The sequence below is a fragment of the Shewanella sp. SM74 genome (assembly GCF_025653725.1).
GTDB classification, from domain to species: domain Bacteria; phylum Pseudomonadota; class Gammaproteobacteria; order Enterobacterales; family Shewanellaceae; genus Shewanella; species Shewanella oncorhynchi.
This window is the reverse complement of the sequence record NZ_JAKKRZ010000005.1, coordinates 1-57,671: the sequence shown is the minus strand read 5'-3', so window position 1 is coordinate 57,671 and position 57,671 is coordinate 1. Positions and strand designations below refer to the sequence as shown.

Genomic DNA, 57,671 nt, shown 5'->3' with positions numbered 1-57,671 from the left:
AACGACGCTCCTGCAAACGCAATTTTTCAATGGCGTAGTTAATCGAACCAATATCTTGCTTCTGCAAATCAACCGCTTTGTCCGATAAGGCAACAGCGCGTTCGATATGCTCCATTAAGGAGGATTCAATCGCATCATTCACTAAATCAAGACGCTTGCCATTTTCAATCACGGCTATCGGATAACCGTAGAAGTTACCGTTTTTAGCCCGCTCGATCAGTGCGACCTCGCTTGGCACAGAACGGCTAACAATGTCCGTACCTAATATCCAGCGGAAATCCAAACCCACAAATTCACGGTTACCGGTTTTCACTAAGTAACGGGTCACAAACTCGCCCGGATGTTGCTTAAACACATGGCCAGCAGCAATCAAACGCTCAGTCGGTACTTCTTCCCTATCGTAAACCTCACCAATTAAGGTCGAACGTACACCCGTGTTATCTTCAAGCTCCCACTGGTAAACGGTTGCAGGCCAAAAGTAACTTAAGCCGCGCCATGCTATTAACAATAATAAGCCTAAGACGGCAATCAAACTGATGCTCACAGCACCGCCCGTCATCCATATCCATGGCGAGCCTGATTTTACCCACTTACCCATTGCACAAACCTCTCAAGGTCACTGGCGAAATAGTATTTAATGTCATTGTCTTATCCCCGTTACAGCGAGCTATAGCGTTCACGTAGACGCTGTCTCACCACTTCTGCAATGGTGTTAAAGAAGAATGTAAAGATGAATAGTACGAACGCAGCAAGGAAGAGCACACGATAATGCGAGCTACCGATAGCCGATTCAGGCATTTCAACCGCAATGTTTGCCGCCAAGGTTCGCATCCCTTCGAACACGCTCCATTCCATGATGGCGGTGTTACCTGTGGCCATCAGTACGATCATGGTCTCGCCAACGGCACGGCCAAGGCCCATCATAATGGCCGAGAAAATTCCCGGACTGGCGGTTAACAACACCACGCGTGTCAATGTCTGCCAAGGCGTCGCACCTAAGGCTAAGCTGCCGTTAGATAAATGACGTGGTACAGAGAAAATGGCATCTTCAGCGATGGAGAAAATCGTTGGGATCACCGCAAAGCCCATGGCAATACCGACCACCAGCGCGTTACGTTGGTCGAAGGTGATCCCCAGTTCGTTAGTGATGAATTGACGGGTATTACCATCAAACAGCGCCACTTCGATGATTGGGCTGACCGCAAAAGAGAACCAACCCACGAAACAGACCACAGGGATCAACATCAGCTCTTGGTACACTTCGGGTAAACGTTGTTTCCACTTACCCGGCAACCTGCTCCAGCCATAGGCAGACGTGAGTATCGAGGTCGGCAATAAGATCAGTAGAATTAAAATGCCGGGGAGATGCTCTTCAATCAGTGGCGCTAACCACAGACCCGCCAAGAAGCCTAAAATCACCGTTGGTAAAGCTTCCATGATTTCAATGGTCGGTTTCACGAAACCGCGCACTTTAGGCGACATAAAGTAAGCCGTGTAAATCGCACCAGCAACGGATAAAGGCACAGCAAATAACATGGCATAAAATGCCGCTTTCATTGTGCCATAGGCCAATGGCATTAAGCTCAACTTAGCTTCGAAATCGTCAGAGCCTGAGGTCGATTGCCATACATATTGTGGCTCTGGATAACCTTCATACCACACCTTGTCCCACATGGCGCTCCATGACACTTCTGGGTGGGAGTTTTCCACACTGAAGATATGCAGCTTTTTGTCCGCCTCAACGACTATGCCGTTTGAACGTGGGGTAAAGCCCATTTTACCGGGGTTTTTAAGGTCAAACTTTGCATCAAACAGTTCACGATGACTCGTGGTATAGAGTAGTGTTAGCTCGCCCTCAGGGCTCACTGTCGCAAAACTCTTACGATAAAACTCAGAGGCGATCGAACTAATGGGCGGTAAGTCATCAAACTGACGAATCTCTTGATATAAACGCCCTTTTTCACCATTAACTTGGAAGTACTGCGCCACAATACCTGTGTCATAACTGACCAGTAATGAACTCGCCCCCGCCAGCAAAGCCACGTTATTGACTTGTGCCTTAGCACGTTCAACATCAATCACCTGCAGCAGATCTAAGCTGTCAGTATCACGGATGTCGTACACGAAAATTTTATTGCCAGTTTGCAACATCAATTGACGTTGATCGGGCGTCATCAGCTCGTGGGAGACTTTCTTCGGCGCATCTTGAATTTGTGACGTCGTAGAAACCCACTCCACTTCTTCAGTCATCATGTTCTCTTGCCCTTCGAGACGAGTGAGGCGCCAAACACCACTTTCATCTTGATAAGCAAAACTCATTTTATCTGAGCTATAAGTGAAGGTCAGCTTATGAATCGCGCTGCCTGTCTCATCGACTGTTATGGGGGGTTCACCTGCGGGATAACGCAGTTTAGGTGTGATTAAACGTTTGTTATTGGGGTACGTTAAACCAAACTCTAGGCCCGCCACTATGACCTGACCATTACTTAATCCTAGCGCAAAACGTTGTTCGCTCGGTACAGCAACGGCGGCGCTGGTGACGGTAACACCCGCTGGTAACGTCGGGGTAAAGCTAGAAAGTAAGCTACCGTCGGCAACAGTATAGAAGTCCACTTGACCATGAATGCTCACACGGTACATCACCTCATTTTGCTCTTCAGCACCCACCATTAAGGTCGGCACATCCGCGTGTTGATAACTCACACTCTTAACAGGTGTGACATCAGCACTGTCGAAAATGGGTTTAATCACATACAACAGATAAAAGAAGATCAACAATAAGGCGACAAATACCATAGTGCCGCCGATAGTGACGCTGATTTGCGCCGCTTTATCCTTAAATGCCCTGCGATTCGAGCGTCCGCCTTTAAGCATACTGTGCGATGCAGAACCAGGTTGAGTGACCTGACTTTCCATTAAGAACCTCTATTATTAATAGCTAGCGAGTTTTTTCGCTAGGATTTGCCGAGTGCTATGCTTACACTGTTTGAACGTAAACTGAGCAATAACAACATCCTTTATTCTAAGTGCGTTGGATTATATGACGCAAAGATGACAGTTGTGTTACACCCCGTTTTAAAACAGGTGCCTTTTACAAAAAATAGGAGTCAGTCACTATGCTACGATACTTAATCACACTACAAGCACCTGATAGAAAAGGATTAGTAGAACAAATCGCCCATGCTGTGAGTCGTCATGGCGGCAACTGGCTCGACTCAGAATTACGCCATATTGACGGTGTCTTTGCCGCGATATTGTTACTCGAAGTGCCGTCACTGCGCATGGATGAGCTTATTGAGGCCCTAGAATGCATCGATAGCCTGTCCCTCACTTACTCCAAAACCTCGGTCGCCCTTAAGCCCATCAAACGCTTAAGTTACAACCTAGTGGCCTATGACAGACCCGGACTTGTGCTCGATATATCTAACAAAATCAATGCAATTGGCATCAATATCGAGCAGTTTAGTAGTCAATATGAAACCGCAGGCCACACAGGCATAGCTTTGTTTCGGGCGACCATTGGCCTTGGACTCACAGATCTCGCACAAGAAGATCAATTAGTTGAATCCCTCTATGCTCTTGGGGATGATCTCGTGCTCGATAGATTAAGCCGTTAATCTTTACGACGAGCGAACGCTTTGCACGCCCACACATTTAGAGCTTGCATTTACAGGCAGCACTTAAAGCGCTTTTTAAAAAGTGCATAAAATAGAAACGCCGCTAAGCAGATGCCAGCGGCGTTTTTTGTTTAAGTCACTTTTTGATGCCGAGATTTGACTAAGTAACGCAGCGGAACTTGGGAGATCAACATCCCCAATAACATCAAGCCACAGCCGAATAATGCCCGCACACTCAAACTCTCATCGAGGAAGATAATGCCGCCAATGGCCGCAAATACCGTTTCTAAACTGAGGATAATCGCCGCATGGGCAGGATGCGCATTTTTCTGCGCCAACACTTGCAAGGTATAAGCAATCCCCACCGAAATCAGCCCTGCATAGAAGAGTGAACCCCAAGCCGCCAACACGCCATCGAACGTGGTGACTTCAATCACCGCCGACACCATCAAACTCAGCACGCCGCAGACAAAAAACTGCATCATGGCTAACACCACGGGCGAGATCCGCTTGGCAAAATGATCGACTGCCAAAATGTGCAATGCCCAAAACAAGGCGCCCACCAACTGCAAGGCATCGCCATAACCTATGCTCATGCCATCTTTAACGCTTAAAAAATACAAACCGACCGCGGCAATCGCGCAGCCAAGCCAAGTATTCAAGCCTGTCGTATGTTTTAGCGCTAACCCAAGCACAGGCACTAACACTATATATAGGCCAGTGATAAAACCCGCGTTCGCTGCTGTGGTGTATTGCAAACCGACCTGTTGAAATGACGCGCCCGCAAACAGTAAAACCCCGACCAGCAAACTGCCGCGCACTAAATCCTTTGGCGCACTCACATGCAGCTTATTTTGCCGACGCAAGTACCACACCAAAGGCACTAAGCTAAACGTCCCCATTAAAAAGCGAATACCATTAAACGCAAAGGGGGAAAGATGTTCCATACCTAAGGTTTGGGCGACAAATCCAAAGCCCCAAATCGCGGCGGCAAGCAGTAATAACAGATTGGCAGGCAAGATAAATTCTCAGCGAACAAAAAGATCACAAGATTACCTAGCCGCGTGAGACTTGTCCAAACATGTTGCAACTTTGTAGTTAAGCCCTCTCTGGGATCGGTTACTTTTTCGCTCGCAACTGCAAGCGCTTAGCTTGACTGAGGATCTCATTTAAAAACACGGAATCCGTTTCTTTTGCCAGTAGCACGGCTTTATCGGAGGCTTTTATCGCCTGCTCAAGCTGTCCATCCAGATCATAGGCGGTCGCTAAACTGTCCCATAACACCTCTGAATTGGGGAACACCCGCGTCCCCTCTGCGAGAATTTCAACGCCCCAAGCTGTTTTTTGTTCATAAGTGGCCTTGAGTCCATAAACATTATATTGCTGAGCAAAGAGTGGAAAGTCATAGCCAAACTCAGCGCTCTTTTGTCGATAGAAGTGTTTTATGTCCTTGAGTGGCATAACGGCAATTTCAGGCACAGCATTCCAACCGGCAAAAAGGGTCTTTAACGCCTCAATATTGCCAACCAGCGGCGTACTGTCGTGGGTTTCATCGGGGAAGTGTTTGTAAAACCAATGCAGTTGCTTTGATGCGTTCCCCGTGGGGTTTGTGCCTAAGCCGTCTTGCAACTGCTTAATTTGCGCCGCAAACGCGCTCGCCATTTCATTGGGTTCACTTGCCATACTCAAAAACCAGCGCAGTGGTTTCGCACGCTTAGCTTTTAATAACTCGGCCGACTTAAGCACTAGCCAATCACTGTCCCACCATAAACTGGGACTGATTGAAATCACCGCATCAAATTGGCTATTTGGCGTCAAGGCGACATAACTGCTAAACAGCCCCGCGAAGGAGTGACCCGTGAGTATTTGATAATCTGAGGTGCGGTATTTTTTGCCTAATGTACTGAACAGCTCTTGCTCTAAAAACTGCCTGAACCTTTCAGCACCACCGGAGCTGTCTTTAAATTTATCGATTTGAGTCGGTGTGAAATACTTCATCCGTTGATCCGAACTCACGCCAACGGTGATCATTTCCGGAATAATGGCATAAGTGCTCAAAAAACCGACATTCGCAGCCACATGCTCAAATTGGCTAGAGCCATCTAGTACGATTAATACCGGATAGTTAAAATTGTTGGAATGTGCATAGGTATCTGGCAAATGGATTTGTAAGTTGATGTCATCATTCAAGATTTCTGAATGAATTACCGTCTTATCCATCTGTGCGAAGACACCCGTCGAAAAGAAAAACATCAGCACTAAAACCAACCGCATAAGTACACCTCCATTTGTAATGCTGGGTAACTTACTGGTTTTTATCATAAGACTCAAATCATTACCCTCAAAAAGTCTAATTAAGACGATGGAGTTGAGTACAGTTTACAAAGACGCACTTAATCAGCTCATTCAATCGACTCAGGTCATTAACGCCATCAATCGACTCACTTATCGACTTACTTATCGAAAAATCCTATCTAAACTGACTTGGATAATCTTGTATACTGGCGGCCACGCAATGACGATATAACGAAAGCGTGCACTAGACCGCATGATGAGCGACTAAGCTGCACCAGAACGCAACACATTAGGATGACCATGTTAGGAACGCTAAAAAAGATGCGCGTGCAGTTAGATGACGCGCAACAAGTGCAATATCAACTCGTTGTTGGTAATGAGTTACTCCCGCTCAATCCATTGATAGGCAAGCAATTAACCTTGACCCATACGGGTAATATCTTCTGCTGCAACTGCGGTAAAAAGAGCAAGAAGAGTTACTCGCAGGGCCATTGTTTTGTCTGTATGCAAAAGCTGGCGAGTTGCGATATGTGCATCATGAAGCCGGAAACTTGTCATTACGACCAAGGCACTTGCCGCGAACCAGAGTGGGCCCAGAGCCACTGTTTTGTGCCGCATTATGTATATCTGTCGAATACTTCGGGCGTTAAAGTCGGCATTACCCGCCACACTCAACTGCCCACCCGTTGGATTGACCAAGGTGCTACCCAAGGTTTACCGATTTTTAAAGTCTCAACAAGACAGCTCTCAGGCTTAGTCGAAGTAGAATTGGCAAAACTGGTTAATGATAAAACCCATTGGCAAGCCATGTTAAAAGGCCATGCCGACGATATTGATTTAAATGCTAAGGCTGCGGAACTGATCCCGCAAATTGAGGCTAAGTTGCACGAAATCGGCATGCAAAAAGGCGATTACAGTATCGAGCGTTTGCACGAAACGATTCAGCCAATTCATTATCCAATTGACACCTTTCCGAAGAAGATCACTTCGCACAATTTCGATAAAGATGTGGTCGTCAGCGGAATTTTGCAGGGGATCAAGGGGCAGTATTTAATGTTTGATACGGGCGTGATTAACATTCGTAAGTTTTCATCCTACGAGATCACAGTCGAGCACGACTGAAACAGTCTGAAATCAAAATGGAACTTCCCTCCATTAAAATGAAAAAGCGCGGCAGTTTTCACTGTCGCGCCCTTTATTGAGATGGCTGTCACTAAAGTACCATGTCCCACAGTTCAAAAATGGGAGCTAGCACCACAAACATGGGACCAAGACACCTCAATTAAGCACTAATCCCGTTTATCTGGCGAATGCTCCAACCCAAATGCTGACTCAATTCAGACTTAGAACTGAACTAAAGCTCAAACGCTGACTAAAGAGCCACATTAACCGACGGCATATTGGCCAACATACTGGCAATGAGACTGTCGAAATTTTCGGTTAGCTCATCCATCTTTTTAATGTTGCCAAAACCTTGGGCAAGCACTCGCCAAATTGGCTCATCAACGCCCTGTATTTTAGTGGGTTTAAAGAGCGCTATCACCACGGTACCTTTGTCATACTTTTGGGTATTCACACCGTCGGTTGACAGCCCAGCGACTAACCCTGTCACTGCCAAAATTTGTTCATCACTCATTTCAGTTCCCATAGCGACGCCAAAGCCAACCTGAAAATCCGCCAGTAGTGGATCTTCAACCCAGCGATATCCCTTACTCTGCAAAGTTTGCTTTAATACGGCTTGCATGTGTTGCAACACTGGCTGCGGATCTAAGCGTTTATCTGTGATGATTTTTTGAAATTTAGGATGCCAAGTGAATGTCATTGCCGTTGACGGTAATTCACTGAGATCGCCAGACATTACGATTGTGGTTCGCAAAGGCTGCGCCGCGTTATCCGTCACAGTTACGCACCCAGTAAGACCTAAAACGCTGCTAAAAAGCAGTATTAACACTCTCAAATACCGACTTAACACTCGGTCGGGAACCCAGCAAGGAACTCGACTGAGCTGTCGATTTAGCACTCCACTTAGCTCACTATGTAATGATGGATTCATCATGCCCTGTTACCTCAATCTATAAAATGCTGTCTAAGGATAGTTGCTATTACTAAAACTGAAAGCTGATATCCATCATAGTGTTAAATCAGCATATTCCAATATATCTTGATATTCGTGCTAACACAGAGAACCATCAAACTCGCTAGCCTTATTCTCACACCATTAATCCCATCGAGGCATGTACATATTTTGTTATTCTTTTTAGTTTATAAACTCGCTATTTCGTATAGGCGCGGCAACATTTAATCGCTAGAATGCCTCGCCTGCGTTGCAATCAAATGTCGCAATTATAAGTAATAGCAACACAGTATTGCGTACCGTCCGATGAGTAAATCGCAGGCTCAATGCGGCAAATAATCACAATGCCATAAAACTAAAATAAAAGGTGTGGATCTATCTATGGAGTTAATACTCGCTATCGCGTTGTTTGCCTTTTCATCGGGGATCACCCCAGGGCCTAACAATATTATGCTGATGACCTCAGGGGTAAACTTTGGCGTAAAACGCAGTATTCCGCATCTTATGGGAATAAGCCTTGGCTTCCCGACTATGATCCTCGCGATAGGTTTGGGCTTGAGCGCCCTATTCCAAAGCTATCCTATCATCCATCAAGTGATTAAAGTCGTCGGCATAGGTTACCTTTTGTATCTGTCTTGGTTGATTGCCAACAGCAGTAGCAAGATGGAAGGCAAAGCCATTGCTAAACCCTTTAGTTTTATCCAAGCCGCGGCCTTTCAATGGGTCAACCCTAAGGGCTGGATCATGGCCGTGGGCGCGATTGCGACGTTCACGTCAGTACAGCAGGATTTGACCCCGCAGGTTATCACTATCGCAACGGTATTTTTGTGCGTCGCCTTTCCCTGCGCTATCGTCTGGCTCGGCTTTGGCGTAGCCCTTAAACGCATTTTGAAAAATGAGCGCCAACAGAAGATTTTTAATATCAGCATGGCGCTCTTGCTTGTGGCGTCTATCATCCCTATGATCGCCCCCTAATTTTTAAGCACGAGCAAACGACCGCCATGAACGAAATTGACATGATCACTCAACAAACCGACGACTGGGTGAAAAAAGTGATCATGAAATACAATATTTGCCCCTTCGCCAGACAAGAAGTCGAACGCGGTAGTATTCGGTATCTGGTGGTGGAACAAACTAAAGTCAAACAAGTGCTTAAGGCATTGATCGAAGAATGCCAATACCTCGACGCCCACCCCGAAGCCGAAACCACACTGTTTATTCTACCCCGTGGTTTTGAGGGGTTTTATGCTTATCTCGACCTCATCGACATGGCAACAGATACACTTATCGAACACGAGTACGAAGGCACTTACCAACTCGCCACCTTTCACCCAGACTATTGTTTCGATGGCGAACCACAGGACGGGGCAGCCAACTTCACCAACCGCGCGCCCTACCCAACCCTGCACATCATCCGCGAAGCCAGCATGGAGTTAGCCCTTGCTAACTACAACGATCCCGAAACCATCCCAGAACGTAACATCGCCTTTTGCGAACGTAAAGGCAGCGACTTTTTCGTCAAACTGTTAGCAGAATGCATGGGGAAATCCTCATAACAGCCCAAATACGGCAGCTTTAATGAAATTGCGGCCCTTATCACTGAAGCGGATGAAGCCCTTTTCGATAATAACGTCAATATCCAGCCAACCTATGTTGAGCTGATTAAAACGATGATTGTTAACCATCTAGGGCTTGAACAAGGCAACCAGATAATCGAGCAATTGGAAATCAGGGCCTACTAACACAAGTAGACCACAACAAATAAAACATTACAAATCAACAAATTAAATGTAATATACCCGAAAGCATTCCGACGATATCTTTATCATGGTCGATAATGCTCGCGAATAAGATCTGTCAAACCTATAACTGAAAACGTCTTAGTAATCCTTTTAACGTAACACCAAGGCTAGCAAGATCGTCGGCGGAGCGCGCTGTTTCTGCCGCGCCATCAGCGGTTTGTTCGGCAATATCCCTCACTCTCACAATACTTTTATTAATATCTTCTGCCACGGCGCTTTGTTCTTCCGAGGCGGCGGCGATTTGGTGTGTCATATCCTGGATACGGCTAACCGCATCGGCAATATCCACTAACATTTCACCCGCTTCGCGGGATAATGACACTGCGCCATCACTTAATGTTCGGCTTTTGGTCATCATTTGTACCGACTCCAGTGTCCCCTTTTGCAAATTAACAATCATATTTTCAATTTCTTCAGTAGAGGATTGTGTTCGACTCGCAAGGCTTCTCACCTCATCGGCCACCACTGCAAATCCCCGTCCCGTCTCACCTGCTCTTGCAGCTTCAATGGCCGCATTTAGCGCGAGTAAATTGGTCTGTTGTGCAACCGATTTGATCACATCAAGGACGGAACCGATACTGTCACTCTCAGATTGTAAGCGCTCCATCGCATGTGCCGTGGTCGCTATTTCCTTGGCTAAAAGTTCGATTTGACTGACCGCTTCAATAACTTTTTTATTACCTATCGCAGTGGTGTGATCCGCCTCTTTAGCCGCTAGCGCGACATTTTCAGCACTGGTAGACACCTCTTGTACTGTCGCCGCCATTTCATTAATCGCGGTGGCAACTTGGTCAGTTTCACTACATTGATTTTGCATACCCGCACTATTTTGTTCTGTGACCGTAGAAAGTACTTCTGCCGATGAAGCCAACTGCACCACGCTATCACCTATTTGTGTCAACACTTGCTTAAGGGTGCTATTCATTTCACCCATGGCACGCAATAATTCCCCCATCTCGTCCTGACGCTCTGAGTGGATAGTGCTGCTTAAATCACCTGCGGCAATTTTTCTCGCTGTAAGGAGGGTTTGTTTAAGTGGCCCGACAATTTGTCCACTGATTAACCACGCAAGTAAGGGGCCGACAACCAAGGCGACAATTAATGTGCCAAGTACCACAGCCTTTGCTTGGGCATCAGCGTCAGCCCGTTTATGCTTTTGGATGTCAACTAATTCACGAATATTCACCATCAATGTTTGTGCTGCGCCGCCCATTGACTGCGCTAGGTTATTCATATCACGGTTAACATTGACCATAGCATCAATATCATGGTCGTAACGGTCCAATATCTGGATGGCTTGTGCGGTATCCTCTCCCTTAAGAGTGGCGATAGTCTGTGACAATCTGGCAATGGCATCTTTTGCCGTTTTTAAATTGAGATCACTAGCATCATAGACATAGCCTCGGATGTGATAACGTAACATGGTCATTTGCTGGCTAACACTTAAGGCATCTTTTAATAATTCAGTATTTTGCGTTGCTTGCGCCCTGTTGGTCATTCTATCGACCAGCTCCGCATAGGTGGCAACCAACTTGGCCCCCACTTGAGCACCCGTGACTTTCAATTCCTGTTTATGCTTAAACACATCACTAAACTGATTTATCGATTGATGATACCGATCCATTGCAACTAACGATTCTTGAAGATACTGCTGATCGTGGGCATCGCTAGACGCTGACAATTGTTGCTGTAAACCGCTTTTTGTATTTTCAATTAAGCTCTGGAGTTCATCCAATTTGGTTAAATCGCCATTTGTAATAAATTCTAATCTTGCGGCCTTGGCCGCAAGCAATGTTTTATCGACATTGGCAATAAACTCCAACCGACTACTGCTGATATCGATTGAGGTAAGTCCCCTGTATCCAGCCGCTGCCACAATAAATATCAGCAATAACAAGATCCCAAAACCAAGCCTTAACTTATTGGTTACCGTCATGTTTCCTAGCAGGCGGCGCAAACCTTCCATTTAAATACCCCATATCAAATTTAAAAATGAATATACAAATCCAATGCAATTGTAATGAGTTTTTCATGGCCGTTTATTGACCCAGTTAACTAATCTATAAAATACATTATATGTATAACATTTAAATTAAGGATGTATTGTGGAAGTCAGAAGCAAGAGAAAGCATTGCGGGAATGACGGCAAAAATGAAAGGGTGATGACATGTCATAGTAGAACCGCCACGGATGGACGGTCATTAAGGAGGGGATGATGCCAGTCACTTGAGTAACTGCATTAGATTTACAATAGACACACAGCAAAATTAAAACAATAAAGTTGAGCACTACGACAAGACTGGTGACATCACAATATCCGATACATCTTCGTCATGGTCGATACTAAAGGCCATAAAACCATCGGTTTTAGGAATCGCTTGATAGACTTCAGTTTGGGTAAACTGCACTAGGCATTCGTTAAACACTGCGCGTATTTGCCGCACTATCTCCTCCCACTCACTAAAGTCATCCTCGGGTAAGCTCTGTTGAATCGTCTGCAACTCATCCTCTGAAAGCAGGTAACATGTACTAAAACATTGATACTCCCAGTCACCTGTATTGAATTTAAGTTCTTGGATGGCCTCAGGGCTTTGGTATGACTCAGCCCATTCCCCAGACTGGTAATAGGCCAATCGCTGCTGAAAATCTGCCTCTGTATTAAAACAAAGATTTAATTCTGCGTATTCGGCATGGGTGTCAAAAGCAAAGGCATAAAAGGTTTTATCAGGATGAGCTAATAAAAATTGCTCAACCTCAACCGTTGTAAACCGCAATGTCTCAGCTTTGATTCGAGCAATAAGAGCATTATCTAATGGCATAAAGATGTTCCATTTACACAATATTTTTTGTGTCTCAGTGCATCACTTAAATTAAACCGACGTTACTAAACTCAATGCTTTAGTCATTTTTTACTGACGTCAAGCATTGAGATTAAGCTGAATTAAAGGATTTGTACGCTCCATTTCTCATTGCCATAGCGACGATTTTTATAGCTATCGATACGCCATTCATCGGCTTTTTTAAGAGCAATAAACAAATACTCATCTTCGAAGTTAGTGTTGGTTTTAATATAGATTTCGGCTCTGCTTTTATTTTTTAAAGTAATTTGCACTTCAAGAGGATGATCGCAACCATTAAATTTTGAAGGAAACCCGAAGGAATTACGCACTTTTCCGCCGTAAACACGGGGCTTATCGGTGCAAAAATCGTCAAATAACGGCGCTATTTGCTCATTCAGTAAAGCAAACCAATCGGTTTGCTTCGCATAATGGAATTCAGCCACTGGCAATTCCTGCCGTAGCTTATCTTCTTCGGCAGTTCTTTCGGTATAGAGGGTATTTTCGATACTGTTCCAGCGTGTACAAAAAGATAACACCCTCTCTGTTAAATATGCTTTTAATTCAATCTCATCCATTTAAATCATTGACTCCTTTCTTTATAAGTCTGTCGGTCAAACCCGCCAAGAGTTTATACCATATCGGGACAGACAAATGACTCTTTACCACGATTAAATGACGTATTAAAACCAACCCTTTACGCTCAACGAGCTTGCACCACTGCAAACTCGGCAGCAAGCCATAACACCAAGATTTACAATGCTATAGATTTAATCCCCACACATCAAAGGCATCACGACTTAATTGTTCCCTAAAATCTGGGTGAGCGATGGCGATCAGCGCTTGTGCCCGTTCGCGCAGTGAACGGCCGCGTAGATTGGCGGCGCCGTATTCGGTCACAATGTAATGCACATGGGCCCGAGTGGTGACAACCCCTGCGCCAGGTGATAACACGCTTGCAATGCGAGAAAGCGTTCCGCCCGCAGCCGTGCTGGGCAGCGCAATAACAGAACGACCACCTTCAGATAACCCTGCTCCGCGGATGAAATCCATCTGGCCGCCAACACCTGAATAGATTTTAGTGCCAATCGAATCGGCGCACACTTGGCCTGAAAGGTCGACCTGCAACGCCGAGTTAATCGCCATCACATTGGGATTTTTACGGATAATGGCCGTGTCGTTAACTTGTTCTATGTCCATAAAGATGACCGCAGGATTATCATCAACATAGTCGTATAATTTCTGGCTACCCAAAGCAAATCCTGTGACGAGTTTCCCCGGATAAAAACGCTTCTTGCTGTTGTTAATCACGCCCTTTTCAACCAGTTGTAATATACCGTCAGAAAATAGCTCTGTGTGGACGCCTAAGTCTTTATGTTCGGTTAAACAAGACAGCACGGCATCGGGGATCGCTCCTATACCCATTTGTAAACAATCGCCATTACGCACCAATTGGGCAACATTTTTACCGATCGCCAAACTCACCGCATCCCCCGTCGCGAAGGAATGAATGGGCAACGCCGCGCTCTGCTCATACACAGCGGCAAAACGGTCGATATGGATAAAGCTGTCGCCATGGGTTCGCGGCATTTGTGGATTAATATGAGCGATGATCTTACCCGCGACTTGGCAAGCTGCGAGCGTTGCTTCAACCGAAATGCCTAAGGAACACATGCCATGCTTATCGGGTGGCGACACTTGGATAATTGCGGTATCAATTTTTTGCTCGCCGGAACGAAATAACTTAGGCACTTCAGACAGGAAAATCGGCACATAATCCGCGTCACCACTTTGCAGTAATGCCCGCGTTGGCAGCCCACCGAAAAAACATCGATGGCGTAAATGCCCCTGTAAACTGGGATGGCTTAAGGATTCGGCGCCTTCAGTATGTAACTGTAACAGGGTGAGATTTTCTTTGGTGAGAGCATGCTGCGCCAACGCATCTAATAAAATGCGCGGAGTGGCGCCCATGGAATGAGTCCACAGCGTCTCGCCGCTTTGAATTAAAGCAACCGCATCGAGCGCGCTATGACAAATGATTGGAGGCATAATGAATTCCCTTCGCTAAGCATGATGGCGGCAATCGCCCTAGCGGCAGTGTAAGGGATATCCTAATTAAGCAACATCGATTTCAATGGCTTAGCGCGACTGTTTACTGATAATTTGCGCTATATCAAAACTCGGCACTTTGCCCTTGATGATGAAACTCAGTACAGGGTTAATCCAAGCGCTTCGAAAATCTCATACTGGCAATCAATAACCCAATACAAGTAAAACCTATCATCCACAGGGCATCAAATTGCAGATCCATCACTTGGGCATCGCGCAGCACTATGGCCCGTGACATGCGCATAAAATGGGTTGCGGGTAAGGCTTCGGCAATCCATTGCGCCGCGATAGGCATGGCTTCGTAGGGGAACATAAATCCCGACAAGAGAATCGATGGCAGGAGGATAAATACCGTCATCTGCATCGATTGCAACTGGGTTTTCGCTATGGTCGAAATCACTAATCCTAAGGTTAAACTGGCGCAAATGAACAACATAGCAGCAAGGGCGATAGAATCAAGCCCGCCGCGAATGGGCACATCGAACAACAGATGCCCTGCGCTCAAGATAATGGTCACTTGCACAAAGCCAACCATCACATAGGGCACGATTTTACCCAGCATCAATTCCAGCGGCCGTACTGGCGTAGTGATCAAAAACTCCATATTGCCCTGCTCGCGCTCACGCACTATGGCGGCGGAAGTAAACATCACCATGGTCATAGTCAAAATCACGCCCAACAGACCGGGCACTATGTTGACCACAGAACGTTGTTCTGGGTTGAAATATTGCACCACTTCAAAACTCGGCATCGCCGTTTTTAGTGCTCTTCCTGCGACTTCATCCAGTGGCATTTGCCTTAGGCTACGAATAGTTGAAGCGATAACCGTATCTGAACCATCCACCAGCCATTGGCCAGCGGGTTGTGCGATATAGGACTGGGTTAAATATTGCTGACCCACAAAGCTTGGGTGACGCACTAAACGCTCATCGAGATCGGCGGGCAAATACAGCACGGCTTTGACTTCGCCGCGAGTGATCGCCGCCTCAGCCTCGGCGGCACTTAAATAACGCTGTTTAAAATCTACGACCTGCGTTGCTTCCACCGCCTTAACCAGTGCGCGACTGTAGGCAGAATCACTCAAATTGACTAACCCAGCAGGCAGATGGCGAGCATCGGTATTGATCGCATAACCAAACAACATCAGTTGCACTAACGGGATCATGACTATCATGCCAAAGGTCATGCGATCCCGCGACAACTGCCGCAGCTCTTTGACCACAATCGCAAAAATCCTACGCCACATGGTCAGTCTCTCCCTTGGAAACCCCAGCCAAGCGCTCGCCAGTACAAGTGACAAACACATCTTCTAAGCTAGCGCGCACTTCTTCCATCGTCCGGCTGGCAACCCTAGGTTTAAGCCAAGCGAGCGGATTTTCAATATCGCTGCGCACTAACACCCGCAAACGACTGCCGATTTGCGCCGCCGACAATACCGCAGACTCGCTGATCAGTGATTGTTTTAAAGTGCGTAAGTCGTCCCCTGATATCTCAACCACCCGAGCCCCCATAGCCGCCATCAGTTGCTGGGGTGAACCGTCGGCGCGTTTTATCCCCCGCTCTAAAATCGCCAGACCATGGCAACGCTCGGCCTCATCCATATAGTGAGTCGAGACCAGTATCGTGGTGCCTTGGGCACAGAGATCGAATAAGCGCTCCCAAAACTCGCGTCGATTTTCAGGATCGACCGCCGATGTCGGCTCATCGAGAAACAGCAATTCAGGGTGATGTAAGGTCGCCGCCGCTAAGGCTAAACGCTGTTTCTGGCCGCCACTCATGGAACCCGCCATTTGTTTCTCGCGGCCGACTAAATCGTATAGCGTGACTAACTCGGCTATTCGCAGCTTTGATGCTCGGCGGTTAAGCCCATAAATTTGCGCGACAAACTCTAAGTTTTCCCGCACCGAAAGATTGTCGTACAGGGAGAATTTTTGCGTCATATAGCCAATGCGGCGACGCAGTTTTTCCTCGGCGCCGGGTAAGGTTTCACCCAAAACACGAATATTCCCCGATGTGGGACTCAGCAACCCAGTCAACATACGAATTGAAGTCGATTTTCCGCAGCCATTGGGGCCGAGAAATCCATAAATGGTTCCCTTGGGAATGGCGAGGTCGAGGTTTTCCACCGCATTAACACCACCAAAGGCGCGGGTCATCCCTTGGGTCTCGATAGCAAAATCAACGCTTTTCATGGCTGCTCCACTTTTTGCTGCACTCCTTGCAGCACATCGAGTTGCAGCACATCGAGTTCAACTTCTAATGCCATGCCGGTAGGTAGATCCTGATCTGTGGCAGAGATAGTAATATCGGTCAAATACATCAGCCGCGCTCGATCACGTTCATTTAGCGCATAAAATGGCGTGTAAGCAGGTTGACTGCGAATATTTCGCACAGTGCCAGCAATCGGTATCTCGCGGCCATCCACAAGAATATTGACGCCATCGCCCGCCTTCACTCTGTCTAACCAAGTCGCGGGCAAGTAAACCCGTACATAGGGATCCTCGCTCGCCAGTAAACCAATCAACTGAGTGCCTGCGGCAATGCGATCGCCGACTCGCCAAGGCAACGTATCGACAACGGCATCACGCGCCGCTACTAAGCTCAAGTCTGCTAAGGCTTTTTGTTCGATGGCTACACTGGCGCGAGCTGCAGCCACCGCCGCTTTGGCCTGCTCTAGCTGCTCACTACGGGTGCCATTTTCTAGTAGTCGCAGGCTTTGCTGCGCCTCAGCTTGCTTAGCGAAACTGGTATCCCGCGCCGCACGGGCCGTATCTAAATCCGCTTGGCTAAGTACTTTAGTGGCAAATAAACGGTTTGTTCGTTCAAAGGCTCGCTGAGCCTCTTTCACGCTGGCATTTGCCCCGTCGAGCACGGCCTTGGCGCGTTCTATATCCTCTAAACGCGCACCTGTGACCGCCTCAGAAAGTTTAGCTTTAGCCTGTTCAAGCTCGGCTTGGCGCAGGGCAAGGCGCGCATTGGCTGAGGTTGTATCGAGCTGAATTAACACCTCACCCGCCTTAACCTGTTGACCTTCAACCACATTCACTTGAGTAATCAACTCACCTACGGGCGCGGTAAGTGTCAGCCTGTCCCGCTCGACAGTGCCAAGCACTCTGGGCGGCGCTTCGGTGCAGCCGACTAATAGCAAGATCACACAACCCACACTCACGTGCGTAAGAATTTTAAAATTCACACTCATTACGACTTCCTCGGTTCACGCAGTACACCTTGGGTAAAAACCTGCATATTGTGCAGCGCTAGACGCTGTAAACCATCAGCATCGGCACTAAAAAAGCCGAACTGACGCATTAACACCGGGGGCGCAATAAGCGGAAAAACCATCAGACTCACGAAACTGAGGCGTACTAAATCGGGATCTAATCCCTCCTTCAATAGCCCCGCATTGACTAATGTGGATTCGAGCCATTGCCGCGAGAGGGATAAAATTTGCTCAAAAACAGACAACATAATGCGATAGGGTTCTGAGCCATCGCCTTCCTGTAACACCCGTATAATCAACCGTGGCAATCCCAGGTTAGGTGCCATAACACGATAATATGTCTGCATAAGTTCACCCAAGTTATTAGGGGCATCCGCAGCGGATATTTCGCGAAAACGCGCTAATACGGGCTCAAGGGTTTCCCGCACCATTTGTTCGAACAGGCCCGCTTTTGAACCAAAATAATAACGAATAAGCGCGGCATCAACCTCGGCTTCGCGGGCAATTTCACGGGTAGAAACGCTGGGATAACTGCGATGACTGAAGAGATTTAGGGCTGCGATAATTAAGCGTTGGCGGGCATCGGAATCCCCTTTCGGACGACCAGGAGTCTGCGGCTGTGATTCAGTTTGGGCGGTAAATGGCACAACCCCCTTTGGGCGACCGGGAATAAGCGACATGGCAAGCTCCAGCAAAATTCATCTATTGATGAATATACTGAAAAGCCGCGTAAAAAGGCAGCAGTTAAATTCCTCATTTTCATTGATATTGAGGAATTTAACCCACGGACTGCATGGTTAAAATTTAAGTACCGTTCAATCGAAAAATTAAGCGGCCTTCTATTAAAGATTTATACAGTCAAAGCTTATGCGCCTTTCACTATCGCACTCAAACGGGTAATGAATTGCTGTACGGCTTCAACTGTGTCAAAACTAAAGGCAAGGCCATAGTGGGTTTCGGTCAAACTCTTATGTAAACGTTTGGGGAAACGTGTCATCTCGGCATTGTGGAAATAGTCGTATTTGGCATGCACGCCTGCAATAGTGGCAAGTTCGCCGGAAAAGACTTCGAATGCAGGGCGAATAATCAAGTTTGGTGATTTACCGTCGAGGTGTAAATAGAAAGCCTCTTTGGTTTCTGGGAGCATGTATTCTGTAATGTTTTTTATGGTGAAGTTAGTGCGACATTGCAGTCCACTTAAGCAACTCACCATCTTATTATGTTCTATCGCCAAACTTATTCTCCCGTGTTTGTTGTCTATTTAGATTAAACCTGCCCATATCGCGCTACTTTTTCTACTCCCAGTCAATCCATGACTCAGATGACTGATTAAGATAAGAAGAATATCATCTCGGCAATGTTGGTTCTTATCCCGTTTATCCCACTTTACCTCAGCTCAGCCTAATCGGTTTAGTCTTTAAATGCACTAAAGTGATACCCATATCCCAGAGTAAATGGGCGAGTTTGAATTATTTATCACAAAAAACCTTTATATACAGAACGATAAACCTATTAACTCAAACGCTAAGCTGGTGTCACAGAAAATTCTTTTGTGTAAGCAAATCGCTATTTCAAACACGATAAAACACAACTTAGTTTATTAGGCATTACTTATCATCAGGTTATCAGCCTTTAGTTTGACATTAAAACGAACCGTTCAAAATGCGACCCTGCGATTGCATTTTATAATGATTGTTTTACTTGCCAGCTTAAAATGTTGCGTCTAGGTTAATAAGCTTGAGTTAAGTCCTGTTGATAATAGCTAAGTTACGGCAATCACATTTGATGCCAACCTAAACTAGCGCATTCACGCTATCCCGTCGTATTCAGGCCTTAAGTCATGTTTTACCCAAAATGAGTAACCCGCGCTTGAGCGCCTATAAACCGAGCCATGCCAGCCGATTTCAAGCTTATTTACGGCAAATCCTGCATTAACTGACTTGCCCTGAACTGTCGCAACGGACTGGCGGCCACAATCAACAAGACCAACAACACGAGATATAGCCATGAAGATCAAAAAAGCCCTCATGCTCTTGGGTCTGTTCGCTGTCAGCCCAGTCACGTTAGCCGCAACCGGAGTCGCCTTTATCCATGGTACGGGTCACCAGACCAATGCCTTAGCCGATTACTGGACGCCCGAATTTGTTAACTCAGTGCGCCAAGGCATCCCAGTGCCAAACAATTACACAGTGATCAACTGCGACTTTGACCAATATATGTGGGAAGAAAGCGCCGCTGGTTGTCTGGCGACGCAGCTCAATAGCTTTATCCAAGCCAAAAATATCGACGACTTAATTCTGCTGACCCACTCCAATGGTGGCAACGTAGTGCGGTGGATTTTATCTAATCCAACGTGGGACAGCCGTTATCCTGCAGTGATCAACGCCACCTCAAAGGTTATCGCCATCGCACCTTCCAGTGCTGGTACGCCGCTGGCCGATGCGGTGAACCAAGGTAATGTGTTCGAAACCAGCTTAGGCTGGCTCTTAGGCTATGGCAGCAATGCGGTGAAACAACAGCAAGTCGGTTGGATGGCAAACTACAACAACGCTTGGCTTAATGGCACAGCGGGTCGCCCATCGCTGGGTAAACCCTTCGAAGTCGTGGTGGGCTCAGATGTTGATTCCGCTATTTGGGACAGCGACAGTTACTGCGCGGGTTATCAATACCAAGTCGCGCTCGAAACCACCCAAAACTGGCTCGATAGCTGCTCCGACGGCTTCTTAAATTGCAGCTCACAAAAGGCGGCTGGCACTGTCTGGTTTACTGATAAACAAAAGACCCGTGGCCAAGAGCCCTTAAGCCATCAGCAGAGCCGTCGTACGTGTTTCAACTTAGACACGCTGATCCGCAACCACATTTAAGGAGCACTAAGATGCACACACTCAGCAAACTTGCCAGTGTCTTGGCGCTAAGCGGACTGCTCGCAGCCTGCCAAGATGAAGCCACACCCATAGATCCCAAAACCAATGCCAGCCCAATGTACGCCAAAGGGTTAACCTTAGCCGCGCCGAGCGATACCGATCTCGTCGATAGCAATATTGCCAGCCCAACACTCACGCCCATCAACACCAGTACGGATTACATTAGCTTTATCACCCCGCTGTACGGTGAGTATCAAGCGAGTATGCTTAAGCTGGAGCAAGCCAGCCAAAGTGACGAGTATTGGGTCAATGTAACAGGCGCACAGCTTAATGCGGGCGTGGGCCTCACCATGAGCCAAGCGTCTAGCTTAGTGCGCATTGCACCTCGGGGCGATACCCGCTCTGGCGCCTTGATGCACGCCGAGGTCATTGCCCCTGAGCGCGTACAAATTCAGCGCGTTACCCCTAATCAGTCACCCCAAGGCAAAGCAGCCAACAGCAGTGGGATAAACACCAATGAGTCACTGGTCAAATCAATGGTCAACGCCGATGCTTTGGCTAGCGCAGGGTTAACCGATGATTCCAGTGCATTGCAAATGTCGGCGAAGGCCACACCGGGCGAATATCGCCTGCAGGTAAGCCAGCCGTTAACACCGAGCGCCAGCTACTTAGTCAATGTGAAGGAAAAAGGCTCGCCCTATCAACTGAGCGTCAAAGCCCCCATAGCCATCGCGGCGGATGCGCAAACCCTTGGGCTTGAACTCGCACTCAGCCAAAGTGATAACACCTTTGTGCCACAGGCAAAACTCAAACAAGCCGATGGCAATATGCAACCGCTGACGATGGTAAAACAAGGGGAGACATGGCAAGCGGTGATCCCCGCGGGCGTCGCACTTTCGAGCAGCAATGCAGGTTTCAGTGAAATTGAAATCACAGTGCAAACCCAAGTCGATGGCCGACCTGTGCAGCGCACGGTTAAATCTGTCTTTAAGTCCTATGTCAATTCGGCGAGCATCAAGCCCGAAGTGCTCACGGTTTGGGATAAAGGCCTGCCTAACCAAATCAACTTTGAGTTAACTGTCGCCGAGGCGGGACGTTTTGGCTTAAGTGGCACGTTAACCGGCACCAATGCCGAAGGTCAAAAGGTGGCGATTCTACGCACCCAAGCGGCCAATTGGCTGACCCCAGAGTCGCCGAAGTTAAAGCTGATGTTAGATCCTAAGCTTATCCAAGCCTCGGGTTTACAGCCGCCCTTCGAACTCAATGAGTTAGAACTGCAAGATCAAGGTCAAATGGCCAGATTAAGCTATCAAGCCAAGGCACTAACCTTAACGCGCTAATCCAAAGGGACGAATGTTAAGAAGCTAACGTTAAGATACTCAGCTTAAGGTGCTGATAAGTCAGGCTTGTTAGCCTTAAGTTCCTCTCTAATACAAAGTGCCCAATCACGGGCACTTTTTTATTGTTGTGATTTACACCTAAAAGCCATCACCTTATTTAACATCTAGCGTAAAGCACAAACTGTTGACAGAAAAATGACAAGCTAAAGACTATTCACCACACATCACCCTGATAAAATTTACATTGATTATCAAGGGTTATTCCTTTTAAATAACAATCATCAACGGCATAATGTCAACGTCTTGACGTCAGACCTTTGAATGACAAGCATACGGTTCTTTATAACAATACGTATAACAATAAGAGTGACTCACGGCGCAAGTTTTTACCGTGCCATGGTCAATACTCAATAAATGGACATCGTTATGAGTGACAGCACATTTTTCTTTGGTGAATGGCAAATCAATCCCAACGCCAATAGCCTGCTCCTTGGCAAACAAGTCAAACAACTTGAGCCCAAGGCGATGGATGTGCTGCTGTTTCTCTGTCAACGGGCGGGCGAAGTCGTCAGCAGTGATGAAATAGTCAGCCACTGCTGGCCAGGTGTAGATACTGGCGACAATCCACTACACAAGATTATCAATCAGTTACGTCGAGCATTAGGCGATAGCGCCACCGATCCCACCTATATAGAAACCATACGCAAACGCGGCTATCGCACCTTAGCCGAAGTGCGTTTTCCTATCGGACACCAAGCCACCGCCAGCCCACAGAGTTGGCAAGGCGGCTCTCCCTTTCCGGGGCTGCAAGCCTATAGCGCTAACTATGCCGAGGTGTTTTTTGGCCGCAGTGAACAAATCAGCACTTTGCTTAACCGGATAAGCCAACAAATCCTGTTTGGCCGTGCTTTCTGCCTGATCTTAGGTCCAAGTGGCAGCGGTAAATCTTCCCTGATTAATGCGGGTGTTGTGCCCAATTTAATGAAGGGCGACGGCTATAACGGCATTGGTGTCGCGTCATTCAGCAGCTTAGATTTTGCCGATGTGAGTAAAGGGCAACTACTCACCGATCTTGCCAGTGCTATGCTCGACTGGGAAATCAACGACACCCCAGTATTCGAAGGCATGAGTGCTGAGACTCTGGCGATTCAACTCATCGAAGATATCCAAAGCGTAATCGACCAGTGCACCCAAGCGCTCAAGGCTAAACCCTTTTCTAATCCGTTTTTTGCCTTGTTTATCGACCGATTAGAAGTGTTGCTCTCATCACCGCTATTTAGCGATACCGAACGAACTCAGTTCATAGAATTATTGGAACAACTCGCCACCTCAAAAGCCGTGATTATCATCAGTGCCTGTCGCAACGATTTTTATCCTTTATTGGTCAATTACCCAAGCTTAATGGCGGGTAAAGCCCGCGGCGCCCACTTTGACTTAGCACCGCCAACACGCACTGAGCTATTACAAATGATCCGCCTGCCCGCAGTGGCTGCCAACTTAAGCTGGGAAGTTGACAGCGACACCGCAATGCCGCTCGATGAAATGCTCTGCAGCGATGCCGCCAGTAACCCAGATGCGTTGCCCATGTTGCAATACACGCTGCAGGCCTTGTATTTGCAACGCAGCGCCGACGATAAGTTATTAGTCTCGGTTTATCATGCCCTTGGCGGTATTGAAGGGGCGATTGGCAAAAATGCCGAGCAGGCGATTTCCCATTTAAGCGATGCCGAAAAAGCCAGCCTACCACGGATTTTATCCCTGCTAGTGACCCTACGCGAAGATGAAAAGTCCATCACCAGCCGCACCGCTCGCTGGTCGCAACTGCAAAGCACGGCCGAAACCGCCCTAGTGCAAGCCATGGTCGATAGCCGCTTATTCGTGTCGCATCTGCAAAATGGTGAACCCTGTTTTAGCATCGCCCACGAAGCCCTGCTGCGCCGTTGGCCACGGGCGACGGCTTGGATTAGCGAACATAGTGACAGTTTGAGTATTAAGAGTCGCCTACAACATTTATCTAAACGTTGGCTCAGCGAAGCCAAACACAGCGCTTATCTGCTCGCCGAAGGCAAGCCGTTAAAAGAGGCCCAAAGCCTCAGCCAAAATCCGTTATTCGATTTAGACGCTCCCGAAACCGCCTTTATCGCAGCCTCCAGCAAACGCGCCAATATGCTGCGCTGGACGAGGCGCCTAACCGTCGCCCTGCTGTGCGTCCTCACCTTAACCTCCATCATTATGAGCGTGCGCAGCATAGAGGCCGAAAAACTTGCCCTGCAAAAACGCCTCGCCGCCGAAGATTTGCTCGGCTTTATGGTGGGTGACTTCGCCGACAAGATGCGCGGCATCGGCCGTATGGACTTACTCGACGGGATCAGCAATAAAGCACTGGAATATTTCAGTGATTTTTCCAATAAAGAAGATGATACGCACTTAAGTTTTGATGCCCGTTTCCAACATGGCCAAACCTTAGAGGCCATGGGTGAAGTGGCCTATTCGCGCAATAAAATCGATGAAGCTCGCAGCGCATTACTCGCGGCACAGGAAAAAATGCTGCCACTGCTCGAATTGCAGCCGGAAAACTTAGCCCTACTGAAAACCTTAGGTGCCAATGCCTTTTGGTTAGGCCAGCTTAAGTATGATGTGAGTGATTGGTCGGCATCACGCCCTTTTTGGGAGCAATATTTACAATACAGTCAAGCCATGTATGCCATTGCGCCAGAGGATAAAGATGCGCTGATGGAGCTGTCCTATGCCCATAACTCACTCGGTTCCATATCAATGAACCAGCAGGAGTTTGCTAAAGCAAAGCAAGATTTTGAAGAATCATTACGGCTTAAATTGCTCGCCTTGGCAAAAGCGCCAGAGGATAGCCAATTAATTGCTGACGTGGCCAATGCACGCTCTTGGCTAGCGAGCGCTGCTGTATCACAAGGGGATATAAATACCGCTATCCAAATCCATGAAGAAATACAGAAAGCCTTGGTAACTAAAAATCTTGAAAAACAGCCTTATTTACTCGATAGACTTACAGGAAGTTATCAAAACATCACCACACTTTTAAGTTATCAAGGCCGCCGAAAAGAAGCTTTGAACAAAGCCTCTTTGGGGCTTGCTACTATTGAGAATGCATTTAAACAAGACCCTGAAAATGAACGTTGGAAAAGGTTAAAATATTATTCATATTCACAAGTAATTGAGTTCGTCACTAGTGAAAGCCAATATTTAGCACTTGAAAAATCAACGAACATGAATTTTGATGATAAATCTTCACTAATCAAGTCCTCAACATACAAAGATATCTCTGCAAAAATCTATTTGTCCAAGGCAAAACTCATGCTAAACATTGGAGAATTAAAAGAGAGTTTAAAATTCGCAAAATTAGCAACCGAATCATATCGAGAACTAGCAAATGATTTCAATCAAGAAATAACCTATATAGCAAACCTTGCAATAAGTGAATTACTACAAGCTAATATCTATAAAAAACTGGGCGAGCCATTTTACATTGAGTTATGTAAAAGTGTTAGAAACAAAATAACGCCTTTTACTGAAAAAAACAAAGACCCAATATTTACGATTTCCTATGCAAAATCGCTCGATTGTTTAGGAGTACTTGATACACATAAAGAGCTTATTCTTTTTTTAGAAAAAAACGATATTAGAAATATTCGATTCTAACCACACAAGGAACATAAAGATGACTGCACCACAAGGCTTAGCTCAATTTGTAAAAGTGAATGTCACCCTAGAAAATGGTGAACCTGTATTTATTTATACGGATGCCAATGGCCAACAGTGTCAAGGTGACGTCAATGTCACTCAAGCTGGCACAATAACTTACCTGCTGAATGACCAAACCGGTAAAGGGCTAAAATTTGTGGGTGTGGGTTTTGTTACCCCATTCGATAAAATTATCGATGCGGTCACCATCAGCAGCGATGGTATGTTAGTACAGCTAGTAGACCTCGATAGAACACCAGGGACTACTAAGTTCCAATTTGTACTGAGCAATACAACTAATACCTTACTGGTGTTAAGTCCAGATCCAGAAGTTATCAACCATCCTAAAAACTAGGGTCTGTGGATTGGATTTTTCTCATGATTTCTCTCAGGACAGCCATATCTTTTCTAGATAAACGCCTCCTGAAATGAGCTCAAAATGCTCTGCTGCTACGGCAGAGCATTTCTCACAACACATCCGCTTATCCGTTTTCCCATAACAGCACTGTCTTTGGTTGCTAGTGACGCTGAATCCCGTAAAATACAGGCTAAGGCTAACGAATAAAACAGCACAAAAAACAATTCCATTACGCTATTTAGTTTTAAAAATGACAACATTGTTATATATTTACTCCCCTTTTCTGCTTATCAAAAAACGCTACAATCACATTAAAGAACCCAAGTAATAATTAAAAGGAATTATCGTGAAAAAAACACTACTTTTGCTTGCTCTGACGGCATCGTTATCCACCCAAGCCGCCACTCAACAAGACATTGACTTGGCACTGGCTAAAATAAAAAACAGCGCTGACTTACAAGTGGTATTAAATACCCCTTCAGCGCTCGACGCACTCGGTGACAACTTACCTCAGTTCATCAATAGCATGACCGTTGACCAACAGGTGAGTTTCGACAAAGAGATATTAATAAATAACCTCACCGCAACTGAAATTTATAATATTCTCGCCCTGTTTGGTCAGCAAACTACGATAGCGCAATACCAAGGTGCGGCCATAGTTACTGATACCGATAGACTGCTATTCAATACAACGGCACTACCGGTTTGTAATGCAGCCAATCCTATTGAATTATCTGTCACGCTCGATACTCAAAAACAAGCGCATTTCGGTTACGCACAATCGGGCATTGAATGTGATGGCAATGTGGAATTAACTGAAAATACCACGGTAACATATCAGTTAGTCAATCAACCCAACTCACCAAAAGGGCTACGTTTAACTGGGGCTGGATTTACCAATCCCTTCGATGGCCATATTGACACTGTGAGCGTCAGCTCTGATGGGCAAACTATCCAATTGCAAAACAATATTCAAAATACTGGCGTCAGCAAATACCAGTTTATTTTTGCTACGGATGAAAATGATTTGCTGCTGGTAAGTCCAGATCCTGAAATTATTAATAGAGAAGATTAATTTTTTAGGGATCAAATCGGGGACAGTAGCTTTTGCTAATGTGTCCCCTTTTTCTGCTTATCAAAAAACTTTTACAATCTACTTTCAAAGTAAAAGCGGGGACAGCCATGTCTTTTTGTGCTTTATCCCCTCTTATACTAGCCTTTACATTATCTTGATTGCGTCTGTTTGGAGCGGATGATTACCTCGGCCAGAAGAATGCTTATGGATGCTTGGCTCAGCTCTGCTAAAGATTTTCGCCGCCAGTACAGTGGCATCAGTGGTCGTTGGGATGCGATGTGCGCTTTCAAACTTCAGCAAGGTGGTAAATGGTGTAGAGGAAAATAGAAAAGCGGGGACAGCCATGTCTTTTTGTGCTTTGTTCCCTCTTATACTAGCCTTTACATTATCTTGATTGCGTCTGTTTGGAGCGGATGATGACCTCGGCCAGAAGAATGCTTATCGATGCTAATACAACTCCCTTCTATCATGTGATAAATCGCTGTGTCAGAAGGGCTTTTCTGTGCGGTGAAGATAAACTCACAGGCCGCAGTTATGAACATAGACGTGGCTGGATTGTCGATAAAATCAAAGCATTATCTGCTATCTTTTGTATCGACATTTGCGCCTATGCGGTGATGAGCAATCACTATCATTTAGTGCTTAAGATTGACGTGGAGAAGGCTAAATCGTTAACGCAAAGAGACATTATCAGTCGCTGGTGTCAAATCACCAAAGGCCATGCCATTGCCACTAAATATATGAATGGTGATGCCTTAATCGACGGTGAACGCATGTTACTCGATGCCTTAATTGCCGAGTGGCAAGAGCGATTAAGCAGTATCTCTTGGTTTATGCGATGCCTAAATGAAGAGATTGCCCGTAACGCAAATCGAGAAGATGAGTGCAAAGGTGCCTTCTGGGAAGGCCGTTTTAAATCCCAAGCACTGTTAGATGAGCAAGCATTACTGGCGTGTATGATGTACGTTGATTTGAATCCTATTCGAGCTGGCATTGCCGATTCTTTGCAATCCTCTGATTTTACATCAATTCAAAAACGTCTAAATGCACTTTCCCCTAACAGCATCACACCACTGATAACCAAAACCCCAGTAGATAACTCTCAGCCAACACCAGATAAATCCCTCGCAAAATTTGATGGTGCAACGCACCTTCATCGACAAACGGGCATCCCCTTTCATTTTGCCGATTATCTGGAACTTATCGATTGGACGGGTCGCGCGATTCGCCATGATAAAAAAGGATTTATCGATAACCAGCGACCTAAACTGCTTAATGAGTTAGGGATTGCATCCGATGCATGGTTACTTTCAGCCAAAGAGTTTCGCCGACAGTTCAGTGGCATAAGCGGTCGATGGGATGCGATGTGTGCATTTAAACACAAGCAAGGTGGCAAATGGTGTCGAGGGAAATCCCATAGCCAAGCACTACATCCGGAGCAAATTAATGGACTTACATTGCGTTAAATTGCCCTAACAACAAATATTCGACTCAGTCGTAATGCTTAAGACTTGTGGCTATTTAGCCCAAATTTTGTGAGATGTAAGCAAGCGCCCAACTAACTATCCTACCTAATCGCTGACAAAACGACTCAGAAGGTAAAATTTAAAACATTTAAAATCAACAAATTACACCAGAAGGTAAGCAGAAGGTATCTTTTCTTTGCGAAGAATAAAGTCATCATCAGAAAAGCGCTTAGCGCAGATGACATTAGGTTCACGGAGAATGATAACAATGACAAGCTCACCTAAACTGACACGTTCACAACATCCATTATCACTTGTGGGTGAAGGCAATGGTTCACAGTGCACTGCGCAGCAAGGCTTGGTCGAGCCCGCATTGCCGTTAACCTTCTTCGAACATGCCTCGATTGAAACGATTCAACAGTTTATTCAGCATCTGACTGAACCGGTGATTATCGTCAATGCCCAAGGTTACATTTACTTTAGCAATAGCAAAGGTGCTGACTTACTAACATGCCCGCAGGCCAGTTTGAAGGGACAAGATTGGCGCAACTTTTTGACTGAACACCATCAAGCTCGCTACGACAATCTGCTGAGCAATGATATTAAATTAGGCAAAAATTGCGGTATCCCAGTGCAGCACTCCGCCGAAGAAATCACCCTCATTACCGCCTCAGGCAAAGCAAAAGATGTTGAGCTTTCCATTTCCTACATTCCCAGCCATGAACCTCTGTTTGTGATGATGATGCACGATTTGACGCAGCACAAAGCGGAAAATCAAAAACTACGTAAATTGGCCGCCACAGATTCACTGACAGGACTGGCGAACCGCCGATATTTTGATGAAATGCTGCATCACTATTGGGAAGAATGCACCGCTAAGTTGCGCCCTCTTAGCGTGGTGATTATCGATGTGGATTACTTCAAAGTGTTCAACGACCAATTCGGCCATATCCAAGGGGACGAATGCCTACGTAAGATTGCCAAAGTGATTGCTGACATAGTACCGATAGAAATTGGACTAGCAGCGCGTTACGGCGGCGAAGAATTCGCGCTAATTCTGCCAAGCCACAATGCCAAAATGGCACTGACGATTGCCCAAAAAGTGCAGCAAGGGATTAATGACCTGCGCTTTACCGAGCAAGGGCTGCGCGATTATGTCTCTGTGAGCGCGAGCCAAGGGATTGCGAGCGAAATCAATGGCCAGTTCCGTACCTCACTCGCCATGCTGTGCGCCGCCGATACCGCATTGTATCGCGCCAAAGCCGATGGCCGTGACAGGATCAATACATCGCTTTAATACCTATTAATTGGCGACTTGTTTGCCAGCAACTGATTGACCCAAAACTGATTGACCCAAAACTGATTGACCCAAAACATAGTTACCCGCGGCTTAGTTATCCGCAATTGATTAACAACGGGATGAATGACCTCAGTAGCGCTTTAGCGCATTGAGGAAAACACGCAAAGCACACGAAAGGACGCATGAATATGGACAAGCTTGAGGCATCAAGAAATATACGGGCAGTGATTGAAAAAAGCTTACCCGTGAGCACGTCACCCCTTGCCATATTCACTTACCAGTGTTGGTTGAAAACCAGCGTAGGTGGGCGTGTGTTCCATTATAAAACCGATAGAGAAGATACCTATTTTGCGGTGGATATTAATTCACTTGGGCATATTGAATGCGTGATTAATACCACCTTACTGCGGGTTGAGGCAATATCAACCTTAGGTGGACTCAACGACGGTCAGTGGCACTTATTGTCTATCTGCCATGAATATCATGAAATAAGTTGTTATGTGGATGGTGAAATTACCCATACACAACTCAATAATCTGTCACTGGTTGCCGACAATGAGTTTTTAATTGAAAACGTGTCTTTACCGAATCATCGCGATACACATTTCGATGGTGAAATATTTGGCATCACCTTGCTTAATCGATTATTAACCCGAACTGAAATCGTTGACTATTACCGTAATCCAGCGCAACAAAGATCGATTAGCGAAAATAACCTTTACATTTACCAGCACCAAGATGCACATAATATTCGTGGTGAAAACTTTATCCCACTTAAAAGGCAAAAAGTGCTGCTGGTCATATTTAATGATACTGAACATCAATTCATAAAAACCACTGCGGATAGCAACACCTATAATCAACAATTACCTAAAATTATTACGCCCCACGAACGCCGAGCCTATATTATTGAATGTAACTATAACACTTGGCCTAATTTTAGTTATTTAGTGAATTACACGGCGAGTAATCAAGCGGATATTACACTCAATATTGAAGTGTTTAAATCGCTGACAGCCTATCGTTCCAATATTAAAGTCACCGTTGCAAATGAACTCGAACGGGATTGTTTGATTATTCAATCGACCGAAGAAGAATTAAGTGCTGAAGTGCGTATTAGTGAAAACTTAGTGATCACTCAAGCCAAAAACTTTGTTAATTTCATCAATGAAGTTCGCGCACACATTCCGGCCGATAATATTATTACCGGTGGCCATTATTATAGTGAGCAGCAACTCTCGGTCAGCACAGGTAAGCAAATGATTGCCTATCAACAGGCTTGCCAACTGTTCAACCGCAGGTTACAAAAAAAACCACTGGCGATCATCAAATGCACGTCTACTGAAGAAGTTAAAATCGCCTATAAAGCGGCTATTGATTATAACTTGCCAATCAGCGTGCGCTCGGGTGGGAATGATCACGAAGGTGAAAGCACTGAAACGAATACTGTAGTGTTAGATCTGTTGAAGATGGATAGTCTCACTTTAGATCCCATCACAGGTATTGCGGCCATTGGACCAGGCAATCGCTTTATCAATCTCACCACTGCCCTTGCGAAAAAAGGCGTGATGATCCCCCATGGCACCAGTGGCAACGTTGCCTTAGCGGGATTTATTATGGGCGGCGGCTCAGGACCTTGGACCCGCAAATACGGCATGTGCTGCGAATCCCTATTACAGGCAGAAATTGTCCTCGGCATTGGTGAAACCCAAGTCGTCTCGGTTGCCAATAAACCAGAGTTACTCTGGGCGCTCAAGGGTGGCGGCGGATTAAGTTACGGCATAGTGACCCGCTTTTTTGTGCAAACCTTTCCACTACCGCCTTGCCTTATCAAGTTTGAATTAGAATGGAATTGCTACGATAAACAAACCCATGAACTTATTGAACACACCCCAACCAAAGACATTTTACAGCGCTGGGAAGCCATCATAAATGCCGACAGTACTGGCTGTTTGATTGGTACTAATCTCAAGATTAATGCCAAACATTTACCCGTAGAACAACACAAAACACAACACATAGACACTGAGTCGATTACGCATAACTGCTTGATGTATGGTTTTTGGGAGGGCAATTCCGCCAGCCTAAACCACTTTATCCAGACACAATTTAATGAATTTGGCCTAGTCCCCAATGATATTCGCATCGAGGGTATGGGCGGACTCACCAAAGCCTACGGTGAAAACTTAATGGCCAATTGGGAAAGGGAATCTTTTCATCATCTGCAAGCTGACTTACAAGGCATAAACCGCTCACCGACGCCACCCGATTTGGATGAGCCCGCGCCCCATAAAGTCACCTCGCGCTTAGTGAATCAAACGGGGCTCAGGGACGGTTATAAGCCACTGCTTGAAAGCTTAACTTCTCGCTATGTGCTTGAAGGTAATCGCCAATTGGGACTATTTACCTATGTCACCCTTGGCGCCATTGCGGGTGATTATTATCGCACTATGGGCGAAGAGCAAAAGAGCCGCAGCGCCTTCCCCTACAAGGACAGACAATACACGATTCAATATCAAACTTGGTGGAATAACGCGCTGCAAGAGAAACAACAATTGCAGGATAGCCAAGTGTTTACCCGCATCAATCGTGCACTCGATTGGATTGATGCCAGCCGAAACTATGACATCCCCAACACCTCGGGCGCTTTTATCAGTTTCAAGGATAAGGCCATCCCTACAGATGTGTACTTCGACCATAACTACGCCGCGTTAAAACGGATTAAGGCGGCCTACAGCCAAGATAGCTTTAACCATTTCCGCTCACGTAAAAGCATTATCTAAGTTAATACATCGGCATAGCCTAGGGTGAGTTTTTAAGGCAAAATCGACGCCGTCCACAGGACGGTGTCGCCCCTTAACTCTCTGTTCACTCTGTTGTAGGTTATCTATGCCAAGCTCAACTTTAGCTATCATTTTTGCCCTATTGGCGGCCATTCTTATGGGCACAATCGGTGTATTAGCGCGCTTTGCCGCCCTGCCCGCCGAACACATTACCTTCTACCGCTTACTGCTCGGTGCCCTATTTCTATTGGCTTATATGCTGCTTACAGGTAAAGGCCATCAGATTCGCCATAGACCCAGTAAACGTACCTTAGTGAATGGCATTATGCTCGCGGGTTTTATGGCGTTTTACATTGAAGCCATTCAGTACACCCAAATGGCCAATGTGATCATGATTATTTACTTAGCCCCTGTGGTGTCGGCTATTTTCGCCCATTATTTCTTTGCCGAGAAACTCACCCGCTTAAGCATGGCAAGCGTGGTCGTCGCGCTGGTGGGCTTTATGTTAATGATCCCCACAGGGCCACAGCAAGCGAGCAATCACACTGAATTATTAGGTTATTTTTATGCCCTACTCGCCTTATTAACCTACTGCGGTTTTATGTTAATCAACCGAAAACCTAGCCTGAGTTCGCCCTACCAGAGCACTTTAGTGCAGCTTAGTGTCGGCGCTTTGTGCCTACTGCCCTTAGTGATAAATGCACCGCTGACGCCAAGTTTGCCGCAAATGGGTTGGTTAATTGCGATTGGATTCTTCCCCGGATTTTTAGCAATATTACTGGCGGTAAAAGCCCTGCGCCAATTGCCTGCAGTCACCTTTGGCACCCTCGCCTATGTGGAACCGGTTATCGTAGTGACGCTGGCATGGTGGATATTTGGTGAAAGCTTGAGCCCAATGCAATTAAGCGGTGTCGGCTTAATTCTTCTGGCCGGCATTAGCCAAGGCTTTATCAGTCAGCGCAACGCATTGATTACGAGCGGCTAACCAACAATACTTTGCCAAGTTGCTGAAATAATGTGAAGAAAATAGTGTAAGCTCGACAGAGGATTGATTGAACATTGCACCGAAGACGTGCGACTAAGACTTAAGATCAGGAGGTCAAATTGAGAAAGCTACTGTTAGTCATCTGTATATTTTTGCTCAGCGGTTGCTTAGGCATGCCTAAACTTGTTCAACCCGTGAATGATTTTGAGCTGAATAAATACTTAGGTAAATGGTACGAGATTGCACGATTAGATCATTCATTTGAAAGTGGCTTAAGCCAAGTTAGCGCAGAATACAGCCTGAAAGAGGATGGTGGTGTTAGGGTCATTAACCGTGGATTTTCAGCGGCTAAAAATGAATGGAAAGAAGCCGAAGGAAAAGCCTATTTTGTGAATGGGGACTCCGAAGGCTATTTGAAAGTCTCCTTCTTTGGGCCATTTTATGGATCGTATGTGGTCTTCGAATTAGATCATGAAAACTATCAATACGCTTTTATATCGGGACCCGACACGGGTTATTTGTGGCTATTGGCTAAAACCCCGACTGTGCCACCCGAGGTGTTGCAAAAGTTTGTTGAAATGTCTAAAGCCCGCGGCTTTGATACCGACAATTTGATTTATGTGCAGCAAGAGTCAGCGCCCTAACGAGTGCCACCAATGCACTAAAATCGAGTGCGCGAAAGCTAATCGCTAGATAAAAAGACAGCCAATGGATACAAAAACGCCGCAATACATTGCGGCGTTTTTATTGATGCTGCATTTAGCTACATTGGATTTACATATGCAGCTAAATAACAAATAGCGTTAGACTTCGATGCCTTTGCTGGCAAGGAACTCATCATAAGTGCCTCTGAAATCATTCACACCTGAGTGAGTGACTTCGAGGATACGGTTTGCCAGAGACGATACGAATGCACGGTCATGACTCACGAAAATCAAGGTCCCTTCGTACATTTCCAGCGCGTTGTTCAGTGATTCAATCGATTCCATATCCATGTGGTTGGTCGGTTCGTCGAGCACTAAAATGTTGGCTTTTTGCATGATGAGCTTGCCGAATAACATACGACCTTTCTCACCACCAGACAGCACTTTGACTGACTTTTTAATGTCGTCAGAGCCAAATAACATACGGCCTAAGATGCCACGTACCGATTGGTCGTCATCTTCTGGCTTGCGCCATTGGCTCATCCACTCGAACAGCGTCATTTCGTTAGCGAAATCAGACTCATGGTCCTGCGCATAGTAACCAATGTTAGCGTTTTCAGACCATTGGATAGTACCTGCATCCTGCGGGATATCATGGATAAGAGTACGCAACAGGGTTGTTTTACCGACGCCGTTTTCACCCAATACCGCAATGCGCTCGCCCACTTCAACAATTAAGTTTAAGTCTTTGAATAACGGGGTGTCGTAGCCTTTAGTTAGGTTTTCAATCACTAAGGCATTACGGAACAATTTCTTCTCTTGCTCGAAACGAATGAAGGGGTTCACACGGCTAGAGGCTTTTACTTCATCTAACTTAATCTTGTCGATTTGACGGGCACGTGATGTGGCTTGTTTCGCTTTAGAAGCGTTAGCCGAGAAGCGTGCTACGAAGGTTTGCAGTTCAGAGATCTGGGCTTTTTTCTTCGCATTATCAGACAATAAACGCTCGCGAGCTTGAGTCGCTGCTTGCATGTATTCGTCGTAGTTACCTGGATAAACGCGCAGTTCGCCGTAGTCTAAGTCAGCCATGTGCGTACAGACTGAGTTTAAGAAATATCTATCATGCGAAATGATAACCATAGTACTGCTACGTTGGTTCAACATGTCTTGTAACCAACGGATTGTGTCGATGTCCAAGTTGTTGGTAGGTTCGTCAAGCAGCAGCACGTCTGGATCAGAGAACAGGGCTTGCGCTAACAATACACGCAGTTTTAAACCCGGTGCGATTTCAGACATCAAACCAAAATGGCTTTCAATACCGATACCTACACCTAACAGTAATTCGCCTGCACGGGATTCGGCGGTATAACCGTCCATCTCAGCAAAATCCATCTCTAGGTTGGCGACGGTAATGCCATCTTCTTCACTCATTTCGGGTAAAGAATAAATACGGTCACGTTCTTGCTTTACCTTCCACAGTTCGCGGTGGCCCATGATCACGGTATCGATCAGGTTGAATTCTTCATAACCGAACTGGTTCTGGCTTAATTTACCCAGACGCTCATTCACATCTAACGAGACGTTACCGCTGCTAGGGTCTAGATCACCACACAGGATCTTCATGAAGGTCGATTTACCACAGCCATTCGCGCCGATAAGACCGTAACGGTTACCACCGCCAAATTTAACTGAGATGTTTTCAAACAGTGGCTTAGCGCCGAACTGCATGGTGATATTTGCTGTTGTGATCAAAATGAACTTCCAAATCGAGTAATGTTGGCCGAGCCCGCTGGCGCCGCTTTAAATAAGCATAAACCAAATAACGCTATGCCGAAGGGGTAAAAATAAACGTGGCACTATAGCAGTTTGGGCTAAATTATCAACTACCAAGGCGGATCAAAAGCCAGAGGGAATGCCGAAATCGCCGCACTATGCCTGTATGAGAAGCGTAATTGATTTTACCCTATTGGCTTAGCTTTCAATGTATTCGCGCCAAATGACAATCTGATGACCCTTAGCGTCGTAAAGCTTGCCGACGCTAAAGGCTTATGCAGTAAGTGCTAATGTGGACATAGCCCTAAGCTAACTCAAGATACCCGTTTCAACATTTTAAGTTAGCTTAGGTATCGACAGCTTATAACTTCTGTCGTCTTAAGCGGTTGGCGTTCGTGACGACAGTCAGTGAAGACAAAGCCATGGCTGCACCCGCAATCACAGGGCTTAATAACATGCCCGTAAGTGGATAAAGCACGCCCGCCGCAACCGGAATACCCAAACTGTTATACACAAAGGCGCCGAACAGATTCTGCTTAATATTGGTAATCGTCGCCCGCGACAATGCCAATAAGTTAGCAATCACTATCAATTGCTGCGACAGCAAGGTGATGTCCGCACTTTCAATCGCCACCTCAGTGCCCGATCCCATCGCGATCCCCACATCCGCGCTCATCAGAGCTGGCGCATCATTAATACCATCCCCTACCATAGCCACCACATGCCCTTGCTTTTGTAAATCCAGCACATGCTGTTGTTTTTGCTCGGGTAGTACACCAGCAATCACTTCGGTGATGCCCACTTGGTCGGCCACCGCCTGCGCCGTTTGTGGGTTATCCCCCGTTAACAGCACCACGCGAATGCCCCTTTGCAGCATGGCCGCAATGGCTTCTTTTGCATCGGGTTTAATCGGATCTGCCAGCGCGATAGTGGCCACTAACTTGCCCGCTTTAGCGACATAAATCGGGGTTTTACCTTGATTTGCAAAACTTAATGTCGCCTTAGGATCTAAGGCACTGCCATCGGAATTGACAATCTCCAATGCCGTCATCAAGGCGAGATTACCAATCGCCAGCGATACGTCATCGACCTTGCCCTCAATCCCCTTACCTTGATGGTTCGTAAATGCCTGTGTGTCGGGCAATTGCGTCAGTGATTCCTTGGCATAACTGACAATCGCCCCCGCTAACGGATGCTCAGAGTGCTGCTCAAGACTCGCAATTTCGCCCAGCAAGGTTTCTTTATCGGCATCACTCAGCGTTTGCACTAATACAAAGTCAGTGACTTGCGGCTTGCCTAAAGTGACAGTGCCGGTTTTATCCAGTACCACACAATCGACTTTACTGGCGGTTTGCAACGCTTCGCCATTTTTAACTAACACGCCCATTTGGGCGGCGCGGCCCACAGCCACCATGATAGACATAGGTGTCGCCAGCCCCAACGCACAGGGACAAGCTATGATAAGCACACTCGTCAGCACCACTAACGCATGGCTTAAGGCGGGCACTGGACCTGCAAAATACCAAATAGCCGCCGCCAGTAGCGCTATCGCCACCACAGTCGGGACAAATACCGCGGAGATCTTATCGGCCAATCGACCTATGGGTAATTTTGACGTTTGTGCCTGTTGCACCAGTGCAATGATTTTGGCGAGCTTAGTATCTTGTTGCCCCGCCGTCACTCGGTAAACTAGGCTGCCATTGCCGTTGACTGTGCCCGCGCTCAGACTATCTCCCCGATTTTTAAGGACTGGAATAGGCTCACCTGTGAGCATGGCTTCATCGAGTAGGGATTGTCCTGTTTCGACCTCACCATCAAGGGCAACTCGGTCACCGGGGCGCAAACGCAGCTTATCGCCCAGTTTCAACTGACTTATCTCAACCTTTTCATCCCCCTTATCCGTAATACGAATCGCAGTAGTGGATTGCAACCCGAGCAGTCGCTGCACCGCTTCGCTGGTTTTGCCCCGCGCTTTGAGTTCGAGTCCATGACCTAAGTTAATCAAACCTAAGATCATCACACTCGCCTCAAAGTACACATGGCGGGTATCCATAGGGAATGCGCTCGGCATAATGACTACCAACATGGAATAGGCCCACGCGGTACTGGTGCCCAGCACAATCAACGTATCCATGTTGGTGGTTTTGGCTTTGAGCGCCCGCCACATACCTTGATAAAAATGGCCGCCTGTGGTGATGAGTAAAGCCAAAGTGACCAGTCCCATGATACCCCAACCTAGCTGCAAATTTGGGCTGTTGATCATCATTTCACCGCCCAGTAATCCCCACAGCATCATGGGAACACCCACAACGAGCGCGGCTATAGCTTGGCGCATCCGCAGTCGATACTCGGCGGCATCTTCAAGGCGTTTTTCTTCGGCGGCGACTTTAGCATCAATAACGACCTGCGCCGGATAACCCGCATTTGCCATCACAGCCAAGGCGGTATCAGCGCTCATCTTGCCTTCTACCGTCACTTGCTTATCGGCGAGATTCACACGCGCTTCAACGCCCGCTTGGGCGGTAAACGCCTTTTCAATTTTTGCGACGCAGCCAGCGCAATTCATATTGGCGACATAGAGTCTGGTCATAGACATGGGAGATCCCTCACTTGATGTTTCACACTATAGGTCTAAGATAAAGTCTCCCATCACTGGAGAGTCAAGGATGAATTTGCTCAATGTGATCACATCGACAATTAATTGCTGGGCGAAATGGGTGATACCATTCAGTTGGAAAAATAGAGGTCAAAATGAAGATAGGTGAAGTGGCGAAACAAACGGGCTTAAGTGTTAAGAGTATCCGTTATTATCATGATATTGGCTTAGTGTGCGGCGAGCGCAATGGGGCGGGTTATCGAGTTTATCGCCATCAAGATATTGAAGCACTTAAGTTTGTGCATCAATGTCGCGACTTAGGTTTTAGCCTAGAGGATTGCAAATCCTTGCTTGGTCTTAAGGGCAATGAAAGCCGTAATGCCGAGGACGTTAAGCAGCTTACCCAAACGCACCTTGCCTATGTCGAGCAACAAATCAATAATTTACAGCAACTTAGATCGCAATTGCAGCACATGGTGACCCAATGCCAAGGCGGCGATCAGCCCCACTGTGCCATTATCGACAGCCTAAGTCACGAGACTCATGGCAGCCATGAAAACCACAAGAGCCAGCAAAATGCTGGCTCTGAGTGTTGCAGTAAAAGCCAATCGCAATAATGATGGCCAAGTTCAATAACGGTAAATACTGCGTTATTGGCTTCTCACTATGGTTGGCTTTAGCGCCGCGGCGTTATCCAGTACCAGTGTTGCAAGCTTACCCGCAGGGGTAAAGTTAAACACTTGCCCATAAAATGCCAGCTCAGTTTCTAATCCTGCGGCCTTGTGCTCAGGTTTCCAACCGCCGTGGGGTTCATCCTGATAAGCGATATAAGCCGTGGGTACGCCTCTCACTTTCAATGCCTCATAAATCTGCCGCGACTGCTGTGGTGGTACGATTTGGTCACGTAATCCTTGAAAAATTAATAAAGGCTCATTCAATCCTTCAAGGTGATGCAGGGGCGACAGCTCCCTATAACGGGCTTGATTTTCACCATAGGGGCCGATAAGCAGATCTAAGTAGCCAGTCTCGAATTTATGGGTACTCTTGGCGAGCTGTTCAAAGTCACTGATCCCCGCATAGCTCACCCCCGCTTGAAATACATCATAAAATGCCAAGGACGACATCACAGTTAACCCACCAGCGCTAACACCTCGAATCGCCAGCTTTTGTCCATCAACCCAACCTTTATCAACTAAATACCGGGCCGCATTGACCGCATCTTCCACATCAACTTGGCCCCATTTTCCGTAGATACTTTGACGGTAAGCACGGCCAAAACCACTGCTGCCACGGAAATTAACATCGAGAACCGCAAAACCTCGGCTGGTCCAAAATTGAATATCACTGCGATAAGCCAGACTCGCCCGCGCCGTAGGACCGCCGTGTAACATTACAATCAAGGGCGGACGGGTATCATTAGGCGCAGTATAGTTGGGGTTAACCGGACCATAAAAATAACCGTAAGCTTGCTGGTTAGCACCAGTTTTAAAAGTAATATTTTTAGCACGGGAGATATAATTGGGATTAAGTTTTGGTAAGTTAGGGGTATACACCAACTCAGTACCACGACCGATCACTTTATAAATGCCCTTCTCTGGCGTCGCCTTAGCGCCGACAAAATAAACAGCATCTTCCCCTCGGATCACTTGGGTGATTTCACCAAAGTCGACGGCCAAAGATTCGGTCAGGCCTGAATCTAGATGCAATCGAATTAAAACGGCCTGACTACCAAGCATATAACTGGCAATAATCGTTTTTTCGGATTCAAAGGCATAGTTATGATTGCCTAAATACCAATCAGCCACCGCAAACTCGGCCTTTTTCTTTAGCACTGGGTCTAAGGTATTTTGTGCCGTGACTCTATAGATATTCCACCAGTTACTGATATCCGATACGACATACAATTGTCCATCAGGACTAAATAACGGCTGCGACACCGAAGAGTCCGCGGGCGTGTTTACCTTACGAATATTGTGTAATTGCCCTTTACGGTCCAGATCCCCAAGCCAGAGCACGCTATTATCCCATGGCATATAGGGATGTTCCCACGTGATCCACGCCAGTTGGCTGTTATCGGGCGAGATGGCTGGCGAAGAAATAAAGTCATGGCCCGAAACAAAGGTATCGCCTTCACCGGCAAAATTAAGATTAATGGTAACAAGACTCGCCTTAGGCTCACCCGCTTGACGATGATCTTCGCGCACACAGATAATCCTCGACCCTTTGGGGTAAGCAATACAATCTGCATGGCGAGTACCATTTGGCGTTAAAGGCAAAGGGGGTTGATTAGGGGCAAAACGATAAAACAGTTGGTCCTGTGCCTTAGTGGCAAACAGACTCTGACCAATCCCCAAAAAGGCGGCACCACCGTATTCATGAACGGCGGATTTTACATTAAACGCAGGCGGCACTATGTCGGTAATTTTTCCACGTTGGTCGAGGCGTTTGATCCCGACTTGGCCTTGTTTTTCACCATCAGATTCAGAGAAATAAATAGCACCATCAACGCTTTGCAACTCAGCCACATTATCGGCCTGCTCAAAAACTTCAGTCGCCGATAGCGGAGACTGCCAACTACCATAGGGCGCAACTATGCGCGCGCCATTATCACTAAGATGCGGCGTCTCTTTGTTCGAGCGCTCGCAAGCACCTAAACAAAATAAGCCCCCCAGCATCCATAAATATCCATGTAGCTTCATTGTTTCTCCCCAATGTTTGCCAACTGCACAAACCGAAACAAAATATGAACTTGCAGAAATGAGTTATGTGTAAATTAGTTATTTTTTAAATTTTTTTAAGAACCAATTTACCACTTGCACTTGTTGTACTTGCGTTAAACCAAAATAAATACACACCCAAGGTGAGATAAGAAAAAACCATGGGATCACGGCCACAGAGCGGCCACTAAAGAGCAGAAAAAAGAAACCGCAATAAATCACAACCAACCCTAAGATACCCACGATCAACATCATGCGCTTAGTGATTTTCTCAAGCCAGTGGGCTTTTTCCTGCCAAGACATCCGGATTTCAAGCTCCATTACATGTGATCAACATGTTTGTAAAGTTATGTAAAAAAACGGGAGAGCGATTGTTGAAGGTTAACAACTAAATGTCAACTCCAACAGTGAAATCTAAATAAATCCGAAAGCTAGAGCATAATACCAAATATATTATTGACATGGTCTAATTGGTCAGGAATGTACTCTTTCATTTTCATTGCATTTATGGTTCAACGATATTTCTGCATTAGCTAAATCAGAGAAAAGGCTCGTAGACCATGCGTTATCTTACTTTGTTGTACTTTACTGAAGCGATATTCGTGCACAACTACTATCACTAATGTGAGTCGCACAAGTGACAATAAGCGTGTAGCTTTGTTTCCTAAATCGATTGAACTAAAACACTGGCTGCTGATCGGCATAATCCATTTTATTCCCTATCAATCGTGCCAAACCCTAACTACAAAATTACTCACTGGAAACGCTACAACCACGCTTTGATAAACCTTGGTTCGCTTACCTTCTGGATTGATGAAGAAGCTATCGCAATGTGGAAAGCGAAAACTGAACGTTGCAAGAAAGACCGTCCCCGCTTGTTTAGTGACTTAACCATTACCAACGCATTGATGGTTAAACGTGTTTTCTCTATGCTACTGCGAGCCCTGCAAGGCATTATCAATTCAGTGTTTAAACTAGGCGACATCTCAACTATCTTACCCTCATTACACCTGCGTCGGTAAGCGAGCAAAAAGCGTCAATGTACTTTCATAACCAAGACCAGAGGCACCATTGAGCACTTAGCTATCGACTCGACGGGCTTGAAAGTCTATGGCAAAGACGAGTGGAAAGTTAAAAAGCATGACACGTATGGGAAGCGCCAGGTGTGGCGTAAACTGCATATCACAGTGGATATGCATAGTTACGAAATTATTGCCGCAGAACTCAGTTTATCAAATCTGACTGACGCAGAAGTGATACTTAATTTACTCAAACAAACTTACCGGAAAATCAGCAATATCTCTGGCGATAGTGCCTATGATTCACGAGAGTGCCATGAAGTAATCCGTCGCAAACGGACATTTACCCTCATCCTGCCACGTGATGGCGGAGTAAGGGTATTTACGCAATTAAACCGTGAGCTTTCAGAAACTTTATGGTTCAAATAAAAAGTGGAAGAAGCGCTATGGTTACCATCGCGGCTTCATCTCGGAAACCGCCATGTATCGAATCAAGCAGCTACTCGGTGGACGATTGACATGAGAACTTACAATGCCTAACAAGTAGGTGAAACTTACGTCATGATCAAAGCGTTGAACAAGCTAACAGGGCTAGGTATGCCTGAAACTGAATATGTTGTTTGATATTTGTTCATGTTAGAGGTCTTTGTTTGCCGACCTAATAAGAAAACAAAGCCTCCACTCGTTACAATCCCATAAAAGCAAAAGGTCGCGACTTAGCTCTTAGCTATCGTGCGACCTTCGTTATTTACGGATTCGACTGTCGTCGTTTAAGCGACGCGTATACCTTGACCAAAATCGACATCAGCCGCTAATTTTTCTGCTTGGAAATAACAGCCCTGCTCATTACAAAATTGTAATTGCTGTGACGATGTCACGATAAAGAATTCACCGAAAAAATTGCCGCCAACATCTTCCAGCTTATGGCCCTCAGGAGTTTGCGTCATATAAACTTCATCTAAACTATGGCAGCCATCACTAAACCAAGTTTCTAAAAAATATTTATCGTCTTCTTTATAGAGGGTAATTTTGTCACCCAATAAAGGACGCCCATCTAACCAACGACCTATAATTTCACGATTTTGCATATCTGTCTCCCGCCAATGAAGGCGACGGCGTTTTTCAATCCCAGACATCCTGATATCCTTATGCAATACCCAATCACCTAAAGTGAATGTCAGTTGTGGTAGTACATTAAGCATAGAACCCATTTAACTCTTTACTCCCCACAGCAGCAAATTACTTCAAATCGCCCGTCAAATGTAACTTTTTGGTTAATTTAAATTTGCTAAATGTTTAAAATATAAAAGATAAATACCTTTGACTAATTAATCGGCAGTGTAGCTCAATCTAAAAATAAAAACGCGATCTTTATCACTATTTACTTATCGCTAAAGTAAAGGCAGCTAAAAGACTTATCTAGCGAGCTGAATAAAAACACCGCGCTGTATAGACGTCGATAAAATGAGAACGGCAGCCAAACAGACCAACTGGCAATGTCAGCAAAAGTCCAATAAATCCCCTCTATATTACTAACTGCCCTCATAACATCCTTGCTAACCGTTATGCGTCAAGTTGAAGAGTTTGTATGGCACTTAGTCACAAGCGCCAATATATTTTCCATTGCCAACGAGTTTCGACTTGATTTTCATTGACTCTTCAGAGGTTGTCACTTCAAGCTTAGAAGTGAACGTTTTCCCATTGAAACGCATTTCACCCACTGCTTTAGATGCACCATCAGGGCTAGTGCATGATGTTTCAAACACCATCTTGTTAGCACTGATCCAATTGCTGTTGGTTTGGCATTCTTCGCCTTCATTTTCTTCAGGCTCTAAATCAAGTGCAGAGGCGATGTCATTTATGCATTCAGTTTCCGTGTAATCATGCCTTTTGGCCATGCTCCGCATCATTTTCTCCATTTCAGGAGGTGCGTCTATTTCTACTATTTCTGATTTCCAAGTGGTTTCCCATAAACCCGGTTTGAAGTCATAGTTTTCAGCGTGAAGATGAGTTGATGCCACTATGAGTCCAGTTAACATCACTTTAGTAATTAGGTGGGTCATTTATTATTCCTTTAATTAATGAAAAACAAGTAAGGTTTTAGTGCCTAGCGCCCAAATTTAGCACGCAAAGTCGTGCTGCGGGTTGAGGTCGCAGCCAGCAATTTTGCTGGCTTTAACATTTGTTTTTAGGGGCGACAACCATCTTAATCGTCCGACCCACTATAAACATCTAAACTTAAAACAATTCTACGTTGACCAAGTGCCAGCATGATTTCAGGTGACAAGCTCAAACCATCATTCCAGTTGCCCATAAACAAGCCGCAGAACATGTCAACTTTGTAGCTTTGGTAAAGCTTTTCCCATATCGCTAAGTCACTTGTTAGCTGGGATAAAATTGCTCCAATCTGCGCGTTTAGGTCTTCTGGCTCTCTCTTTTTAGCCTGAAAATGCCAGCTACCCGTTTTGGCAATCCGCACTTTTCCACTGGTTTTGCTGACATCTTCATCACCTTTCTTTTTACTTTTAGTTGCTGTACCACCAAGTAAATTTGATACGTCTTCAGGTATCAAATCATCCCCGAAGATCCGAAGAGTGGCTTGTGAATATTCAAATGCACCCATAAAAGTCCCTAATGCTGAGCTAAAAAGCGCCAATGCAGCGTAGCGTTGGCGTCCATAGCAAAATAAAAACGCACACACTTAACTATTTGTATTAACTAGAAGTTATCAGCTTTCTACCGCTTTTCATATACAAGAATCCATCAGAAAGACACGCATGCGCGTTTTCCAGACCAATTATCCTAAAACGGTAACCTGTAAGTGTTTAATTTTAAATATTTTTAGATTTAGATGTTTGAGATAACACGCACGTGTATTGACAGAAAGCACTCACAAACAAGCAATTTAGATACAATTGTATCTCTTCCAGTTTCTACGACTCTTGTTGAAGAGTTAAGCACAAGGGGGCTGTAGCGTTATTTCTACAAATCTAGAACTCAATCCTTTGGTATGAATATGCTCCATATATTGCCCACTTTCGTTTTTTAGTTTGGTTTGATCATATTGATGAACTCGCAACAAAAATAACTCAAGAAATTGTTTTTTTTAAAATCTTTACATAACCCCATAACGTGCGCATTTCATATATCAAATGGACTTATAGGAGCTTGTTACATCTTTTATTGCCAATTTTAATAGGGTTTCTGATATAACCCATAGGTGAATTACCGCACAAATAAGACCAAGTGATATTTCAATATCCCTACAAAACAAAAATAAAGCAGGAAGCGCTATGCATAACATTCATCGTCGTCACTTTCTTAAAGCAGCGGGTGCAGCTACCGCCGGACTCGTCACAGCCAATATTGCCCTCAACGCCTACGCCAGTAGTGTCGCCCCTAAACCGCAAGCGGGTAAATCCGTTATCGGACTCATAGCACCCAAGATGGACGTGGTTCGAGTTGGCTTTATCGGTGTTGGCGAGCGTGGCTTTAGCCATGTCGAGCAATTCTGTCATTTAGAAGGCGTTGAACTTAAAGCTATTTGTGATACTCACCTAGCGGTGCTGGACAGAGCCGTGGATCATATCGTTAAACAGAATCGGCCAAAACCGGCAGTCTATACTGGTAATGACCTGAGCTATCGCGATCTCTTAAGCCGCGATGATATTGATATTGTGATCATTTCTACTCCATGGGAATGGCACGCACCTATGGCGATAGAGACGATGGAAAGCGGTAAACATGCCTTTGTCGAAGTACCGTTAGCACTCACAGTAGAGGAATGCTGGCAAATTGTAGATACCGCCGAACGCACTCAGAAAAACTGCATGATGATGGAAAACGTCAACTACGGCCGTGAAGAACTTATGGTTCTCAACATGGTACGCCAAGGTGTGTTTGGTGAGTTGCTCCACGGTGAAGCCGCTTATATCCACGAGCTACGCTGGCAGATGAAGGAAATCGACCATAAGACGGGCTCATGGCGAACTTATTGGCATACCAAGCGCAACGGTAACTTGTACCCGACCCACGGTTTAGGGCCAGTTTCCCAGTATATGAACATCAACCGCGGTGATAGATTTGATTATCTAACCTCGATGAGTTCCCCAGCCCTTGGCCGTGCGATCTATGCTAAACGTGAATTCCCCGCCGATCATGAGCGTAATCAGCTCAAGTACATCAATGGCGATATCAATACCAGCCTGATTAAAACAGTTAAGGGCCGGACCATCATGGTGCAGCATGACACGACGAGCCCAAGACCTTACAGTCGCCACAATTTAATCCAAGGGACAAATGGCGTGTTTGCGGGTTTCCCGAATCGTATCGCCGTCGAAAATGGTGGCTTTGGTCAAAGTTACCACGAGTGGGATATGGACATGCAAAAGTGGTATGACAAATATGATCACCCTCTGTGGCAACGCATAGGCAAAGAAGCTGAGATTAACGGCGGCCACGGCGGCATGGATTTTGTGATGTTATGGCGCATGATTTATTGCCTGCGCAATGGCGAGGCCTTAGATCAGGATGTGTACGATGCAGCGTCTTGGTCGGTGGTGAATATCTTAAGTGAACATTCAGTCAATGACCGCAGTAACTCAGTCACCTTCCCAGATTTTACCCGCGGCGCGTGGCAAACGGCCAAACCCTTAGGGATTGTAGGCGCATAAGTAGCAGCTTTCGCCAAACTCACAACTTTGCCCTGCCCACCATAAGGATAAGTGCCTCGGCCTTATCCTTTTTCTTAAATGAAGCCTAGAGATGCCCGCACCATCAATAGCAAGCAATTAGGGACAAGCAATTAGGGGCAAAAAACTCATGATAAGAAACCAACTATAAACGCTAATAGTAGCCAATTTCTTTGATTTTCAAAGAAAAATCACCACTCTGCTGGGCACCAATCACTAACCCTAGACTACAGACTTGGCTTAAATCTATTGCCACTCGGGAAATCGATTTACCCCGACATTGGGGCAAGAAGTCACTGAAGGGAATTTCTATCCGCTGCCAATTCAAGACTCTAGCGCCACTCACACCAAACGTTTGATGGCTTGGCGCGGGCATAGGCGCTTGATAAACCGTGCTTTGGGGTGTGTCGACATCCTTTAAATTCACTTTATAATCTTTAGGTCGGTCGCCATCGAGTTCGACATAGATCCCAGTAAATCCACTGACATCTATAGGGCTAAACTCACAACGCACTGAAGCAAACCCGCCGCCATTTGCCAGCGACACATGGCCGCTAAACTCACCATAGCCTAAAGGTGACACCGTCATCTTACTGCGAGACAAACCGCCCATCACAGTGTCATTTATTCCATACCAGGGCTTTGCGGCATCTAGCACTCTAAAATCAAAAAAGATCATAACGACTCCCATAAAAAAAGCAGCCACCTAAGTGACTGCTTCCATAATACTTTTCAATACGAATAACAGCACTCGTTAACTCAGTTTAGCTTTATTCTCAGCGGCTTCACAAGCAGCAGCGGTAAAGATAACGTCAGTTGAGCTGTTCAATGCGGTTTCGGCAGCATCTTGAACCACACCAATAATAAAGCCGACAGCGACTACTTGCATGGCGACATCATTAGAAATACCAAACAAGCTACAAGCCAGTGGGATCAACAGTAATGAACCACCCGCCACACCCGAGGCGCCGCAAGCCGAAATAGCGGCTACAACGCTCAATAACAATGCGGTGAGTAAATCGACTTGAATGCCCAAGGTATGCGCCGCAGCTAAGGTCAATACCGTAATAGTGATCGCCGCGCCGCCCATATTAATGGTGGCACCTAAGGGAATAGAGACTGAGTAAGTGTCTTCATGCAGATTTAATTTTTCACACAGCGCCATATTCACCGGAATATTCGCCGCACTCGAGCGGGTGAAAAATGCTGTAACGCCACTTTCACGCAAACAACGAAATACCAACGGATAGGGATTGCGTTTAATCTTCACGTAAACAATTAAAGGATTAACGATTAAGGCAATAATGGCCATCGCACCTAATAACACTGCCAATAACTGCGCATAACCCGCAATTGCGGCAAAACCGGTTTCAGCAAACGTCGCAGCAACTAAACCAAAGATACCAATAGGTGCTAAACGAATAATGAAATGCACCATTTGCGAAATGCCGTGGCTCATGTCGGCAAATACTTGCTTAGTCGAATCGCTAGCATGATGTAAGGCTAAACCTAAACCCACACCCCAAGCAAGAATACCAATATAGTTGCCCGTCATTAACGCATTCACTGGATTATCAACCAATTTAAATAATAAGGTATTGATCACTTCACCAATACCTTGTGGAGGACTTGTGCCTTCCACACCAGCAACCAAAACTAAAGTCGTGGGGAAAATAGAGCTTAAAATCACAGCAGTTAACGCAGCGGCAAAGGTCCCCAATAAATACAGGATCACAATTGGGCGCATATTGGTTTGCGTATTTTTCTTTTGATTGGCAATCGACGATGCTACTAAGATAAATACCAGTATTGGAGCAATCGCTTTTAGTGCTCCAACGAATAAACTGCCTAAGAAGGCGATATCTTTTGCGCTATCGGGTGAAAAACTCGCTAACACCACACCAGCGATAATCCCTAATAAGATTTGTAATACGAGACTGCCATTAGCCAACTTAGCTAATAATGATGATTCTTGTTTCATGGTTTAACCTGTCGTTATTATATTTCGGTTGAGATCCCCAACGCGCACCTTCGGAAATGAGGCCAATAAGGTTTTTATAGGATGTGACTAGACTTGTCTAGTTTTGCGGGGAAATAAGCTAACTAAATTACCCTTGTCCCGCAAAAAGCATACAAAAAACTAACAAGCGCCTTATTGGCGCTGCTTCATGGCTAAATCGGCACCACGCAACATAGCATCAATCAACTCGTGGGCATCGAACTTAGTCAGCGCTTCATTTGCCCCCACTTGGTGGGCCTGACTCACGCTTATTTCGCTGGATAAAGACGTGTGTAAAATGATGTATGCCTTGGCAGTCAGTGGATTATCACGCACCTCAAACGCCAGTTCATAACCATCTAGTCCCGGCATCTCGATATCACTCACCAGAATATCTATGGGGTGATGCTCTAGTGCCGCTTGTTCCATCATGACTAAGGCTTCTTTACCGTCGGCGGTCACTCGATAAGGGATGTTGATCATATCAAGGGCGTCGGATAACTGTTTACGTGCCACCTTAGAATCATCCACTAACAGGATATTCATGGGTTTGAGTTTCTCACGCTGCACATCGGTCAAGATTGCCCGATTTGCCTGTGGGTTATTCGGGAAAATTTTCGACAGCAATAACTCAACATCGAGTAATTGTACTAACTGGTCCTCAAAACGAGTCACGCCAGTCAAGTAGGCATTCTTACCCAAATTAGCAGAAGGCGCCTCAATATCGCGCCAATTACATTCAATAATCTTATCGATACCACGCACTAAAAAGCCAATGATCATCCGCTGACAGTCAGTGATGATGATGTAGCATTTTTCCCGCTCTTCAGGAGCTATCGGCCGATAACCAATCGCAGCCGCCATATCTATGATAGGAATCGTATGGCCACGAATAGTTGAAGCGCCAAGAATCGTCGGATGAGATTGGGGAATTTTGCTTAGCTGTGTGTACGGCACCAGCTCACGCACTTTCAACGTGCCTAAGGCAAACACTTGAGTCTGTGATAACCGAAACAGTAGTAATCCCTGTGACTGACTTGCCTTACTTTTCATAATTAGATAAATAACTCACTAAAAACAACCTTCGGATAGCTTAACCTTAACACAGTAAAATTTTGATGACTAAGGTCAAACGAATGAAACTATTATTACCTATTTATTAATAGGTTCGATGCCAATCGCCGACAAGTGCTTAGTCTTGTAATGCGTACAAGACATCAAAGGCGAATTGATCCCAACCTTCGGCAGTAAAAGCGATATCGCGAATATTACGAACTTGGCTCACCGCATGTAGTGGCGCTGCACCATTGACCATCAAGTAATAGGCCATGATAAGACTGGTGCGATCCTTGCCAGAGCGACAATGGATCACTACAGGCAGCTCATCGGCTTCACATTGCTGAATAAAGGCGAGTGCCTTGGGCAACTGAGCGACACAAATCGCCACATCCCCATCTTGGGGCGGCACATTGCGCGAAAAGGGAATACATTCGTAACGTAAATCAAGCTGCTTAAACGCACTCGGCTCGCAGCCCTCGCCCCCATTGACCGACAGAATGGCACCAATACCGGCCTCTTTGAGCGCTTGTAAATCCCAAGGATCTTTATTAGGGCCACTGCGCCCTGCGACTTTACCTTCAACTAACCAGAATAAGTGTTGCATAAACCTTACCTACGACAAGTGAGATGACAAGGAACGCCAGAGATAAGCTAAGAATAGCTTGTTTCCAACGACTTAAGATTTTTTACCCCAAAATTCAGCATTGGCAGGCGGTAACTGTTTACGTTTTTTTTTACCCATACCTTCAGGCTTGGCGACAGGTTTAGCTTGTTCTAACAGTTCGGCTGGCATTTCATCATCGGCTTCAAAACCGACAATTTGCTCACGCACTAACTTAAGTTTGTTCTTTTTCTCTATCACGCCAAAGTGGTGATAATCCTCATGGGAAATCAAGGTCACGGCTAAGCCTGCTTCACCGGCGCGGCCACTACGGCCAATACGATGCATATAATCTGCAGGGCTCCTTGGTAAATCAAAGTTGATCACCACAGGCAGTTTATCGATATCGATACCACGGGCGGCAATATCGGTCGCAATTAACACACTGATCTCGCCATTTTTAAAGCCATCGAGCACCCGCATACGCGCACCTTGGGCTTTATCGCCATGGAATACTTCGGCAGTGATCCCACGTTTAGACAGCTTTTGCGCTAAGTGATTACAGGTATTTTTGGCACTCACGAAGATCAACGCCTGTGACCACTGATGTTCTTTAATCAGATGCGCCAATAATGCGGTTTTCATCGGACGATTAACCGTGATCACCCGCTGATGAATCGTGCTTTCTTGCTCACTTTGCAATTGATATTCAAGTGGATTATTAAGCAGTTTTGCCGTTAACTCACGGACCTCTTCAGGGAATGTCGCTGAGAATAATAAGGTTTGTTTCTTGACGGGCAAAGCGTCGAGCACTTGAGCTAATTCTTCAGTAAAACCAAGGCTTAACATGCGGTCAGCTTCATCGAGCACTAAGGCGCTGACACGATTGAGTTTGATGGCATTACTGGACAACAGATCTAACAAACGACCCGGCGTTGCTACGAGGACGTCGGCGCCAGAGCGTAGACTCTGCATTTGCGCATTCACCGACACACCGCCAAACGCAGCGACAATTTTTAGCTTGCCATTAAGATGTGAGGCATAGGATAAAAAGCTGTCGGCGACTTGTTGTGCTAATTCACGGGTTGGGACTAAGACCAAACAACGAACATAAACGCCGGTCTTATCATCAGTTTTTGCTTCAACAAGTTGTTGCAACAGCGGCACGGCAAAGGCTGCCGTTTTACCCGAGCCCGTATTAGCACCGGCTAACACATCGCGCCCCGCAAGCACAGCGGGGATCGTCGCCGCCTGTACTGGTGTGGGCGAAACATACGCTAATTCGGTTAATCGATTTAGCAAGGGTGCAATAATGCCGAGTTGGGCAAAGCTTGCCGCAGAGGAAGAAGCCTGAGTCATAGAAAGTTTAACTGCTCACCAATATCTTAATAGGCGGCTATTCTAGCTTAAATATCGAGGCAATGCTTGGCAGTTTCCAGCGTTAATAACTGCTGTTTCATCGCAAGCCCATAGGCGTAACCCGTTAACTTGCCATTTTTGCCTATCACTCTATGGCAAGGCACGATAATCGCAATGGGATTGGCGCCATTAGCCGCGCCCACGGCGCGCACCGCCTTAGGCCGACCAATTTGCTCGGCAATCTGCCCATAGCTGCAGCTCTGACCATAATCTACATTGAGCAAAGCTTGCCAAACTTCACGCTGAAATTCAGTGCCTTTAGGTGCGAGCTTTACATTAAATTCAATTAGTTCACCTGCAAAATAACGCGCGAGCTGCACTTGAGTTTCACTAATATGTGCCTTAGCTTGATTGAGGGCATCCTCACTCACCTTAGCAAGCGCAATCTCAGTGCGATCCGAGCCGACAACCGTTAAATGACTCAGCCCATAGGCATTGGCATTTAACTGCAATATTCCGGCAGGACTCATAAAAGTATCTACGGCACAAGGCTGATACGCAGCAATACTCGGCGCTTGGCTCAATTGACGAATCGCATGTTTCATAATTTATCTCTCTATTTATGTCTTCAACTTAGATCGTTTTAGTCGCTATTGATGCCAAAGCTGAAAAGTTAAATAACTGCCCCAAGGCGCGATTTCTTGACTCAGTTGCTGGCACAGCTGCGGGTAGTTGACTGCACCCGCAGCGGCTTCTTCTAGCCTATGGGTCTTGCCATACAAAGCAAGTAAATGCTTTTTAACAATCAAATCGGTATGCAAAAACACATTGGGATCGCCCAAACCACGGAGCTTAGCATACGCGATTGTCCAAGGACCTATGCCCTTAACGCTGAGCCAATCATCGACACTCGCCTCAGGATGATCACAGATAAACGCCGCGAGCGCATTGAGGGCTAACTTACGAGCGCCGGGCATTTTTAGCTCTGTTAGACTCGCCTCACGAATGACCTCGGGTGTAGGAAATAAACGATACTCGCAACCATTGAGACTAAAGCGTTCGCCATAGGCTTCAACTAATTGATTAAGTAGCTTAGTCGCCTGCACTACCGTCACTTGCTGGCCTAAAATCGCACGGCAGGCCGCCTCAAATAAGGAGCCTGCACCGGGAATGCGTAATCCCGAAAACGGTGTTAATCCTAAACTTGGTAGCGCACTTAAGCCTTGTTCAATCTGCAGCATATCCGCATCGAGATCTAAAATGCGTCGCACTTCAGTGACCAGCAATTGCAGCTCATCGACAGGAGAGTCTTCGGTCAACATTATCGCGAGTTTGAAGCGATTTAGCTTAGGCTCATGGATAATGTGCACTGTGCCGCGCATCTTACCTAGGGCAAAACAGCGACCATATTCGAGCCCATTATCGCCAGCTTTGGCTTTAGCGGCAACGTGGGTATCATCAGTAACCTGAGCAGCATCGCTCACTTGTGGATGACTCGTCTGCAGCGCGAACCATTCCATCCCTGTTACCGCACGTAATCGATAAAACGCCAGCTGTGATGCCCAATCCAATGGCGGCCGATAATACTGATACAAGGTTAATCCATAGTGCGGCACAAATTCACCCATAGTATCAATCTCACCTAATCCTGTTGATGGCTCACTCATGGACTCCTTTGCCGCTTTGGTTAATGCACTCTTTCTTAACTGCGTCGGCGTCAATTGCAAGGTTTGCTTAAACGCCTCATTGAAACGGCGAATACTGTTGAAACCCGCCGCCATCGCGACTTGAGTGATAGGTAATTGGGTTTGGTGCAATAATTGTTTAGCAAACAGTAACTGCCGATATAAGGCATATTGTTTTGGCGAAGTGCCAAAGCCTTCGGTAAAGAGCTTATTGAGATAACGACTGCTGATCCCTAATCTGTCAGCCAATTGTGTTACTGTCGAGGCTGGCTCTCCCGATGATTTTCCAGCTAAGGCGCCCGCTTCGATTAAACTAATGGCCCTCGCTAATGTTGTGCCAGTCCCCTTCCAAGGATTCGATCCCGGCGCACTGTCGGGCCGACAACGTAAACACGGGCGTAATCCTGCCTGTGCAGCTTTCACGGCCGAATCAAAATAACGCACATTTTGCTCTTTTGGCGCGACGGCGGGACACACAGTTCGGCAATAAATGCCTGTCGTTAATACGCCCACAAAAAACTTACCATCAAAACGCGGATCGCGGCTCATCCTCGCCTCACGGCAAATGGACGCAGAAAGTAGCCCCGCACTGGACTCCAGTGAATGCACCGAATCTATTTCATCACGCTTAATCGCACTCTTAGACACTCTATCTGCACTCATTTTTCATCACGCCCGACAATATTCGCTCACAATTAATTTCTTGTTCATTACTTTACGTAAAACTAGCATGTAGCACTAGCGGAAAACGGAACTCAATCATTTCAATGCTTTTAGGGCATGAAATCCTATATGCTAGAGCCGACTATTTTTTATCTCACCATAGAGTTAATTCATGTTTAAACGATTTGAATCCTGGGTTGAAGCCCTACCCGATGATGAACCCACTAAACCACCCACAGGGGTTTATGCTTTTTGTCGCCACTACACTAAGGGCTACGAACTGCCGCTGATCTTAATGTCAGTGCTGACCGCCATGCTGGCCATGCTTGAAGTGTCACTGTTCGGGTTCATGGGCCAATTAGTTGATTGGCTTGTGAAAAAAAATCCCGAAACCTTATTCCAAGACGAAGGCACGACCTTAATGCTGATGGGAGGTATGGTGATAATTGTGATGCCAATATTGGTATTACTGCATGCGCTTATCATGCATCAAACCTTGCTCGGCAATTATCCTATGTCGATCCGCTGGCTTGCACACCGTTATTTGCTAAAACAAAGTGTATCGTTTTATCAAGATGATTTTGCTGGCAGAATCGCCACGAAAGTGATGCAAACATCCTTAGCCGTGCGCGAAACTGTGATGAAATTGCTCGATGTGTTGGTATACATTTTAGTGTATTTCACCTCTATGCTAGTGATGATCGCCAGCGCTGATCTGCGCTTAGTCATACCTATGCTCGTCTGGCTTGCACTGTATGTTGGTCTGCAATGGTACTTTGTGCCTAGACTAAAAAGTGTCTCTACCGAGCAAGCCGATGCGCGCTCAACCATGACAGGCCGTATCGTCGACAGCTATACCAACATCACCACAGTGAAGCTATTCGCCCACACACAGAAAGAAGCCGAATACGCCAAATCCAGTATGCGGATATTTTTAGACACGGTTTATCGCCAAATGCGCTTAGTGACGGGCATCAGCGTCAGTGTGCAAATCATCAACTATCTGTTGGCCTTTAGTATTGCAGCAGTATCGATAGCCCTATGGACCGATAGCGCAATCACGGTCGGCGCCATCGCCATTGCGGTCAGTTTAGCACTACGCTTAAACGGCATGTCACAGTGGATAATGTGGGAAATCAGTTCGTTATTCGAAAATATCGGCACGGTTACCGATGGAATGAACACCTTATCGAAAACAACGATCATCCAAGATGAGCCAAACGCCAAGGCGCTGGTCGTCAATCATGGCAAGATTGATTTCAACCAAGTGTGTTTCCATTACGGTGAGCAGACTGGCGTGATTGAAGATCTGAATTTGAATATTAAAGCAGGTGAAAAAGTTGGCTTAGTGGGGCGTTCTGGCGCGGGTAAATCGACCCTAGTGAATCTACTAATGCGATTCTACGATGTTGAAAAAGGTCAGATTAATATCGATGATCAAGACATCAAGATGGTTATGCAAGATTCACTGCGTTCGCAAATTGGCATGGTAACTCAAGATACCTCCCTCTTGCACCGCACCATTCGCGAGAATATTCTTTACGGCAATCCCAGTGCCAGTGAAGAGCAACTTGATCGCGCGATTAAACAAGCTCAAGCCTATGACTTTATTCAGGAACTCAGTGATCCTAACGGTAATCATGGCTTAGATGCCCAAGTGGGTGAACGCGGCGTAAAACTCTCTGGTGGCCAAAGACAGCGTATCGCCATCGCGCGGGTTTTATTGAAAAATGCGCCCATTTTACTGCTTGATGAAGCCACATCTGCACTAGATTCCGAAGTCGAAGCTGCAATTCAAGAAAGTTTGTATGAATTAATGCAAGGCAAGACAGTGATCGCGATTGCCCATCGACTTTCTACTATTGCCGCGATGGACAGGTTAATTGTATTAGATCAAGGCCGAGTCGTTGAGCAAGGCACGCACCATGAACTCATCGCCGCAGGCGGGATTTATGCTCAATTATGGGCCCACCAAACCGGTGGATTCTTAGGTGTAGACTAAACCAAAGGTGAGATGACGAAAGGCGACACTCAGCAGTGAGTGTCGCCTTTTTTATCTCAAATAAGTTTCCACCTAATTCTGCCCTCTTCCCACAAAGCTTCACTCTTACACTCGCCCGCATATTCACCGCAACGATACGCTATTCAGCTATTACAATGGCGACCGTGAGAACGGCTCACTTCAAACTTCACTCGTTGAACGATTGGAAGCATGAGATAAATCGCGATTAACGATTCAACTTATCAGCATTCAAAGTAGCAGCATTCAAAGTGCCAACACACTGAACAATCCGAAAGGTGAGTTTTAGCTATGGATTAGCGCAAGGTTAAGCAGGAAAACGCTTCGATAATCTTTATCACACGATTGAACAGAATGACTTCACCACACTAAGTAAGCCTCTCGAAGCATTATTTATCTTAATGTGGATGGTTTGAATTGTTGGGTAAATTCGGCAAATAACTCGGGGCGTATGACTCGTAAATGAATCGGGGAGATCTCAATTTAATACTCAAAATTTAGACACAAAAAAACCACCTTGAGGTGGTTTATTGTCTTTAACCAAAGTTTCGATAAACCTTGATTAAAATTGGTATCCCCTAGGGGATTCGAACCCCTGTTACCGCCGTGAAAGGGCGGTGTCCTAGGCCTCTAGACGAAGGGGACCCGRACTTATGATTTAACTCGTAACCGAGYTTTGTAACACATTCACTTCAGTAGGCTAGGAAGTAAATGCTTTGTTCTTACCAAACAACACGTTAGTTATCTGCTAGGAACCAAAATGTGGTATCCCCTAGGGGATTCGAACCCCTGTTACCGCCGTGAAAGGGCGGTGTCCTAGGCCTCTAGACGAAGGGGACCCGGACTTATGATTTAACTCGTAACCGAGCTTTGTAACACATTCACTTCAGTAGGCTAGGAAGCAAATGCCTTGTTCTTACCAAACAACWCGTTAGTTATTTGCTAGGAACCACTCTCTATAAAATATAGATGGTATCCCCTAGGGGATTCGAACCCCTGTTAC

46 protein-coding genes, 2 tRNA genes and 1 pseudogene (1 of these 49 running past the window's edge) are annotated in these 57,671 nt (G+C 46.0%); 18 read left to right on the top strand and 31 right to left on the bottom strand.

All coding sequences use genetic code 11. From position 1 onward, the window contains the following. Together pstA and L5M49_RS07120 are read right to left on the bottom strand one after the other, a co-directional pair. On the bottom strand, positions 1-598 hold the beginning of the coding sequence (pstA, locus tag L5M49_RS07125; RefSeq protein WP_028760532.1) for a phosphate ABC transporter permease PstA. It extends 1,061 nt beyond the left edge of the window; the window shows 598 of its 1,659 coding nt (coding positions 1-598); it begins with the start codon at positions 596-598; its stop codon lies off the left edge, out of view. Between the two features lie 59 nt (positions 599-657). Further along, complete coding sequence (locus tag L5M49_RS07120) at positions 658-2,916, bottom strand: ABC transporter permease subunit (RefSeq protein WP_263265725.1); 2,259 nt, start codon at positions 2,914-2,916, stop codon at positions 658-660. 200 nt (positions 2,917-3,116) lie between these two features. On the opposite strand from L5M49_RS07120, the gene L5M49_RS07115 reads away from it, so the two are divergent. Next, complete coding sequence (locus tag L5M49_RS07115) at positions 3,117-3,617, top strand: glycine cleavage system protein R (RefSeq protein WP_028760534.1); 501 nt, start codon at positions 3,117-3,119, stop codon at positions 3,615-3,617. A gap of 131 nt (positions 3,618-3,748) precedes the next feature. On the opposite strand, the gene L5M49_RS07110 is transcribed toward L5M49_RS07115, so the two are convergent. Both L5M49_RS07110 and L5M49_RS07105 read right to left on the bottom strand, forming a co-directional pair. Continuing rightward, positions 3,749-4,636 (bottom strand): DMT family transporter, encoded by an 888-nt coding sequence (locus L5M49_RS07110; protein ID WP_263265724.1) that lies wholly within the window; start codon positions 4,634-4,636, stop codon positions 3,749-3,751. A gap of 100 nt (positions 4,637-4,736) precedes the next feature. Beyond that, positions 4,737-5,891 carry an alpha/beta hydrolase gene (locus tag L5M49_RS07105; protein WP_263265723.1) on the bottom strand — a complete coding sequence of 385 codons (1,155 nt, stop codon included), beginning with the start codon at positions 5,889-5,891 and terminating at the stop codon, positions 4,737-4,739. Positions 5,892-6,212: 321 nt separating this feature from the next. Between L5M49_RS07105 and L5M49_RS07100 the strand changes: the two genes are divergently transcribed. Continuing rightward, positions 6,213-7,034: a DUF2797 domain-containing protein gene (locus tag L5M49_RS07100; protein WP_263265722.1), complete on the top strand. Its 822-nt coding sequence runs from the start codon at positions 6,213-6,215 to the stop codon at positions 7,032-7,034. Between the two features lie 250 nt (positions 7,035-7,284). Here the strand turns inward: L5M49_RS07100 and L5M49_RS07095 are convergent, their stop codons facing one another. After that, positions 7,285-7,968 (bottom strand): DUF4136 domain-containing protein, encoded by a 684-nt coding sequence (locus L5M49_RS07095; protein WP_317630114.1) that lies wholly within the window; start codon positions 7,966-7,968, stop codon positions 7,285-7,287. Positions 7,969-8,367: 399 nt separating this feature from the next. On the opposite strand from L5M49_RS07095, the gene L5M49_RS07090 reads away from it, so the two are divergent. Together L5M49_RS07090 and L5M49_RS07085 are read left to right on the top strand one after the other, a co-directional pair. Then, positions 8,368-8,961: a LysE family translocator gene (locus L5M49_RS07090; protein ID WP_113938904.1), complete on the top strand. Its 594-nt coding sequence runs from the start codon at positions 8,368-8,370 to the stop codon at positions 8,959-8,961. Positions 8,962-8,987: 26 nt separating this feature from the next. Beyond that, complete coding sequence (locus L5M49_RS07085; protein ID WP_263184624.1) at positions 8,988-9,542, top strand: DUF1415 domain-containing protein; 555 nt, start codon at positions 8,988-8,990, stop codon at positions 9,540-9,542. 307 nt (positions 9,543-9,849) lie between these two features. On the opposite strand, the gene L5M49_RS07080 is transcribed toward L5M49_RS07085, so the two are convergent. The 10 genes from L5M49_RS07080 to L5M49_RS07035 form a co-directional block, all read right to left on the bottom strand. After that, the gene (locus L5M49_RS07080) at positions 9,850-11,754 is read right to left on the bottom strand and encodes a methyl-accepting chemotaxis protein (protein WP_263265721.1); all 1,905 of its coding nucleotides are present in this window, start codon (positions 11,752-11,754) and stop codon (positions 9,850-9,852) included. A 322-nt stretch (positions 11,755-12,076) separates the two neighbouring features. Further along, positions 12,077-12,607: a DUF4303 domain-containing protein gene (locus L5M49_RS07075; protein ID WP_263265720.1), complete on the bottom strand. Its 531-nt coding sequence runs from the start codon at positions 12,605-12,607 to the stop codon at positions 12,077-12,079. Between the two features lie 122 nt (positions 12,608-12,729). Further along, positions 12,730-13,203 carry an NTF2 fold immunity protein gene (locus L5M49_RS07070; protein ID WP_168823102.1) on the bottom strand — a complete coding sequence of 158 codons (474 nt, stop codon included), beginning with the start codon at positions 13,201-13,203 and terminating at the stop codon, positions 12,730-12,732. A gap of 184 nt (positions 13,204-13,387) precedes the next feature. Then, positions 13,388-14,674, bottom strand: a complete 1,287-nt coding sequence (locus L5M49_RS07065; RefSeq protein WP_131525689.1) for an acetyl-CoA hydrolase/transferase family protein — start codon at positions 14,672-14,674, stop codon at positions 13,388-13,390. Positions 14,675-14,843: 169 nt separating this feature from the next. Continuing rightward, entirely contained in the window at positions 14,844-15,980 is a 1,137-nt protein-coding gene (locus tag L5M49_RS07060; RefSeq protein WP_263265719.1) for an ABC transporter permease, read from the bottom strand. Next, positions 15,970-16,926, bottom strand: coding sequence for an ATP-binding cassette domain-containing protein (locus L5M49_RS07055; protein ID WP_263265718.1), 957 nt, complete (start codon positions 16,924-16,926; stop codon positions 15,970-15,972). The genes L5M49_RS07060 and L5M49_RS07055 overlap by 11 nt, the downstream gene beginning before the upstream one ends. Then, positions 16,923-17,933 (bottom strand): HlyD family secretion protein, encoded by a 1,011-nt coding sequence (locus L5M49_RS07050; protein WP_263265717.1) that lies wholly within the window; start codon positions 17,931-17,933, stop codon positions 16,923-16,925. Before L5M49_RS07050 ends, L5M49_RS07055 begins: the two co-directional genes overlap by 4 nt. Continuing rightward, positions 17,933-18,634 carry a TetR/AcrR family transcriptional regulator gene (locus L5M49_RS07045; protein ID WP_198573577.1) on the bottom strand — a complete coding sequence of 234 codons (702 nt, stop codon included), beginning with the start codon at positions 18,632-18,634 and terminating at the stop codon, positions 17,933-17,935. Before L5M49_RS07045 ends, L5M49_RS07050 begins: the two co-directional genes overlap by 1 nt. A 185-nt stretch (positions 18,635-18,819) precedes the next feature. Next, on the bottom strand, positions 18,820-19,167 hold the full coding sequence (locus L5M49_RS07040) for a hypothetical protein (protein WP_113938914.1): 348 nt from the start codon (positions 19,165-19,167) through the stop codon (positions 18,820-18,822). A 594-nt stretch (positions 19,168-19,761) separates the two neighbouring features. Then, complete coding sequence (locus L5M49_RS07035; protein WP_168823115.1) at positions 19,762-19,962, bottom strand: hypothetical protein; 201 nt, start codon at positions 19,960-19,962, stop codon at positions 19,762-19,764. On the opposite strand from L5M49_RS07035, the gene L5M49_RS07030 reads away from it, so the two are divergent. From L5M49_RS07030 to L5M49_RS06980, 10 genes are all read left to right on the top strand, one after another. After that, positions 19,961-20,818: a hypothetical protein gene (locus tag L5M49_RS07030; protein ID WP_028760548.1), complete on the top strand. Its 858-nt coding sequence runs from the start codon at positions 19,961-19,963 to the stop codon at positions 20,816-20,818. The genes L5M49_RS07035 and L5M49_RS07030 overlap by 2 nt on opposite strands. Positions 20,819-20,829: 11 nt before the next feature. Next, complete coding sequence (locus L5M49_RS07025; RefSeq protein ID WP_263265716.1) at positions 20,830-22,158, top strand: DUF4785 domain-containing protein; 1,329 nt, start codon at positions 20,830-20,832, stop codon at positions 22,156-22,158. A gap of 426 nt (positions 22,159-22,584) precedes the next feature. After that, positions 22,585-25,833: a winged helix-turn-helix domain-containing protein gene (locus tag L5M49_RS07020; RefSeq protein ID WP_263265715.1), complete on the top strand. Its 3,249-nt coding sequence runs from the start codon at positions 22,585-22,587 to the stop codon at positions 25,831-25,833. Between the two features lie 19 nt (positions 25,834-25,852). Further along, a complete protein-coding gene (locus tag L5M49_RS07015) occupies positions 25,853-26,230 on the top strand; it encodes a DP-EP family protein (RefSeq protein WP_219256172.1) in 378 nt (125 codons plus the stop codon). 349 nt (positions 26,231-26,579) lie between these two features. Continuing rightward, positions 26,580-27,308: a DP-EP family protein gene (locus L5M49_RS07010; RefSeq protein WP_263265714.1), complete on the top strand. Its 729-nt coding sequence runs from the start codon at positions 26,580-26,582 to the stop codon at positions 27,306-27,308. 416 nt (positions 27,309-27,724) lie between these two features. Next, the gene (locus tag L5M49_RS07000; RefSeq protein WP_263265713.1) at positions 27,725-28,774 is read left to right on the top strand and encodes a transposase; all 1,050 of its coding nucleotides are present in this window, start codon (positions 27,725-27,727) and stop codon (positions 28,772-28,774) included. Between the two features lie 268 nt (positions 28,775-29,042). Then, positions 29,043-30,071 carry a diguanylate cyclase gene (locus L5M49_RS06995; protein WP_263265712.1) on the top strand — a complete coding sequence of 343 codons (1,029 nt, stop codon included), beginning with the start codon at positions 29,043-29,045 and terminating at the stop codon, positions 30,069-30,071. Between the two features lie 191 nt (positions 30,072-30,262). Continuing rightward, on the top strand, positions 30,263-32,857 hold the full coding sequence (locus L5M49_RS06990) for an FAD-binding protein (protein ID WP_263265711.1): 2,595 nt from the start codon (positions 30,263-30,265) through the stop codon (positions 32,855-32,857). 106 nt (positions 32,858-32,963) lie between these two features. Then, entirely contained in the window at positions 32,964-33,842 is an 879-nt protein-coding gene (locus L5M49_RS06985) for a DMT family transporter (protein WP_263265710.1), read from the top strand. Between the two features lie 119 nt (positions 33,843-33,961). Continuing rightward, the gene (locus tag L5M49_RS06980; RefSeq protein WP_263265709.1) at positions 33,962-34,486 is read left to right on the top strand and encodes a lipocalin family protein; all 525 of its coding nucleotides are present in this window, start codon (positions 33,962-33,964) and stop codon (positions 34,484-34,486) included. 159 nt (positions 34,487-34,645) lie between these two features. Here the strand turns inward: L5M49_RS06980 and L5M49_RS06975 are convergent, their stop codons facing one another. Next, positions 34,646-36,238, bottom strand: a complete 1,593-nt coding sequence (locus L5M49_RS06975; protein ID WP_081729050.1) for an ABC-F family ATPase — start codon at positions 36,236-36,238, stop codon at positions 34,646-34,648. Positions 36,239-36,620: 382 nt separating this feature from the next. Beyond that, entirely contained in the window at positions 36,621-38,855 is a 2,235-nt protein-coding gene (locus L5M49_RS06970; protein ID WP_263265708.1) for a heavy metal translocating P-type ATPase, read from the bottom strand. Positions 38,856-39,010: 155 nt separating this feature from the next. Here L5M49_RS06970 and L5M49_RS06965 point away from each other — a divergent pair, with 155 nt between their 5' ends. Next, a complete protein-coding gene (locus L5M49_RS06965) occupies positions 39,011-39,472 on the top strand; it encodes a MerR family DNA-binding protein (RefSeq protein ID WP_263265707.1) in 462 nt (153 codons plus the stop codon). Positions 39,473-39,505: 33 nt separating this feature from the next. Here L5M49_RS06965 and L5M49_RS06960 read toward each other — a convergent pair whose 3' ends face one another. Together L5M49_RS06960 and L5M49_RS06955 are read right to left on the bottom strand one after the other, a co-directional pair. Beyond that, positions 39,506-41,554 (bottom strand): alpha/beta hydrolase family protein, encoded by a 2,049-nt coding sequence (locus L5M49_RS06960; protein WP_028760559.1) that lies wholly within the window; start codon positions 41,552-41,554, stop codon positions 39,506-39,508. 78 nt (positions 41,555-41,632) lie between these two features. Beyond that, positions 41,633-41,875 (bottom strand): hypothetical protein, encoded by a 243-nt coding sequence (locus L5M49_RS06955; RefSeq protein ID WP_028760560.1) that lies wholly within the window; start codon positions 41,873-41,875, stop codon positions 41,633-41,635. Positions 41,876-42,300: 425 nt separating this feature from the next. Here L5M49_RS06955 and L5M49_RS06950 point away from each other — a divergent pair. Continuing rightward, positions 42,301-43,215, top strand: a pseudogene (locus L5M49_RS06950) (IS5 family transposase). A gap of 146 nt (positions 43,216-43,361) precedes the next feature. Here L5M49_RS06950 and L5M49_RS06945 read toward each other — a convergent pair. The 3 genes from L5M49_RS06945 to L5M49_RS06935 form a co-directional block, all read right to left on the bottom strand. Continuing rightward, a complete protein-coding gene (locus tag L5M49_RS06945; protein ID WP_131523165.1) occupies positions 43,362-43,802 on the bottom strand; it encodes a hypothetical protein in 441 nt (146 codons plus the stop codon). 384 nt (positions 43,803-44,186) lie between these two features. Next, positions 44,187-44,654 carry a DUF3617 domain-containing protein gene (locus L5M49_RS06940; RefSeq protein ID WP_263181577.1) on the bottom strand — a complete coding sequence of 156 codons (468 nt, stop codon included), beginning with the start codon at positions 44,652-44,654 and terminating at the stop codon, positions 44,187-44,189. Between the two features lie 143 nt (positions 44,655-44,797). Further along, a complete protein-coding gene (locus L5M49_RS06935; protein ID WP_263177990.1) occupies positions 44,798-45,214 on the bottom strand; it encodes a DUF4279 domain-containing protein in 417 nt (138 codons plus the stop codon). A 670-nt stretch (positions 45,215-45,884) separates the two neighbouring features. On the opposite strand from L5M49_RS06935, the gene L5M49_RS06930 reads away from it, so the two are divergent. Next, on the top strand, positions 45,885-47,264 hold the full coding sequence (locus L5M49_RS06930; RefSeq protein ID WP_263265706.1) for a Gfo/Idh/MocA family oxidoreductase: 1,380 nt from the start codon (positions 45,885-45,887) through the stop codon (positions 47,262-47,264). Positions 47,265-47,436: 172 nt separating this feature from the next. Here L5M49_RS06930 and L5M49_RS06925 read toward each other — a convergent pair whose 3' ends face one another. The 7 genes from L5M49_RS06925 to L5M49_RS06895 form a co-directional block, all read right to left on the bottom strand. Next, positions 47,437-47,961 (bottom strand): CIA30 family protein, encoded by a 525-nt coding sequence (locus L5M49_RS06925; RefSeq protein WP_263265705.1) that lies wholly within the window; start codon positions 47,959-47,961, stop codon positions 47,437-47,439. Between the two features lie 75 nt (positions 47,962-48,036). After that, positions 48,037-49,263, bottom strand: coding sequence for a serine/threonine transporter SstT (gene sstT / locus L5M49_RS06920; protein WP_028761081.1), 1,227 nt, complete (start codon positions 49,261-49,263; stop codon positions 48,037-48,039). A gap of 171 nt (positions 49,264-49,434) precedes the next feature. Beyond that, on the bottom strand, positions 49,435-50,334 hold the full coding sequence (locus L5M49_RS06915; RefSeq protein WP_028761082.1) for a chemotaxis protein CheV: 900 nt from the start codon (positions 50,332-50,334) through the stop codon (positions 49,435-49,437). A 139-nt stretch (positions 50,335-50,473) separates the two neighbouring features. After that, positions 50,474-50,944: a dual specificity protein phosphatase family protein gene (locus L5M49_RS06910; protein ID WP_028761083.1), complete on the bottom strand. Its 471-nt coding sequence runs from the start codon at positions 50,942-50,944 to the stop codon at positions 50,474-50,476. A 72-nt stretch (positions 50,945-51,016) separates the two neighbouring features. Continuing rightward, on the bottom strand, positions 51,017-52,300 hold the full coding sequence (locus L5M49_RS06905) for a DEAD/DEAH box helicase (RefSeq protein ID WP_263265704.1): 1,284 nt from the start codon (positions 52,298-52,300) through the stop codon (positions 51,017-51,019). A gap of 47 nt (positions 52,301-52,347) precedes the next feature. Beyond that, entirely contained in the window at positions 52,348-52,905 is a 558-nt protein-coding gene (locus tag L5M49_RS06900) for a methylated-DNA--[protein]-cysteine S-methyltransferase (RefSeq protein WP_263265703.1), read from the bottom strand. Positions 52,906-52,950: 45 nt separating this feature from the next. Further along, entirely contained in the window at positions 52,951-54,648 is a 1,698-nt protein-coding gene (locus tag L5M49_RS06895; protein ID WP_219253895.1) for an Ada metal-binding domain-containing protein, read from the bottom strand. 172 nt (positions 54,649-54,820) lie between these two features. Between L5M49_RS06895 and L5M49_RS06890 the strand changes: the two genes are divergently transcribed. Then, entirely contained in the window at positions 54,821-56,650 is a 1,830-nt protein-coding gene (locus tag L5M49_RS06890; RefSeq protein WP_113941006.1) for an ABC transporter ATP-binding protein, read from the top strand. Between the two features lie 587 nt (positions 56,651-57,237). Here the strand turns inward: L5M49_RS06890 and L5M49_RS06885 are convergent. Together L5M49_RS06885 and L5M49_RS06880 are read right to left on the bottom strand one after the other, a co-directional pair. After that, positions 57,238-57,313, bottom strand: a tRNA-Glu gene (locus L5M49_RS06885). A 118-nt stretch (positions 57,314-57,431) separates the two neighbouring features. Beyond that, a tRNA-Glu gene (locus L5M49_RS06880) sits at positions 57,432-57,507 on the bottom strand. Positions 57,508-57,671: the final 164 nt, after the last annotated feature.

Excerpts from the sequence above, each read along its gene's own strand:
- L5M49_RS06900 (WP_263265703.1), bottom strand. The coding sequence starts at position 52,905 with ATGAAACATGCGATTCGTCAATTGAGCCAAGCGCCGAGTATTGCTGCG.
- L5M49_RS06945 (WP_131523165.1), bottom strand. The coding sequence starts at position 43,802 with ATGGGTTCTATGCTTAATGTACTACCACAACTGACATTCACTTTAGGT.
- L5M49_RS07105 (WP_263265723.1), bottom strand. The coding sequence starts at position 5,891 with ATGCGGTTGGTTTTAGTGCTGATGTTTTTCTTTTCGACGGGTGTCTTC.
- L5M49_RS07060 (WP_263265719.1), bottom strand. The coding sequence starts at position 15,980 with ATGTGGCGTAGGATTTTTGCGATTGTGGTCAAAGAGCTGCGGCAGTTG.
- L5M49_RS06970 (WP_263265708.1), bottom strand. The coding sequence starts at position 38,855 with ATGTCTATGACCAGACTCTATGTCGCCAATATGAATTGCGCTGGCTGC.
- L5M49_RS06915 (WP_028761082.1), bottom strand. The coding sequence starts at position 50,334 with ATGAAAAGTAAGGCAAGTCAGTCACAGGGATTACTACTGTTTCGGTTA.
- L5M49_RS06905 (WP_263265704.1), bottom strand. The coding sequence starts at position 52,300 with ATGACTCAGGCTTCTTCCTCTGCGGCAAGCTTTGCCCAACTCGGCATT.
- L5M49_RS07090 (WP_113938904.1), top strand. The coding sequence starts at position 8,368 with ATGGAGTTAATACTCGCTATCGCGTTGTTTGCCTTTTCATCGGGGATC.
- L5M49_RS07065 (WP_131525689.1), bottom strand. The coding sequence starts at position 14,674 with ATGCCTCCAATCATTTGTCATAGCGCGCTCGATGCGGTTGCTTTAATT.
- L5M49_RS07085 (WP_263184624.1), top strand. The coding sequence starts at position 8,988 with ATGAACGAAATTGACATGATCACTCAACAAACCGACGACTGGGTGAAA.
- L5M49_RS06995 (WP_263265712.1), top strand. The coding sequence starts at position 29,043 with ATGACAAGCTCACCTAAACTGACACGTTCACAACATCCATTATCACTT.
- L5M49_RS07070 (WP_168823102.1), bottom strand. The coding sequence starts at position 13,203 with ATGGATGAGATTGAATTAAAAGCATATTTAACAGAGAGGGTGTTATCT.
- L5M49_RS07055 (WP_263265718.1), bottom strand. The coding sequence starts at position 16,926 with ATGAAAAGCGTTGATTTTGCTATCGAGACCCAAGGGATGACCCGCGCC.
- L5M49_RS07080 (WP_263265721.1), bottom strand. The coding sequence starts at position 11,754 with ATGGAAGGTTTGCGCCGCCTGCTAGGAAACATGACGGTAACCAATAAG.
- L5M49_RS06990 (WP_263265711.1), top strand. The coding sequence starts at position 30,263 with ATGGACAAGCTTGAGGCATCAAGAAATATACGGGCAGTGATTGAAAAA.
- L5M49_RS06940 (WP_263181577.1), bottom strand. The coding sequence starts at position 44,654 with ATGACCCACCTAATTACTAAAGTGATGTTAACTGGACTCATAGTGGCA.
- sstT (WP_028761081.1), bottom strand. The coding sequence starts at position 49,263 with ATGAAACAAGAATCATCATTATTAGCTAAGTTGGCTAATGGCAGTCTC.
- L5M49_RS06925 (WP_263265705.1), bottom strand. The coding sequence starts at position 47,961 with ATGATCTTTTTTGATTTTAGAGTGCTAGATGCCGCAAAGCCCTGGTAT.
- L5M49_RS07020 (WP_263265715.1), top strand. The coding sequence starts at position 22,585 with ATGAGTGACAGCACATTTTTCTTTGGTGAATGGCAAATCAATCCCAAC.
- L5M49_RS07000 (WP_263265713.1), top strand. The coding sequence starts at position 27,725 with ATGACCTCGGCCAGAAGAATGCTTATCGATGCTAATACAACTCCCTTC.
- L5M49_RS07045 (WP_198573577.1), bottom strand. The coding sequence starts at position 18,634 with ATGTCGCTTATTCCCGGTCGCCCAAAGGGGGTTGTGCCATTTACCGCC.
- L5M49_RS06910 (WP_028761083.1), bottom strand. The coding sequence starts at position 50,944 with ATGCAACACTTATTCTGGTTAGTTGAAGGTAAAGTCGCAGGGCGCAGT.
- L5M49_RS07050 (WP_263265717.1), bottom strand. The coding sequence starts at position 17,933 with ATGAGTGTGAATTTTAAAATTCTTACGCACGTGAGTGTGGGTTGTGTG.
- L5M49_RS07075 (WP_263265720.1), bottom strand. The coding sequence starts at position 12,607 with ATGCCATTAGATAATGCTCTTATTGCTCGAATCAAAGCTGAGACATTG.
- L5M49_RS07040 (WP_113938914.1), bottom strand. The coding sequence starts at position 19,167 with ATGGTGAGTTGCTTAAGTGGACTGCAATGTCGCACTAACTTCACCATA.
- L5M49_RS06930 (WP_263265706.1), top strand. The coding sequence starts at position 45,885 with ATGCATAACATTCATCGTCGTCACTTTCTTAAAGCAGCGGGTGCAGCT.
- L5M49_RS07025 (WP_263265716.1), top strand. The coding sequence starts at position 20,830 with ATGCACACACTCAGCAAACTTGCCAGTGTCTTGGCGCTAAGCGGACTG.
- L5M49_RS06895 (WP_219253895.1), bottom strand. The coding sequence starts at position 54,648 with ATGAGTGCAGATAGAGTGTCTAAGAGTGCGATTAAGCGTGATGAAATA.
- L5M49_RS06890 (WP_113941006.1), top strand. The coding sequence starts at position 54,821 with ATGTTTAAACGATTTGAATCCTGGGTTGAAGCCCTACCCGATGATGAA.
- L5M49_RS07030 (WP_028760548.1), top strand. The coding sequence starts at position 19,961 with ATGAAGATCAAAAAAGCCCTCATGCTCTTGGGTCTGTTCGCTGTCAGC.
- L5M49_RS06960 (WP_028760559.1), bottom strand. The coding sequence starts at position 41,554 with ATGAAGCTACATGGATATTTATGGATGCTGGGGGGCTTATTTTGTTTA.
- L5M49_RS06985 (WP_263265710.1), top strand. The coding sequence starts at position 32,964 with ATGCCAAGCTCAACTTTAGCTATCATTTTTGCCCTATTGGCGGCCATT.
- L5M49_RS07095 (WP_317630114.1), bottom strand. The coding sequence starts at position 7,968 with ATGATGAATCCATCATTACATAGTGAGCTAAGTGGAGTGCTAAATCGA.
- L5M49_RS06955 (WP_028760560.1), bottom strand. The coding sequence starts at position 41,875 with ATGTCTTGGCAGGAAAAAGCCCACTGGCTTGAGAAAATCACTAAGCGC.
- L5M49_RS07100 (WP_263265722.1), top strand. The coding sequence starts at position 6,213 with ATGTTAGGAACGCTAAAAAAGATGCGCGTGCAGTTAGATGACGCGCAA.
- L5M49_RS06935 (WP_263177990.1), bottom strand. The coding sequence starts at position 45,214 with ATGGGTGCATTTGAATATTCACAAGCCACTCTTCGGATCTTCGGGGAT.
- L5M49_RS06965 (WP_263265707.1), top strand. The coding sequence starts at position 39,011 with ATGAAGATAGGTGAAGTGGCGAAACAAACGGGCTTAAGTGTTAAGAGT.
- L5M49_RS07115 (WP_028760534.1), top strand. The coding sequence starts at position 3,117 with ATGCTACGATACTTAATCACACTACAAGCACCTGATAGAAAAGGATTA.
- L5M49_RS07015 (WP_219256172.1), top strand. The coding sequence starts at position 25,853 with ATGACTGCACCACAAGGCTTAGCTCAATTTGTAAAAGTGAATGTCACC.
- L5M49_RS07120 (WP_263265725.1), bottom strand. The coding sequence starts at position 2,916 with ATGGAAAGTCAGGTCACTCAACCTGGTTCTGCATCGCACAGTATGCTT.
- L5M49_RS07035 (WP_168823115.1), bottom strand. The coding sequence starts at position 19,962 with ATGGCTATATCTCGTGTTGTTGGTCTTGTTGATTGTGGCCGCCAGTCC.